Below are 57671 nucleotides of genomic sequence, written 5' to 3'. Positions count from 1 at the left end.
ATTTCTTCCCCGACTCGGCCCACCACCAGCTGCGCATCGACCTCGCGCTCAACCTCAAGGCGGTGGTGTCGCAGCGGCTGCTGCGCGGTGTCGACGGCAGGCGCCTGCCGGCTGCCGAGATCCTGCTTTCCACGCCCTACGTTGCCGACCTGATCGAGAAGGGCGAGGTCCTCGCGCTCAAGGAGGCGATGAAGCAGGGGCTCGATCACGGCATGCTCACCTTCGACGAGTCGCTCTACCGGCTCTATGCCGCCGGCCGCATCGGCTACCGCGAAGCGCTGGACCATGCCGATTCGCAGACCGATCTGGCGCTGCATATCCGCCTGCAGGGGCCGGAGCCGGACGATGGCGGCCACGAGCTCGACAGCGCGCACATCGACGGCCTGGAATGAGGTTCAAGCAGCCGACAGCCGCAATACCGGACAATGCGCCCTTTCCCGGCCGACTCCGTCCTTGATGATCGCCAGCCAGCCACCCGGCCGAGCACGCACTTCCCTTCGGCGTCGCCCGTGGTCCGGCCGCCTGCTCACGCTGGCCCTGGTTGCCCTGGTCGCCGGCTGCACCACGCCGAAGGTGGAGTCCCCCGGCTACGATCCGGTCCGGGTGCAGGCGCGCATCATCCATGTACTGCCCGCGAGTACGGACGACCGCACCGGCTGGGCCCGTGACATCACCGCGGCGCTCGCCGCGCAGCGGATCGAACCGGACCGCGGCAACCTCTGCGCCGTGATCGCGGTGGCTGGCCAGGAGTCCAATTTCCAGTCCGATCCGACCGTACCCGGACTCGGCCGGATCGCCCGGGCCGAGATCGACCGCCGTGCCGCCGAGCATCACATTCCGCAGCTCCTGGTCCGGGCGGCGCTGGCGCTGCATGGCCCGGACGGGCGCAGCTACGCCGATCGCATCGACGCGGTGCGCAGCGAGCGCGAGCTGAGCCGCGTTTACGAGGACTTCATCGGCATGGTGCCACTGGGCAAGCGGTTGTTCGGCGACGCCAATCCGATCCACACCGGCGGCCCGATGCAGGTCAGCGTGGCCTTCGCCGAGCAATACGCAAAAGACCATCCCTACCCGTATCCGGTCGAAGGCTCGATCCGCCACGAAGTATTCACCCGGCGCGGCGGCCTGTACTTCGGCATCGCCCACCTGCTCGGCTACCCGGCCGACTACCCCTCGCCGATCTATCGGTTCGCCGACTACAACGCCGGCTTCTACGCCAGCCGCAACGCGGCGTTCCAGAACGCGGTGACGCGCGCATCCGGGATCCCGCTCGATCTCGATGGCGACCTGGTGAACTACGGCAGCTGGAGCGAGGTGGGCAAGACCGAGCTGGCCCTGCGCACCCTGGCCGGTCGACTGGACCTGGGCCAGGACCAGATCCATCGCGCGCTGACCCGGAGCGAACAGGCCGACTTTGCGCAGACCGACACCTACACCCGGGTGTTCGCCCTCGCCGACCGCCTCAACGGCCGGCCGCTGCCGCGCGCGATGCTGCCGAAGATCCGGCTCGAGAGCCCGAAGATCACCCGCCGGCTGACCACGGCCTGGTTCGCCCAGCGGGTGGACAGCCGCTACCGGAGCTGCATGGAACGCATGCGCTGATGCCTCAGCGCCGCTGGGACCTCGACGGCAGCGCGGCCGGCAGGAACTCCACTCGTGCCACGTCGCCGTCCAGGCACAGCCGATAGCCGGCGGCCTGCCGCAGCGGTGTCACCATGCAACGGGCGAGTGCAGTGGCCTCCTCCGGCGGCGTGCGGATGCTGTCCGGCTTGCGGGCGTCCACCCACTGCGGGAGGTAGTCCATCAGGAAACCGCTGGTACCGAACAGGTCGGCCTCGGTGAGGTAGCCCGGCACCAGTGTCCGCAGCAGCGGAAACTCGACCGCCGCATGCTCGGCCAGTGGCGCGAACCCGGTCGAACCCGATACGTGCAGCGCCGTGATGGGGTGGCCGGAGGCCAGGACCGACAGGTCATCGGCAAGCCGCGCCGCAACGTGACGCTCCATGCGCTGCTGCGCGGCCATGGCATTGCCGTACGTACTGGCGACAACCAGCATCGCAGCCGCCAGCACACCGGCCAGCAGCGCGCTCGCGCGCAGGCCGTGGCGCCATTCGGACAGCAGCTCGTGCGCGGCGATCAGTCCCGCCACCAGCAGCGCGCCCACGCCGATCAACACGCGCGGCCGGATCTCGGGCTCGCGCAGCACCAGCATCGGCCCCAGCGCCGCCACCATGACCGCAAGCGGCATGGCCAGCGCAGCCAGGCCCAGCGCGGCTGTCGCCATGGATGCCCTGCCCCGCGCATGCCGCAGACCGATCGCGACCGGCGCCAGCGCGAGCACGGCCAGCACCGGCAGGAACACGCTCCACCAGTGCGCATTGAACGCGTCGGCGACGAAGCCATAGAACAGAACGAAGTTGTGGCCCAGCAGCGGCAGCTCGTGCAGCCCCTGGATCGGCGTAGCCTGGCGCCGCACCCACCCGCTGATGTGCATCCCCACCAGCAGCTCGTAGACCACCATCGCCATCAGCCACTGCAACGCACGGCTGCCGAGCTGGCGCAGCCATGCCACTGGCGAGCGGTCGCGCTCCTGCAGTTGCCACGCCTCCAGCAGCGCGAGCACCAGGAACACGTTGGTGGCGGGCTGGTACAGGCACAGGGCGGCAAACAGACAGAGCACGCCACGCTGCCAGGGCTTGCGACCGTCCAGCAGCAACAGCGGCCAGGCCGCCAGCAGCACGGCCAGCGCCATGCTCAGGGCGTCGAAGCGATAGGACAGGTTCTCGAGGAAGAATGGCTGCGCGCCCAGCGGCATCACCAGCAGCGCCGCAAGCCAGGGCGAGGCGCGGGTGTAGCGCACCGCCACGCGCGCGCCGATCCACGCCAGCAGCAGCGCCGCACCGATCTGCGGCAACGGCGCGATGTCGACCATGGTGTGGTCGTAGGCCTGCAGTGCGCGCATCAGCAGGGTGGTGAGCGGGCGACCGTTGGAATCCCAGCTCGCCCGTCCCAGCAGCGCGCGCTTCAGGTCGTCGTTGTAGGGGCGGTTCGCGTGCAGGATGGGATAGAGCACCAAGGCCAGCAGCCCGAGCAGCCGCCAGAAAACGGCACGCACCTCGCCCTCCGCTTCGCTCCGGGATGAACTTCCCGCCACCGACGATCCTCCGCACCCGCCCTCAGCGACGGCGGTGCACAAGGTAGCAGAGCTAGCTTGCGCACCGCTTTCGACGCCGCGGATCGGCGCAGGTCGAGACGACGCCGGCGGGCTCCGTGCCGGCTATCCCCGCCTACCAGCTCATGATGGCGGTTGCCCGCGAAGCACTATCGCCGCCGGAAGCGACCGACGTACCGAACTGCAACTGCAGATGAGTGCTGACCGTGCGGGCATATTCGACACCCAGCGCACCGTAGCCGGCATAGGAGGCCGCACTCACCGCCAGCCCGCTGGCGCGCCCTGCCGGGATCGCCACGGTGGGCAGGGCCATCGCCTGGGCAGCGGCACGTGCGGCATAACGGCGTGCCTGACCCAGCACGCCGATGCCGACCTGGTTGAGCTGATCGAGATTCACCGCATCGGTGCCCCTCGTCCCTGGCGCCAGGTTGGTGATCTGGCGTTGCAGCGTATCGCTGCCCACGCTGACTGTGTTGTCGGCATTGGCCACCGATCCCTGCCCCAGGGCGACCGAATTTTCGCCATTGGCCAGCGCATTGGCTCCCAGTGCCACGGCATTGTTGCCATTGGCCACCGCGTTGCTGCCCACCGCGGTGGTCGGGTCGGCATTCGCCTGGGCACCGGCACCGATCGCCACCGAACCGGCAAACCGCGCCACGGCGCCCTGGCCTTGCGCCATCGCACCGTCGCCGTCCGCCGAAGCGCCACCACCGACGGCAACCGCCCCCTGGCCGGCTGCGTGGGTGGCCGCCTGTCCTTGCACGGAGCATTCCAGCGCCCCCTGATTGACCCGGCACACCCCCATCTGCCCGTTCACCATGGCCTGGATCTGCACCGAGTTCTGCTGCCCCAGTTGCATCGCGGAGTCGGCCGTGGACTGCGCCTGGGTGGCGGCGGTCTGCGCCTGGACAGCCGTAGTCTGGGCCTGGCTGGCGGTAGTCTGGGCCTGGCTGGCCATGGTCTGTGCCTGCGTCGCGGCGCTTTGCACCGCCCCGGTGGCGCTGGCGACCGAGGCGTCGAGCTGCGCCACGTTGACGGCATCGGTCGCGTTGACGCCGGCGCTCACGTTGGCGATGGTCCGGGTCTGGCCGGCGGCGCCCACGCTCACCTGATCGGCGGCGCTGGTGACGCTGCCGGCACCCAGCGCCACCGAGCCGGCATAGCTCGATTGCGCGCCCGTTCCCAACGCCACGCTGTTGCCGCCCGTGGCGGTGGTCGACGTGCCACCGAAGCCGCCGCCCAGGCTCCCGGTCGAACTACCGATCGCGATATTGCCTCCGGTGGGAGTCGCACTGTAGGTAGTTGCCTGCGTGCCCAAGGCGATGTCGCCATTGCCCGCGGCGTTCGCTGCGCCGCCGCTTGCCTGGCTACCGAAACCGCTGGCGGTGGTATCGCGGCCGGCGGCGATGCTGAAGTCCCCGGTGGCTGTGCTGTAGGCGCCCGAGGCTGTGCTGCTGTTTCCGCTGGCCTGGCTCCAGTTGCCCAGCGCCGTGCTCAACGGCCCGCTGGCACTGCTGCTGCTGCCCAGCGCCGTGCCGCTGCTTCCCGCGGACTGGCTGGAATACCCCACTGCCACGCTCCAGTTGCCCGATGCGTTGGCGCTCAAGCCGTCGGCCGTGCTGCCGTAGCCACCGGCAGAACTGCCGCTGCCGCACGCCAGCTGATTTTGGCTCGTGCTCTGCGAACACACGCCGCTGGTCGCGCTGGTGCCACCCGTGGTCGCACTGGCGTGGGCGGGGGCGGCAACGAACGCCCCGAAAACCAGGGCCAACGGCGCAAGTAGCCATGCGGCCCCCGCCTTGTGCTTTTTCGCTGGCCGCGGTGCAACCGCCAGGAAAGTGGCGTCGTGTCGGCAAACAGGCGTGTCGGGCCTCGCAGGGGACGAGGCGGACAGGCGCGGTTTTGGGGTCATACGAGAGGTCCCTTGTCGATGATGAAGGTTCTTGAACGGAAGCGTCACTCGAGCTGTCACCCGCCGATCGATACGCCCCTTCCTCGCCTGCCTCGCGTGTGCGACGGCAAAAAGGCCTCGGTTGTCCCGACGGGTCGAGCTCCGGGACGCAGAAAGCAAAAGACAGGCCAGCGGCGTCAACGACGCGGCCGTCCTCTCATTTCAGTGACTTGGCGTAACAGCGCACGATCGACGCGGGTGCCGGCGACGCACGCCGGCGGTTTTCCGGCGCGCCCGGGAAAGCGTCGGTCAGCCGCCGCCGGGAGGTCGCCGCGCAAAAGCGCGGGCTGGGGCTCAGCCCGGCGGTTAGTCGAAGTGATAGTGCGTATGGCATGCAGATTCACGCTGGCCGAAGCGCCGGACGTGGGCGGCCAGCGACACAAAGGGCACGAGTGACACCGTCGGGCGGAAATCCAGGTGCTCGAGCAGGCAGAACAGCGTGACCTCCAGCAGGCTCAGCTCGCGCGGCGGCAAGCCGGCCAGCACCTGGTCGACATGCGCATCGAGCCAGGCCAGCACCTGCGCCATGCCCTCTGCCGCCTTGACGAAGTAGAGGTTGTCCGCAGGCAGGCCGGCCGCCTGCGTGCCGAATACGAGTTGCACCTGCGCCGCCATTGCGTGCCAGACCATTTCCTGCGCGTTGCGTGCGGCCGGCCCGGGCAACTGCTCGGTCCACACGATGCGGGCATCGCCGGGAAAGCGCCCTGCCAGGGTGCGGCAGATGTTCTCGGTGCCGAACACTGCCTCGCCACCGAGCCGAAGCACCGGCAGCTTCATCGCCGGGTTGCCGCCGTAATCGGCGCTGTCGCGCGAGCCGAGGTCGTAGACCGGCTGGAAGGCCAGCCCGACGCCAAGCTCGGCCGCGACGATGCGCGCGACGCGCGTGAAGTGGGAGCTGCTGCGACCGATCAACAGGGGTAGGTCTGGATTCACTCTCGACTCCGGAAAACGTGCGACGGGTCCATCACGGCTCGGGCGGCCGGCGACCGCCCCACGGCGCAGCCTGCTCGAGCTGGGCGGCCAGCTGCAACAGCGTCGCCTCGTCGCCGAAAGGCGCGACGAACTGCACGCCGAACGGCAGCGCCGGGCCGCCCTCCTCGACTGCCGCCCAGTGCAGCGGCACCGACATGCTCGGCGTGCCGGTGAGGTTGGACAACTGGGTGAACGGCACGCGCGACAGACTGGCTTCCACCAATTCGTCGACCATGCCGGTGAGCATCAGCAGGCGACCGGCGCGCAACGCAAGTACCAGCCGGGCCAGTCGCTGCTGGTCCGGCGGCGTGTCGAGCTCGCCGATGCGGTTGGGTGGCTGCGCGGTGGTAGGCGTGAGGTAGAGGTCATAGCGCCGGTGGAAGTCCGCCAATGCATGGCTAAAGCCGTTCCAGCGCGCATGCCGGCTGACGTACTCGCCCGCGCTCACGGTCCGTCCGAGCAGGCCGAGGATCCGTGTCTCCAGTTCGAAACCGTCGTCGCCGGCACCGGTCAGTGCCCGCGCCCGGGCCATCGCCGCCGCGGTCTGGCCGAAGTACATGGTGACGTAGCAACGCGCCAGGTCCGGGCCATCGACCGCGGGCGCGGCCTCCTCCACGTGGTGTCCGAGATCCGCCAGCAACCTCGTCGCGCACTGCACTGCCGCCACGCACTGGGCATGGACCGGCGTGCCGAGCGGCGAACGGGTACTGAAGCCGATGCGCAGACGCCGGGGTGGCCGGGCGATCGCGTCGGCCCAGGACTGCAAGGGTGGCGCGATGACGAAGGGCGCGCCGTGCTCCGCACCGGCGATGGCGTCGAGCATGCGGGCGGAGTCGCGCACGCTGCGGCTGATCACATGGTGGCTGGAAGCCCCCTCCCAGTGCTCGGCTTCGTCGGGCCCGTTGGGCACGCGCCCGCGCGAGGGACGCAGCCCGAACAGGCCGCAGTAGGCCGCCGGGATGCGGATCGAACCGCCGCCGTCCGAAGCGCCGGCCACCGGCACGATGCCCGCAGCGACCGCCGCGGCCGCGCCGCCCGACGAGCCGCCCGGCGTGCGCGCGGGATCCCAGGGATTGCGTGTCGGCTGCGGCCATACGCGCGGCGCGGTCTCGGCCTTCAGCGCGAACTCCGGCGAGCTGGTCTTGCCGAACACCACCAGGCCCGCGTCGAGGAAGCGCCGGACCACTTCGCTGTGGTGGTCTGGCACCCAGTGACGCAGCGCCCGGCTGCCGGAGGGGCTGGGTACGCCGGCATGGTCCTGCGCCATGTCCTTGAGCAGGAACGGCACGCCGGCGAACGGGCCGGACAGCGGACCGGCCGCCCGCCCGCGGGCGATGTCCTCCATCGGCAGGCAGATCGCCGCCAGTGCAGGGTTCACCTCGGCGGCACGCGCAAGCGCAGCTTCCAGCACCTCGGTGGCGGAGACCTCGCGGCGGGCGATCAGCGCGGCCAGCGCGGTGGCATCGTGCTGTGCGTACTCGTCGAACATGGAGCGCCCCCGGGTGGAAAGGCTGCATCCTAAGGCTGCACCGGGAGCCGTGCGCGACTCAGGGTGCGGCGACGTCGACCCGCAGCGAACTCCACGCACCCTTCGCACTGAGCGCGGTGATGGTGTGCCCCCCGGGCTGGCCGAGCTGCAACAGAATGCTGTGCGCGTCTTGCGTGGTGCCCCGCAGGCGGCCGTCCAGCAACCACTGCACGCTGCCGCTGACCCCCAGCGCATGCAGGGTCACGCGCAGCGGCTCGCTGCTGTTCGGCGCACGGCGCAGGCGCGTGCCGTCGGCGATGCCGGCAATGCGGATCGGTTCGGCATCGTCCAGCGAGTCTGCCGGACAGCCCGGCGCCAGCGGCGGCAGGGCGGAGGCTGCGCGATCGTCGGCGTCTAGCCAGGGCGAGGCCAGCGCGGGCCAGCGCGCGACGCGCTCGACATGCTCGCCCTGCCCCCTACAGGTCGCGCTGAGGCGCCGCCCGTTGCCGTCCATGCGCAAGGTCAGAAGGCCGGCCGACCAGGCACCCAGTCCACGCTCGGCGAAGGTCGGTGGAACCGCGCCATCGAGCACCCAGGCCGTGCGCCGCTGCCGGCACTGGGCAGGATCGGTGTCGGCCTGCGTGCCGCCGAGCGGCCAGCAGATCACCTGCGAGCGCACGCTGGTCGGCTGGACGAAGCGTGCCGCCGCGCCGCGCACGGGCAGCATGTCGACGACCTGGAACAGCAGCGGCAAGGCGGTCACCGCGCCGTACTGGCCGGGCGATGGGGTGCCGTCCGGCCGGCCTATCCACACGCCGATGGTGAACTGGTCGGTGACACCGATCGCCCACGCATCGCGATAGCCGTAACTGGTACCGGTCTTCCAGGCCACGGCGGCATGACGGTTCACGGCACCGGCCAGTGGTGCACCCTCCACGTCCGCCGGGTTGTGCGCGAGGATGTCGCGGATGATCCACGCCGCCCCCGGCGACAGCATGCGTCGCGGCTGCAACGGTTGCTGCGGGGTGTAGCGCGGTGGCGCTGCGATGCCCCGATCGGCAAACGCCGAGTAGGCGCCCACCAGGTTCTCCAGCGTGGTCGCCGCGCCACCGAGGATGATCGACAGGTTCGGCTTCGCGCCCGCCGGCAGGCCCAGGTCCACGCCACCGGCGGCCAGCCGCGCCACGAAACGGTTCGGCCCGACCCGGTCGAGCACGTCCACCGCCGGCACGTTGAGCGAGCGCTGCAGCGCCTCGGCGACGCCGACCGGGCCGGAAAACGCCTCGTCGAAATTGCCCGGCTGGTAGCCGTCGAAATCCTGGGGGGCGTCGACCAGCAGGCTCTCGGAGGTGATCAGCCCGTCGTCCAGCGCCAGCCCGTAGAGGAACGGTTTGAGCGTGGAGCCCGGCGAGCGCGGCGCCTGCACCATGTCGACGTAGCCGTGGCGGTCCGGATCGGCGAAGTCGCTGGTGCCCAGGTAGACCCGCGCCTTGTGGGTCGCGTTGTCCACCACCAGCAGAGCCGCCGTGGTGTGGCGCGGCAGGCGCGAGAGGTAGTCGCTGACGCGGTCTTCTGCCGCGCGTTGCAGGTCCGCATCGATGGTGGTGATGATCCGCCGCGCCCGCGGCTGTTCGCGATGCAGGCGTTCGGCCAGCAGTGCGGCCGACAGCGGCGCACGCAGCGAACGCGCCACCACTGGCTCGATCCGCGCCGCGCGCACCTGTGCGGCGGTCCAGATGCCCTCGTCGCGCAGGCGTGCCAGCACCTTGTCGCGGGCGGCACGGGCCGCATCGGGATGCCGGTCCGGCCGCAACCGGCTGGGCGCCTGCGGCAGCACCGCCAGCAACGCCGCCTCGGCCCGCGACAACTGTGCCGCCGGTTTGCCCAGGTAGGCCCACGAAGCGGCATCCACGCCCTGGATCGGCCCGCCGAACGGCGCATGGTTGAGGTACAGCTCGAGGATCTGCCGCTTGCTGAGATGCACCTCCAGCTGCAGCGCGCGCAGGATCTGGATGAACTTGCCACCGTAGGTGTGCGGGATCGGCTCGATGATCCGCGCCACCTGCATGGTCAGGGTCGAGCCGCCCGAAACGATGTGCCCGTGCAGCAGCCCACCCGCGAGGCCCCGCGCCAGGGCATAGGGGTTCACTCCCGGATGACGGTAGAACCAGCGGTCCTCGTAGCCCAGCAGCGCGGTGAGATACAGCGGCGACACGCTGTCCACTGTGACCGGGTAGCGCCACACGCCGTCGCTGTCGGCGAACGCGCGCAACGGCGTGCCGTCCCGCGCGAGCACCACCGTGCTGCCGCCGTCGGGCTTCGGCAGCGGCAACGGGAACAGGCGGTCGAGAATCGCGGCCACGAGCAGTAGCACGCCCGTCGCGATGCCGAGGCGAAGCAGCCAGCGTCGCAAGCGGGAGTGCCGGGGGGGCTTTTTGGCGGGATCTGTCTTCATCGGCACGACGTCCGCTTGGCCCGTAGGAGCGCACCCTGTGCGCGACGGTTTTTTTGTTTCAGGAACCGTCGCGCACAGGGTGCACTCCTACAACGCCAGCGTCAGGGCTCCACCACCTTGATCTGTGTCGGGTCGAACTTGCCGATGCCGCGGATCGCCGGTCGGTACATGTCCTCCACCTGCGGCGGCGGTACGGTGTAGGTACCCGGCGTCACGGCGCGCACCAGGTAGAACACGTGGGCCGCGTCGCCGCGGTCGAGCTTCAGCGCAGCGGCGTAGCGGTCGTCGCGGTACTCCTCGTGCTGCACCTGGGCGGCCGAGTCGTGCTGCTGCAGGTCGATACCGTCGATGACCACACCGGCCCACTGCTGGGCACCGCTGAGGTTGAGGTTCTCCACTTCAAGGCCGCCGGGCAGCAGGTCGGTGACCATCGCGTCAGGCATGTAAGTGCGCGCCTCGATGGTCAGCTCGACGATCAGCGTGTCGCCCTCCTTCAGCGTGTCGCCGTTCCACGGCTTGCCGTCGGTGGTGAAGTAGCTGCGGCGCACGTCGACCTGGCTGTCGTCGGGCGGCGGCGGCGCCTTGGTGATGCCGGCCGTGTCCAGCGTCGCGAACACGGTGGCGTCGCCGGTCGGCTGCAGGCGCACCCCCGAGGCCAGCTCGGCCGCGTCGAGGTCGCGCGTCCACACGCGCGCCTCCGGCGCCTGCTCGGTCTTGCCGCCGACGGTGATCGAGGCGGCCAGCGGCGCCGAACCGGCGGCACCGAAGGCCTTGGCCACACGGGCGATCGCCACCTGCTCCTGGGTGCTCAGGTAGGACCAGGACCAGAAGAACAGCGGGTCCTCCTGTTTGCGGCCGCGCACGTAGGTGTCGACGTTGCGCGCCCAGTCGATCAGCTTGGCGTCGTATTCCGGCTTGTTCAGGCCGTAGGTGTGGGTGAGCGCCACCATCAGGGCGAGATCGCGCAGGTCCGAGCCGTAGTCGCCGACGTACCACGGGCGCTCCTTGTTCCAGGCGAAGGCCTCGGCGATCGCCTTCTGCGCGCGCTCGTTGTCGCCCATCAACTTGAATGCGATGCCGAAGTGGACCAGCGGCAGCGGACCGACCAGCTTGCTTCGCTCGTTGTCGAAGATCGCCCGCAGCGTGCCCAGCGGCGCGCGGTTCACGCGGGCCAGCACGAAGCCGGAATAGGCCTCGTCGGCAATGCGCATGTGGTCGTGGTGCTCGTAGCCGTAGTAAGGGTGGCCGCCGGCCAGCAGGTCGTCGCTGAGCCGCTGCAGCGCTTTCTGCAGCACGTCCTGGGGTACGGCAAAACCGGCATCGCGGGCATCGAGCATGAAGTCCACCACATACGGCGTGGTGAAGGTCATGATCGGGCTGGTGCCGCCCCAGAAACTGAAGTGCCCGTTCGCGGCCTGGAACGAGGCGATACGCGACAGCGCCCCTTCCACCGCGGCCTGACGCGTGGCTGGCGCCATCGGTGGCAGCCCCAGCGCCTTCGCCGTGTCGCCATCCAGGATCAGCGCCGCATAGCCCTTGCTGGTGGTCTGCTCGATACAGCCATACGGGTACCTGAGGATGTCACGCAGCGCCGAGCCATAGGGTAGCGGCGGCAACGTGCTCAGGCTCAGCCGCGCATGCACCGTGGCCGGAATCAGCCCGGCGAGCTGTTCGCTGCCCAGCGTGACCGCCTTGCCGCCCTCCAGCGCCATCGGCCGGGTGCGCAGCACCTCCGGCCAGGCCGGACGCACGGCGAATTCGAAGTGGCGATCGACCTGGTAGTCGTTGAGCTGGGCGTGGATGTCGACGCCGGCCACCGCGGCGCCGGGCAAGGCCGTCACCGGCAGCGTGAGCGTGGTGCCGGCGCCGTCCTTCAACGGCACGCTCTGCTCACCGTGCTCCAGCCGCACCGGCCCGGTGGTGGTGACCTTGACCCGGGCGGTGCCGTCCTTGCCCGAGAGGTTCTTCAGGTCGAGGCTGACCACCGCCTTGTCCCCGGCCGCCATCACGCGCGGCGTGCTGGGCTCGACCACCAGCGGTGCCCGCACGGTGATCGCGCCATCGGCGTTGCCGAAACGGTCGGCGGTGAAGGCCAGCGCGCTCAGCCGCAGGCTGCCGTTGAAATCGGGGACGTCCACATGCAGCTGCGCCCGCCCCTGCGCGTCGAACGCCACGGGGCCGGCGAACAGGTCGACGATCTTCACCTTGGGGTTGATGCGCGCGGCCTTCGGCAGCGCCGGTCCGCTCATGTCGCCGCCGTAGCGCAGGCGCCCGGTGTCGCCGTCCATCGCCTCGATCAGGCGGCTGTAAAGGTCGTATGCCTCGGTCGCCAGCGCGCGCTTGGCGAACATCCATGACCAGGCGTCGGGTACCGGGTAGTCGGTGATGTTGATGACGCCCTGGTCGACTGCCGACAGGGTGACGTAGCCCTCCTTGCCGGCCAGACCGGTGGCCTGCACCGTCACGTCCAGCGGGTTGCCCGGACGCATCAGCGAGGGCGCCTTGAGCGTGAGCGGGATGCGCCGGTCGTTGCGGTCCATCGTCACGTATTCCACGCCCATCGCGCGCGCGGGTGTGGTGCGCTCGGTGGCCTCGCCGCCGCGGAACACCAGCGCGACCACGTACACGTCGTGGCGCTCCCAGTCCTTGGTGACGGGGATCGAGAAGGTCGATCCGGCCTTGGCATCGATGTCCTTCAGGTACAGCAGGTGATCGGACTCGACCATCAGCACGCCGGGGCCGTCATGCGGCGGCGTGACGGTGACCTTCATGGTGTCGCCGGCGCGATAGCGTGCCTTGTCCAGCGCCAGCTTCACCTTGTCCGGACGCGCCTCCTTGCCCAGGTTCTCGTCATCCCAGCTGTAGCCGGCGAAGAACGGGAACACCGTGGTCAGCTTCGTGTCCGGGTCGTACACCTCGACACGGTAGCTGCCCCACTGCACCGGAAACTCGACGCGGGTGGTGCCGCTGGCGCCGACGTCGACGTCCTTTTCGTCGACCAGCTGCAGGCTGGCATTGGCGTCGGCCTTCCAGCCGCCGTTGCGCTCGTACAGCCAGTAGAAGTCGCGCAGCTCGCGCTGCAGTCGCACCTTCAGATGGTGACCGGCGATGCGCTGCCCCTCGGCGTTGACGCGGACGATCTCGAAACCCGCTGGCGCCTCGCTCTCCGCGCCCTGCTTCGGATCGAACTCCGGCCGCACGCCGACCAGGCGGTCCGCCGGCCAGTAGGTGCGCTTGAGCAGGCGGGTGACGGCGCGGCCGCCGGTCTCGTAAACGCTGCCGGACAACGTCACCGCCAGCGGCGCGACCGGCTTCACGTCGTCGGGAAGTGGCACATCCTGGTCCAGTGCGCCCTGGGTATCGAGCTTGGTGTCGACGACGTCATCCGCCGACTTGGGCAGGTCCACCGTGGGATCGCCGAAGAAGGTGTCCTTCATGCTGGCGACCGGGTGCACTTCCGGCGACACCAGCAGCTTGGCGGTAAAGCGGTTGCCGGCGGCCGGCGCACCGTACAGGTAGCTCGAGGCCACTTTCAGCTGCAGCGGCTCGTCCGGCGCCAGCCGCGCCTGCGGGCTGTCCAGCGTCACCTTCAGGCGCTCGGGCAGGAACTCCTCCACATGGAACGGGAACGCCTGCACCGACTCCTTGCTGGCCGGGTCGAGGCGGAACTCCAGTTGCCACAGCCCGGTGGCGGCATCGGCCGGGATCGCCTCGCTGAGGTCGTAGTAGTTGAGTGCCTTGGGCTCCAGCCGGGTATCGGCCAGCGTGCGCCCATCAGGCTGGCGTACGCGCACGAACAGCGACTGCGCCTTCATCGGCTTGCCGTCCGCATCGCGCAACAACGCCGAGGCGTGCAACGTCTCGCCGGGGCGGTAGAGATCTCGCCCCGACCACGCGTACACCTCGAACGGCGCCTGCTTGCGCCCGGTGATGTCGAAGTTGGACACGTCCAGCGCGGGACGGTTGAACGGCAGCACCGAGACATCCTTGCCGTGCCGCGCCACCAGCACGTCGGCCGGGCGTACCCGGTAGGCCATCAGCGCGTTGCCGCCGTCGTCGGTGGTGGCCTTCAGCGTGGTGTGGCCAGAAGCGTCCTGCACCGTGACGTCGACGCCGGCCACCGGCGTACCGTCGCGCAACGAGGCGACGTGCAGCAGAACATTGTCCTTGTAGACACGCAGGTGCAGGCCCAGGTCGCTGACGAAGAACACCGCGGTGTCGTAACCGCCGCGGAAGGTGCCGCCGGCCTTCACCACGGCCATGTAGACGCCCGGCTGCGACAGCTCGGGCACGTCCTGCACCGGGATGTAGGTGACCGTGCGCTCGTTCGGCGCGCCCTTCAGCGTGTAATGGTTGGCATAGACCGAGTCGGCCATGTCAGTGATCGACCGCTTGGCCCGCTTGTCCTTGCTGCAGGTGTCGTACCAGTAGGGGTCGTGGTCCAGCTCGTAGCTGTCGCGGTGACCATTGCGCGGGTAGGCACAGAACAGGTCCGACAACTCGTCGTCATGGACCCGGAAGAATTCGATGTCAGCGTCATGCACGTTCACCGACACCAGCGGCAGCCCGCGCGTACCGCGCGCCGGCAGCACGCTGCCGTGGGATGCGAATCCGACCGCCCCCGGCAGATTGCCGGAATAGATGTCCTTGTGAACCGTCTCGCCCAGCGAGCGCCCATCCGCGGCCAGCAGGCCGGGCTTTACCTCGACGGAATAGCGGCGGTCCGGATTGACGAACGGAAAGCTGAGCGTGGTGCCGTCACTGCCCAGGCTCCAGCTGCCGCTGACGGTCTCTCCGGACGGGCCATTCACCGCAACCAGTTGGTCGAAGCTCTGCGCCGCCGCCAGCCGGGTGTCGAACACCAGGTCGAGCTGGCTGCGGCCATCTTTCACCGAGGCGCTCGCCGACGACAGCCGGAAATGGCTGGAATGGCTCTTCCCCGCACTCGCTGCCGGTGCCGGCGCGCTCTGCAGCACGGGCTGGTCGCCCTGCGGATGGCCGCTGCAGGCAACCAGCAGGACACCCAGCAGGGGCGCCAGCAGACGCACGGGCGACAGGATGGAGCGACGATGCGTGATCGACGGACGTGACATGAGAACCTCTCCCTGGATACAGCCGAAGTATGGCTTCCTTTGGTGGCGATGCGATGGCGCAGCGCGGGCGGCCACCCCGCGGATTCTGTCATGCCCAGGCGAGCGCCTGGCCCGAATCCGCCGCACTGTCGATTTGCGCCCGGGCCAGGCGTCGTCGACACAGACATCCCGCCCGGAGCTTCCCATGCCCCCGCCCCGCTTGTACGCCCATCCGTTCTCGTCCTACTGCCAGAAAGTGCTGGTCGCCCTGTACGAACTCGACGCGCCGTTCGAGTACCGCCACCTCGAATCCCCCGGCGCGATGGACGAGCTCGCCCGGCTCTGGCCGATGAAGCGGTTCCCGCTGCTGCAGGACGGCGAACGCACCGTGATCGAGTCCACCTGCATCATCGAGTACCTGCAGCAGCGTCACCCGGACCGCCCGCACCTGATACCGGACGATCCTGACATGGCACTGGAGGTACGGCAGCTGGACCGATTCTTCGACAACTACATGTCCACGCCGCAGCAGAAGATCGTGTTCGACCAGTTGCGCCCGACCGACCGCCGCGACGGGCACGGAGTGGAGGAAGCGCGCGCGATGCTCGATACCAGCTACCGCTGGCTGGAGCAGCGCATGGCCGGGCGTACCTGGGCAGCAGGGGACGCCTTCAGCCTCGCCGACTGCGGTGCCGCGCCGTTCCTGTTCTATGCAGACTGGACGCATCCGATCCCAGCCGCCTGCGCCAACGTCCGCGCCTATCGCGCCCGCCTGCTGGCCCGACCGTCGATGATCCGTGCAGTGGACGAAGCGCGCCCCTATCGCCAGTACTTCCCGCTCGGCGCGCCGGACCGCGACTAAGGCCGCGAAGACATCGCGGAGCCATGGGCGGAGGCAAGCCCCGACCCGTGCGTCACTCCGACGGCACCCAAACGAAAAGCGGCAGCCGAAGCTGCCGCTTTCCAGGCGTCCGCGCCAGCGGAGCGATCAGGGCTTGCCGCTGTGCCCCGCAGACGTGCAGTTCGCCCTGGGCGTCGGCGGCGGGTTGCGCGGCGCTGACAGGCCCGGCGGCGGCGCGAACCAGCCGTTGTTGGTCCAGCGATGCTTGAACCGGTTGCGGATCATTTCGCTATTCACCAGTGCCAGACGATCGCCATCCTCGTGCTGCCAGATCCACCGGCCGGCGGGGACCGGCTGGGCAGCCACGTAGAAGAAGCTCGCGTCGTACCTGCCATCGCTCCGCGGCCTGGCCTGCAGGCCAAGCTTGATGACGAACTGGCTGGCCACCGGCTTGCCGTGGTCGGACGCCGGCCGGGTGATCATCTCGTCGAGCGTTGCGCGCAACAGGCGTTCGTAGTGCGGGGTCAGCTCCACCGCAGGGGAGACATCGGTTACCTTGCCATGGGAATCCACCCGCACCAGCACGGGCAGGACGTGATTGGGGAAACTGTTCAATGATTGGCTTTCGGCGTGTACCGCCGCGTTGCCGATTGCCAGGCATCCCGCCAGGGCGATGGGGAGAGCGAGTTGCATGACGACCTCCTTGAGTCAGGGGCGCCGGTTGCACGTGGATCGGGCCGGGATGGGAGCCATCGGCCAGCGACGATTTGTTCAACTGGCCGGCTCAGGATAGCACCAGGATTTCCTGCAGGCAGGTTTTCCCGGCACCCGGCCCCGTACGGTTTGCCGGTCGGGCAGGCGGCTCTCCCCACTTCCGAACCAGCATCGACATGTCCGATACCGCAACCGTCTACCGCCACCAGCCGACCAGCCACCGCACCCACCTGGCCGAACCACCGGTGCGCCACATCGCCGTGGTCGGCGGCGGCACCGCCGGCTGGATGACCGCCCTGCTGCTGGTGAACTCCGGCTATGGCGAACGCATCAGGGTGACCGTGCTGGAGTCGCCACAGGTCGGCGCGATCGGTGTCGGCGAGGGCTCGACGCCCTGGATGCGCGGCTTCTTCGAGGAGATCGGCATCGAGGAGTCGGAATGGATGCCGGCTTGCGACGCCACCTACAAGGCCGGCATCACCTTCGACGGCTGGTCGACGCGGCCGGGCTTCGAGCGCTATTTCCACGCCTTCGCCTCGATGCTCGACAACCTGACGATGACCCAGTTCGTCGACAACGTGCATCGCCGGCTGGACCGTGAGGACGTCCACGCGCATCCGGACCGCTATTTCATCGCCGCCCGGCTCGCCCGCGAGTGCAAGGCACCGCGGCCACGCCACGAGTTCCCGTTCGACGTGTGGTACGGCTACCACTTCGATTCGGTGAAGCTGGGCCAGTTCCTGCAGCGCAAGGCGCTCGAGCGCGGCATCCACCACCTGCCCCGCCATGTGGGCGCGGTGCAGTGCGACGAGCGGGGCGACATCGCGGCCCTTCAACTGGAAAGCGGCGAACGCTTCGAGGCCGACTTCTTCGTGGACTGCACCGGCTTCAGCGGCCTGCTGATCGAGAAGACGTTGAAAACGCCGTACACCTCGTACGCCGATGCGCTGTTCAACGATGCCGCCGTGGCGATGCCTACGCCACTGGAAGGCCCGATCATCTCGCAGACGATCTCCACCGCCCTGCGCCACGGCTGGGCCTGGAAAATCCCACTCACGGCCCGCTACGGCAACGGCTACGTCTACAGCACCGCGCATTGCACGCCCGAGCAGGCCGAGACCGAGCTGCGCCAGCACCTGGGTCTGCTCGATGTCGACGTGCCGGCCCGCCACCTGCGCATGCGCACGGGCCGGGTCGATCGCCACTGGCATCGCAACTGCCTCGCCGTCGGACTGGCGCAGGGGTTCATCGAGCCGCTGGAGGCCACCGCGCTGATGCTGGTGCAGCGTACCGCCAGCCTGTTCGTGGTGGCGCTGGAACGGGGCGATCTGGGCGAATCGGCACAGGCCGCGTTCAACACCGCGGTCAACGCGCAGTTCGACGGTACCCGCGACTACATCGTGGCGCACTACAAGACCAACACCCGCACCGACACCGACTACTGGCGCGCCAACGCCGCCAACACCCACCTGTCCGAGCCGCTGGTGCGCCTGCTCAGGACCTGGCTGGCCCGCCGGCCGATCGTCGATGGCATCCGCAGCGGTGCCTTCGGCCAGGGCTATCCGGTGATGTCCTGGTACAGCCTACTCGCCGGCATGGGCCTGTTCCCCGATGATGTCGGCTCGCATGCGTCCGGCGACGCACCCCAAAGCCTCGCCGCGATCGACAACCTGATCGAGCGCAGTGCGCGCAATTTCCCTGACCACCGCGAGCTGCTCGGCGCGATTCCGCCGCGGCCACGCGAGGAATCGCTGCAGCTCTATTTCTGGTGATCGGGATCCGGCTTATGCAGTCGCCTCACGGAGTCGCTTCCGGCCCTGCCACGCGATCGATGTATTTCAGTTCGCCGAGCGACCTCGGCTCGCCCGGAATCAGCACCAGGCACTTCCGGTAGGCCGCGCGGGCCTCGGGGTAACGGTGCAGCTCGACCAGGTCGTAGCCCTCGCCGCGCAGCGCCTTGCAGGTCATGTCGGCCACATTCTTGTCGTCGGCCGTCAGCCTGGCGAAACGCTCGGCCACTTCGTAGTGCTTCAGCGATTCCTCCCACGTACGCTTGCGCTGGTAGGCGAAGCCGATCTCGATGTTGTACTGCGTGTCGAACGGTGCCAGCGCAAGCGCCTTGTCCAGTTCGACGATGGCGTCGTCGTAACGGGCCATCTCGTTGTAGGCATAGCCACGTCCCCAGTACGCCATCGCCCAGGCCGGGCCGATCACCCGGGACGAGATGATGTGCTTGTCCTTGGCCGCGACCGTGGAATACAGCAGAGCGTCGGGCATGCCACGGGCGCTGAAGATCGTGTCGGTGTGTCCCCGGTATTTCTTTTCGTAATACCCGGCCACCTCGTCGAACGGCCCGTCGATGGCCGCCTGGATGCGGCCCTGCTGGATCATCCGCACGCCCTCGACCACGCGCTGCACCTGCGCGTCCTCGGCAGCCTGCTCGGCCGGATCCGGCTGCACGATCCGCACGTCCCGCCCGGCCGGCTTGTCCGGATGCGTGGCACAGGCGGCCAGCCCCAAGGCAATCGATGCGATCGCCGCGTACTTCCATTTCATCCTCGTCGCCCCTTGCGCCCCATCCTGTCCATGCGGTGCCGCGGCACCGCCCCCCAGGCTCCGGTATGCCAGCGACGCGCGCGGTCCGCAAGTCGCGCATGAGCCAGGCACCATCCGGCGGTGATTGCCCCTTGCGGCGGCAGCGCCTAATGTCGGCGCGTCAGACACACCCCGGGGAGAGTCACCATGCAACCGTTGCGCACGCTCACGCTGTCCGCCGTCATCGCCGCCACGCTGCTGGTCGGCTGCTCGCAGGACAAGGCTCCACCACCCCATTCGGCCACCGCGCCGACGCCGGCGGCCACCACAGCCGCCAAGCCGCTCTCCCATCGTGACGCCGAACTGGCCACTGCGGTGGACGGCTTCATCCAGGGCATGTTCGACCATGACCCGGTATTCGCCGCCAACGCCGGCAAGCACGAGTACGACGGCAGGCTCCCCGACTACAGCGCGAACGGCCTGAAGGCGATGGCCACGTGGCTGCACGACGAGCGCAGCAAGTTCGCCACCTTCACCGACGATAGCCTCGACGCCGAGGGCCGCTTCCATCGCGACTACGTGCTGGCGGTGATCGACGGCCAGCTGTTCTGGCTGGAGCAGTCCGGCTTCCCCTATTCCAACCCGGCCTTCTATACCGACCATCTCTCGCCGAGCATGTACGTGACGCGGCCCTATGCGCCGCTGGCCGACCGCATGGCGGCCTTCGTGCGCTACGAGGAGGCGCTGCCGACCGCGCTGGCGCAGGTGAAGGCGAACCTGAAGCTGCCGCTGCCGGCTCCCTACATCGAGCTCGGCATCAATTCCTTCGGCGGCTACGCGGCATTCTTCAAGAAGGACGTACCGGGCATCTTCGCCAGCGTGAAGGAGCCGGCCCTGCAGGCGCGCTTCAAGACCGCCAATGCGGCGGCGATCAAGGCCGCACAGGATCTGGCCGACTGGCTGAAGGCACAGAAGCCGCACGCCACCCAGGACTTCGCGCTGGGCGCGGACAAGTTTGCCGCCATGCTCAAGGCCACCGAGCGGGTCGACCTGCCGCTGGATCAGCTCAAGGCCGTCGGCGAGTCGGACCTCAAGCGCAACCTCGCCGCGCTCAAGAGCGCCTGCGACCGGTTCGCCCCCGGCAAGTCGCTGGCTACCTGCGTGGCGAAGGAGGCCGCGGACAAGCCCACCGGCGGCGCGGTCGAAGGCGCGCGCAAGCAGCTGGCCGGGCTGCGCCAGTTCATCGTCGACAAGAACCTGGTCACGATCCCCGGCACCGAGCAGGCCAAGGTGGAGGAGGCCCCGCCGTTCAACCGCTGGAACTTCGCCTACATCGAGATTCCCGGCCCGTACGAGAAGAACCTGCCGTCGGTCTACTACATCGCCCCGCCCGACCCGCACTGGAGCAAGGCCGACCAGGCCGCCTACGTGCCGGGCAAGGCCGCGCTGCTGTTCGTCTCCTCGCACGAGGTGTGGCCGGGCCACTTCCTGCAGTTCCTGCACGCCAACCGGGCGCAATGGATGTTCGGCCGGCTGTTCGTCGGCTACGCCTATGCCGAGGGCTGGGCGCACTACGCCGAGGAGATGATGTACGACCAGGGCGTCGACGGCGCCACCCCGGAAGTGCACATCGGCCAGCTCACCAATGCGCTGCTGCGCGACGTGCGCTACCTCTCGGCGATCGGCCTGCACACCGGCGGCATGAGCATGGCCGAGTCGGAGAAGATGTTCCGCGAGCAAGCCTTCCAGGACCCGGGCAGCGCCCGCCAGCAGGCGGCGCGCGGCACCTACGACCCGGCCTATCTCAACTACACGCTGGGCAAGCTGATGATTATGCAGCTGCGCCAGGACTGGATGGCCAAGCACCCGGGACCGGATGCACTGAAAGCCTTCCACGACCAGTTCCTCAGCTACGGCGGCCCGCCGATCCCGCTGGTGCGCCAGCAGATGCTCGGCGGTCCGGTGGAAGCGAAGCTGTGGACCCAACCCGGGGCCACCACCGCGCAGTAAGCCTTGCCGATCCACGCCCCGCCGGCCGGCGGGGCGTGCGGCAGAGGGGACGGCGACGTGCACCCACGGCGTCGCAACCCTGCGCCGGAGCCCGCCCGTTCCGCGCCTCCGCCACCTGTTAGCAATCGCCCCCGCCGGCTGCCGCGCAATTCCCCCGATCCGGCGGTAGGCTCGAGCCGTCGAGCACCAACAGGGGGTACGCGACATGATCGAGGCATTCCACCACGGCACGCCGGCGCAGGTCTGGCAGGAACTTGTGCAGCAGGCCGCCCGGCACGCCGGGCACCCGCTGGACGAGACCCACGAGAGCCATCTGGTCTTCGTGCTGCTGCGTTTCCAGCGCGATGCGCAACTGCTCTCCCACACCCATGGCCTGGACTGGCTGGCCGCCCTCGAGCTGGTCGGCACGGCACGCACCGATTCGCTGCGCGACGTCGGCGACCGCTGCCTGCTGGTCGCCGGGCTGTTCCCGCAACTGGCGGAACGACGCCGCGTCAGTGTCGGCTACTACATCGACATCGGCCGCTCCGCCTACCAGGGCGTTGCCGACGCCAGTCGTCGCGCCTACGCTGCGCTGTACGAGCAGCTCGCCGCCAGCTACCGCGAACTGGTGCTCACGCTCTCGGCCATGCGCCAGCTCGACCGGCCTGCGGTACTGCACTAGCGGGACCGCCCCCGCAGCGCGGGCAACAGGGATGCCGGCACCAGGCAGATGACCGGCCGGGCCAGCGGATCGACCCGGAAAAAGCCATGCTCGCTGGGCGAGTGCGTGTAGAGCGGCCCACCGACACACGGAACCCGCGCGGCGGCATGCCCGGTGACGGCCTGCCAGGTCCGCACGGCGAGCAGCGCCGTGGTGGCCTTTCCGGGATGCTCGCCGTCAGCTGCCAGCCAGTCCGCGCGGGGATGGGCGGAGCGCAACGCGATCCAGTCGCTGCCGATCGGGATGTAGTGCGCCCGCATCCGCGTGGCGATACGACGCTCGCCGCGCACCAGCCACGGCTCGACCTGCGGGTTCAGCTGCCAGGTGCCGAGATAGAACACGCGGGCGCCTCCGGCACGAGCAGCCTGGGCAAGCGCGTCACTGGCCCGCGCGGCCGCAGCCAGCTCCCGGCAGTGCGCGGTCGGCGGCATGCATACCGCGATGCCGCCCCGCTCCTGGAACACCACGTCGGTGTACTTCCCTTTGGCCAGGAGGCGCGCCAGCTCCGGATCGCCGAGGTCGTCCTGCAACCGCGCTCCCGGCCGGGCGAAGGCATCGACCGACAGCCGCTGACCGACAGGCGCCAGCGACGCGAACGCGGCCGGCAGATTGTTCACGTAGGTCAGGCTGTTGCCGACGAACAGCACCCGCCTTGCGGCCGGCCCGGCCGCCGCGGACGAGACCGCCAGCAGCATCACGACCAGCATCGACCCCAGCCTCGCCCTGCTCCGCATATCGCCTGCCTCCCGTCACCCGAAACTCGAGGTGGCGACATCGGTGGCAGGACGCAAGTCCGGAATCAGCTCACCGTCGCCACGCGCTGCTGCTCCAGCCGCTGGGCACGCCACTGCGAGCCCAGCGCCACCAGTGCCAGCGCACCGCCGAACAGGCTGACGCCGGACCAGCCGAGGTGATGCCACGCGAACGCCGCCCCGATCGAGCCGAGCGAGCCGCCGAAGAACATCGTGGTCATGAACACGGTATTGAGCCGGCTCTTGTACTCCGGGTGCAGGCCGTAGATCAGGTGCTGGTGCGAGACCAGCGACACCTGCACGCCGAAATCCAGCAGCACCACGCCGACCACCATGCCGACGATCGACGGCCACACCCCGAACACCAGCCACGCCAGCAGCGACACCGACGTACCGAGAGCGATCACCACGTAGGGGCCGCGCCGGTCGGCCATGCGCCCGGCCAGTGGCGCCATCGCCACGCCGACCGCTCCGACCGCGCCGAACAGACCGGCCACGTCCGGACCGAGGTGGAAGCGCGGCTGCTGCAGACGCAACGCCAGGATGGTCCAGAACGCGGTGAACGCGGCGAACAGCATGCCCTGGGTGAAACCTGCGCGGCGCAGCACCGGCTCGGTCCGCCACAGCTTGCCCAGCGAGGCCAGCAGCGCACCGTAACGCAGCGCGTGCCCCTCCCGATGCACCGGCAGGCACAAGCGCATCAGCAACGCACTGGCCAGGGCGATCGGCACGGCCACTCCGAACATCGCCTGCCAGCCGAAATGTTCGGCGACGAAGCCGGCCAGCGTACGACTGAACAGGATGCCGGTGAGCAGACCGCTCATCACGAAACCGATAGCCGCACCGCGTCGCGAAGGCTCGGCCAGGATCGCCACGAACGGCACGATCTGCTGGGCGACGGTGGATGCCGCCCCCAGCGCCAGCGAGGCGGCCAGCAGGGTCCAGGCGCCGGGCGCGAGCGCAGCGCCAGCCGAGGCGATGGCCACGGCCACGAACTGCACCACGATCAACCGCCGACGCTCGAACAGGTCCCCCAGCGGCAGCAGCAACAACAGGCCCAGCGCGTAGCCGACCTGGGTCAGGGTCGCCACCAGTCCGGCCACGCCGCCGGCAGGGAACCGCGCGGCGATCATGCCGAGCATCGGCTGGTTGTAATAGATGTTCGCCACGGCGGCGCCACAGGCCAGCGCCATCGCGAACAGGGTGCCGCGACGAAGCGTCACGGGCGCCTCGGGAAAGGCGGACAGAGGCATGGGAGATGTTTCCGAACGGGAGGGAGCTCCGGGACATCCGGGACCCGATGCGACACAGGGTAGAGGGTGTCCCGCCACAGCCCCACCCCTCCGGCGGTCACATCACTCGTGCCTGCCAGGCATGAATGCCTGGCACGGACCGCACTCAGCCCGGACCGGTCGCTTCGGGCGAGTGGCCGACAACACCGCCTGCCGACGACTCCAGCCTCGCCAGGAACGCGGACGGCAACGCCACCGTGCCCCACCAGCCGCGCCGGGTGCCGGTCAGCACGCGCAGCATCTGGCCACGACCGCCGGGCATCCGCGACAGCGGGTGGAACAGCGCGTCGCGCAGGGTCGGGCCGAGGCGCTGTTCGGACTGGAACAGCGGCGTGAGCCAGCGACTCCAGAAATGGTAGATGCCCAGGTGTGCCTGGCGCCCGGCCTGGTAGCGGCCCAGCGCTTCGGACACGCTGTCGCCGAGCCGCAGGCTGTCGCGCAGGGCCAGCGCATCGAGCAGCGCCATGTTGACGCCTTGCCCGAGCTGCGGACTCATCGCATGGGCGGCATCGCCCAGCAGCACGGCACGGCCGCGATGCCATTGCCGATGCACGGTGTCCCGATAGCGCGCGGCTGCCAGTCCCTGCGGCACCGATGTCGCAACCAGCCGCTCGGCCGCTTCGGACCACACGGCCGCCAGCGCAGTCCGCCACGGCTCCTCCGCGTCACCCCCGGCGTCCAGCGCCGCCGACGGCAGACTCCAGAAGAAGCTCATCTTCGGTGCCGGATCGCCCGGCCGCGTGCCCACCGGCAGCATGCCGGCCATGCGTCGCGCCGCCACGTAGCGCTGGCGCAATTCATCCACCCAGGGCCACTGCGCCTGATCGACCAGGCACCACTGCGCGCCCCACGAATACGGCCGGTCCAGCACCGGCTGCGCGATCTGCCCGCGCAACGACGAAGCCGAACCATCGGCGACCACCACCAGATCGAAACCGTCGTGAACCCGGCCCTCGCCATCGACCAGTCGCCCGGCATCGACATCGATCTCGACGATCGCGCACCCGGCATGCAGGCAGCGCCCGGATTGCCACGCCGCGTCGAGCAACTGGAACAGCGCGCCGCGCTGCAGGCCGAGGCCGAACAGGCGCGCATCCAGTTCCGCGTAGCGCATGTCCATCACTGCTCGCCCGGCCACGGTCTCGCCGAACAGCCGGCCGATCTGCCGGCCATGCGCCAGCACGGTGTCGAGCAGGCCCAGTTCCCACAGCACGCGCAACCCCACCGGCTGCAGCAGGAAACCGGCGCCGACCGGCCCCGGCTGCGGTACCCGCTCGAACACTTCCACCCGGTGACCGTCGCGCGAAAGCAGCAGTGCCGTCGCCTGCCCGCCGCTGCCGTAGCCGATCACCGCCACCCGCAACTGCTTCGTCATCCCTGCCCCGTGCCTTCGCCCCTGCATCCCCTCAAGCGTAATGGCATTGGCCAGCGCGCCAATCGCGTGCGCTTGTGGTGACGCAGCGTTACCGCCACGCTGGCGGCCATCCTGATCGTCGGCATGGCTGCCGACGCAACCTCCGACGCCACACCGCTGCGATGAAGCAAGGGAAACCAGCGGCGTTGCCCGCACCATGGACGGCCTACCCCATGCTCCAGCTGACCCCGATCACCGAAACGCACCTTCCCGATGTGCAGCGATATGCCTCCGATCCGGCCATCGGTGCGAGCAGTTACGTGCCTTCGCCCTATCCCGACCACGGTGCCATCGCGTGGTACGCGACGGTCGCGCGCCGGATCGACGAGGGCCGTGCCGCCGTCTTCGCGATCACCGAAGACGGTGCCTTTCGCGGCGTCCTGAGCCTCAACGACATCGACGCAACGGTGGGGCGGGCGCACCTCGACTACTGGGTCGCCACGCCGTATCAGCATCGTGGCGTCGCCACAGCGGCCACGGCACTCGCCGTGCAGTTCGCGAGTGCCCACCTTCGTCTCAGGGCCTTGCTGAGTACCTGCCTGGCCAGCAACCTCGCCTCCCAGCAGGTGCTGGAACGCAACGGTTTCGTCGCCTACCAGCAGTCGCCGGCACCGGCGGGCAAGTTCGAAGGCCAGACGCTGGTACGACTGCACCGCCGGCTCTGATCGCCCTCCGGCCCCGGGTCCATGCAAACGCCCGAGACGTCTCGCCTCAGGGCTTCTCCGGCCGTCGCCGGAACACCCGCACCCGCTCGAAACGCGACTCGGTGCCCGCCCGCAGCCGCGCCAGGTTGCCGCGGTGGGTGTAGATCACCAGCGCGGCGACGGCGATGGCGAAGCCCAGCCGGATCGCCCCGGCCGAGGCCGCCAGCGCGAACAGCGGCAGGCTGATCGCGGCGAGCATGGTGGACAACCCGACATAGCCCGTGGACAGCAGGCACAGCAGCCACACGGCCAGGAGCACCGGCAGCGCGCCGGGCCAGGCCACCGCCAGCGCACCGACCAGGGTCGCGGCCCCCTTGCCGCCACGGAAGCCATGGAACAGCGGCCAGACGTGGCCGGCAACCGTGGCCAGCACCGCCACGTACACCGCCCAGGCGCGGGTCGAATCGGGCATCCAGTGCACGGCCAGCCAGGCAGCCAGTGCCCCTTTGCCGATGTCGATCAGCACCGTGCCCAGCGCGAAGCGCCAGCCCTGGGTGCGCAACGCATTGGTTCCGCCGGCGTTGCCGCTGCCCAGGGTGCGGATATCTACGCCGCGCAGCCGGCCGAGCAGCAGGCTGCCGGACAGCGAGCCGAGCAGGTAGGCCAGCATGATCAGCGCCAGCGTGAGAGCCCACGACACCGGTTGGACGATGGCCGTCATGGCTCAGCCCTCCAGCGGCTGCACGCTGACCACCAGCGTGCCCGGCCCCGCGTGAGCGCCGATCGCCGGGCCGGTCTCGACCAGCCACGATTCGGTGCACGGCAACCGCTCGCGGAGCGCCTGAAGCAATTCGGCCCCCTCGGCGGCCGCGTCGCAGTGGCCGACGATCAGTCGCCAGCGCGCGCCCTCCGGCAGGCGCCGGGCGATGTAGCCGGCGAAACGCTCGACCAGCCGCCTACGACCGAACAGGCCGCCGACCACGCCCAGCCTGCCGACCGGCTTGACCCGCGCGATCGGCACCAGTCCCAGCAACTCCACCACGGTCTTGCTCCACGCCGGCAGGCGCCCGCCGCGCACCGGCATCGTGAGATCGCGGGTCATCGCCCAGGTCAGGGTGCGCGGACGCAGGGCCTCCAGCCGGGCCACGATGGCTGCGGCATCGGCGCCCTCGCGGGCGGCCTCGGCGGCGGCGATGGCGAGCAGTGCCTGGCCGCCGGCGGCGTTGGCGCTGTCGACGATGAAGGTGCGTGCCGGATCGCCGCGCTGCGCAGCGGTCTCGGCTGACTGGATGGTGCCGGACACCGCGCGCGCCACGCCGATGTAGACCACGGCCGGATGGTGGGCGAGCAGGAAGTCGAACTGCCGCCGGAAATCGCCCGGTGCCGGCTGGCTGGTTCGCGGCAGCACGTCGCTCTGGCGCAGGCGGGCGTAGAACTGCGCCGGAGTCATGCCGACCTTGTCCAGGTAATCCTGTTCACCGAAGTTGAGCCGCAGCGGCACCACGTGCAGATGCAATGCCTCGGCCAGCCCCTCGGGCAGGTCCGCCGAACTGTCGGTGACAATGGCCACCGCACCGGCGCCAGCGGCGCTGCGCGCCTGCGCCTGCATGTCGTCCGCCTTGGTCGACTCCACCTGGCCGAAGCGCGCCGCCACCTCGAACAGCGCCTGTGGCGAGGCGACGTGAGCATGCAGGCGCATCCGCGTGGTCGAGCCGGCGACCACGATGCACGACGCGCCCAGCCCCGCGACCGCTTCGCGCATCGCTGCCGGATGCAGGTCGCTGCCGCTGATCAGGCACTCGCTGCACCAGCGATGCGCGGGGTCGGCGTCGGCCAGCGCGTCGTCGGCATGCAGGTGCTCCGGGTCCAGCGCCGGCACCGCCACTTCGAGCGCTACGGACTCCCCGCCCAGCACGGCGTCGATACCCTCCAGCAGATGCACGAAACCCTGCGCGCCGGCATCCACCACCCCGGCCTTGAGCAGCACCGGCAACTGCTGCGGGGTGTGCGCCAGCGCGCGCCGCGCCCGCTCCAGCGCGGCACCGAACCACGCACGAGGATCGCGCACGTCCTCGCTCGCCTCCAGCGATTCGGCAAAGGCAGCGATCACGCTGAGCATCGTCCCCTCGCGCGGTTCGGCCACCGCCTCGCGCGCGGCACGGGCACCGGCCTGCACCGCCTGCGCCAGCCGCGCGGGAGCGACCGCGATGCGATCACCCAGATCCGAAGCCACGCCGGTAAGGAACTGCGCCAGGATCGCACCGGAGTTGCCGCGCCCGCCGTCCACCGCATCCTCGCCGACCCGGCGCAGCAGCTCGCCCACACCCGCGGCGCGGCGGCTCAATGCCCCGCTCAGCACGCTGCCCATGGTGAAGGCCAGGTTGTTGCCGGTATCGCCGTCGGCCACGGGAAACACGTTGATGCGGTTCAGTCCGTCGCGCCCGGCAATCACGCGGTGCGCGCCACCGATCAGGGCGCGGCGAAGGGCGGGGCTTCGGATGGCGCGCGGCGAGGTGGCAGTCGTCATGCGGCTGTCGATATCCGTGGAGGAACATCCGCGGGAGCATACGGGGAGGTCCGGACGGTACGCATGCTGCATCGCACGCGCCAGCGGAGCGGCGAACGGGCTGGGTTACCATGCCGCCCCTTCCCGCATGCGTGCCGTTCAACGGCCGCGGAGCCCGACGTGACGCATTACACCGGCCCCCTGCTGACCCGAGCGACCGGCACCACCCTGCTCGACGCCGCGAAACGCGGCGAGCCGACCTGGCAGGGTTCGCTGGACCTGGGACGTTCGACCGGCGAGGCGCGACTCGACGCTGGCGGCTGGTGGTGGCTCGACCGGCATTACCTCTACCCCGGCAAGCTCAGGGACCGCACGATTTACTGGTGGGACGGCGAGGAGTTCGCGCCGGTGTCGCGCTTCTCCACATCGCTGATCAAGCTGGTGCCGACCGAATGGGGTGTGCCCACCTTCGAGATCGACGGCATCAAGATGCTGCCCTCGGCGAAGGAGTCGCCGCTGGACGACGCCCGCCGCAAGGTGGCGCTGGTCGAACCACGCGGCAAGACCGTGCTCGATACCTGCGGTGGCCTCGGTTATTTCGCCGCCTGTTGCCTGGAAGCGGGCGTCACGCACGTGCAGTCGTTCGAGAAGAATGCCGATGTGCTGTGGCTGCGTACGATCAATCCGTGGTCGCCCGACCCTGGCGCGCCGTCCAGCGGTGCCCGCCTGCAGCTCACGCATGCCGACGTGACGGAGGCCATCGCCGGCATCGCCGACGCCTCGGTCGATGCCGTGCTGCACGACCCGCCGCGCTTCGGCATCGCCGGCGAGCTCTACGCACAGACGTTCTACGACCAGCTTGCCCGCGTGTTGCGCCGGGGCGGCCGGTTGTTCCACTACACGGGGAGTCCGAACAGGCTCACCAGCGGACGCGACGTGCCACGCGAAGTGGCACGCCGGCTGGAGCGCTCCGGTTTCAGGGCGGAACTGGCGCTGGACGGGGTGTTCGCCACACGGCGCTGAGCCATCCCGCCATTCACGAACGTGCCGGACGCTCCGGGGGCAGTCCGAGGTCCTTGCGCAGTTCGTCGCGTACCGAACGCAGCTCACCCTGCGTGGAGTGGATGGTGGTGGTCATCTGCCGGACTTGGTAGAGGAAATCACGCGGTGCCACCGCCTGGCCGGTCTGCAGATCGGTGAGGAAATCCACCATCCGCGGCCCATTGATCAGCAGCACCGCATCATGCTGGATCCACGAGGCCAGCTCACGCGCCGACGAATACGCGGAGGAGTAACGCTGCAACGCAGGGGCATCGACCCAGCCTACGGACTGGTTGGCGACCGCCACGTCCCAGGCGTCGGTGGCGAGCGTCGGAAAATCCAGGTTGAGCGCGAACAGGTCGCGATGGGCGTGGATGTCGGCATTGATCTGCTCGCCGGATTTGCCGGCGACCATGTCCGCGCGCAACAGCCGGTCGAGCTCGAGCAGGTTCGCCAGAGTGGCATCGTTGCGGGCCATCGACCGGTCGATGTTGTCCAGGTCCTCTTGCAACTCGTGCTGCATCCGCTCGACCGCGACCCTGGCCGCCTCGGCGTGGTGCGTGTGCTCGATCCAGGCCTCGAGGCCAAGGGCCGTGAGGATCGACAGCACGATCATGAGGTAGTGCTTGGCGAAATCCTTGAGCGATTCCAGCTTGACCTTGGGCAATTCCAGATGCATCGCGACCCCCTGCTTTGACGGCGGAAGGGTACAGGAACCGCCCACCGACCAAGGCATGCATCGGCGGCCTGCGCTGTCCTAGCCGGCTAGGCCCGCACCCCGCAGGCAAGCAGGCCCAGGCCCCTTCCACCTGCTTGCGGAGCCGGGGCGACCGGTAATCACTGCGTACCGGCAGCCCCGCCCCCCCCCCCGTGGACGCAGCGGCAAAACCGGTTCCCGCCGCGCCCCGGACCACTCACGAAGCTGCCCAGGCCAGGTCCGGTGCAGACAATGCAACCGCCGGCGCATCCGCTCCGCCTCGCGACAGCGCCCGCGCGGCATGGCCGGCCATCCTGGCAGGCACCGGGTCATCGTCCAGCCGGAAATAGGCCACCCGTTGCTGCAGGGTGTGGGCCTGTTCGTGCATGGCGCGGCTGGCCGAAGCGGCTTCCTCCACCAGGGCTGCGTTCTGCTGGGTGACCTCGTCCATCTGCGTCACCGCGAGATTGACCTGTTCGATGCCGACCGACTGCTCGTTGCTGGCGGCGGCGATCTCCGAGACGATGTCGCTCACCTTCTTGACGCTCTCCACGATCGCCGCCAGCGAGCGCCCGGAGGCATCCACCAGCTCGGCCCCGAGGCGGACCCGCTCCACGCTGTCGCCGATCAGCGCCTTGATCTCCCTGGCAGCCGCGGCGCTGCGCTGGGAGAGATTGCGCACCTCCGAAGCGACCACCGCAAACCCGCGCCCCTGCTCGCCGGCACGTGCCGCTTCCACGGCGGCATTGAGCGCCAGCAGGTTTGTCTGGAACGCGATCTCGTCGATCATGCCCACGATATCGGCGATCCTGCCGCTGGAACTGGAGATGCCGTCCATCGCCTCCACCGCCTGCGCGATGACCACACCGCCATGCTCGGCCTGCTCGCGCGCACTTCGCACCAGATGGTCGGCGTGCGCCGCGTTGCCGGCATTCTGCTTGACCGTGGAAGTCATCTCTTCCATCGAGGCAGCGGTCTCCTCCAGGCTCGACGCCTGTTCCTGGGTCCGCTGGCTGAGGTCGTCGTTGCCCTGGGCGATCTGCCGGGCCGCTGCGCTGACCGATTCCGCGCCGGCGCGCACATCCGTCACGACGCCGGAAAGCTTCGCATCCATCTCCGCCAGCGAACGCAGCAGGCGGCCGACCTCGTCGCCGGGAATGCGGTCGATGCGGTTGTTGAGCCTGCCGGCGGCAATATTGTCGGCGACCCGCATGGCGTCGCCCAGCGAGCGCGAGATCGAACGCACCAGGCGGAAGCCGATCGCGGCACTGAGAAGCAATCCGAAAGCGATCGACCCGAGGGTCATGTTCACCGCGCGCGACTCGCGCGCTTCGTCGGCGGCGTAGGCATCGTTGGCGATCGCGTCCTGCAGCGTGAAAAGATCGCCGATGTCGCCACGCAACGCCAGATAACTCTTCTCGCCCGGGCCGTCCAGCGTTTGCGTCGCCTGGTCGAATTTCTGCGCGCCCAACTCGTCGAGCGTCAGGCCGACGCTCTGGCGGAAGCCCCCCATGTCCTGGTCCAGCCGTTTGCCGACCGCCTGCTCCCGCGACGAAAGCACCGCAGCGTGGAACGTGGCGAAAAGCTTGGTCAGCTGGCCGTCGTCTCCCTGCTCGGTTTTCTGCGCGGCGGCGACAAGCGCCGGATCCCTGGCTGCCGCCGCGCGATGCAGGGCCGTCCGCTCGGCACCGAGCAGATCGAGCCCGCGGGCCAGCGCCATCGCCGGGACCAGTTTGTTCGCGTGCATGTCCTGCAACGCGCCCTTGCTGCTGTCCAGGTCGACGATGGACATGAAGCCAAGCGCACCGAGCAGCACGGCAAGCACGCCAAGCGTCCCGGCCAGCCGGACCTTGATGGAAAACTGCGGAATTGCCATACCTCTACTCCTTCAAAGAGATGACGCGGGCCGGTTTGGAGGAGCGTAGAAAACCGGCATTTCCAGTGGATTTGAAATCGTCGTTCCGGCGCCGCTGGAATCCGTCGGCAGCGGCTTGCGGTCAACCAAGAGCGGCACCGGCAATCCCGGTGCATCACGTGCGAATTAGCGACAGGGCGCTGCCGATCTTTAACGTAATGATTTGCGATGTTTCCGCATGTAAATCAGCCAGATGGATTTTCGTAAAACCGGGCTGGAAACAGGCGTAAAAATCGTCCGCAGCGATTTGAGCCCATTCGGGCCGCGTGATTTCCGGAGACGGGACGGACCGGTGACGGAAATAACCCCGCGGACGATCGCCGTGACCGCCCGCACCTCACAGCGACGCTGCCGACGACATCAGGCGATGCCCACGGGCGACACATCCCCCAGGGAGATCATTCAACCAGGTGGTTGACATTCTCCGCGACTGGACTATATTCAACCGCATGGTTGAGCAAACTTCTCCCCAACTCGACGCGATCTTCCACGCCCTCGGCGATGCCACCCGGCGCCACATGCTGCGCGAACTGGCGCGGGGCGAACGCACGGTCGGCCAGTTGGCCGAGCCCTTCGCCATGTCGCTCGCCGCCGCTTCCAAGCACGTCCGCACGCTGGAAAACGCCGGCCTGATCCGGCGCGAGATCCGCGGCCGCACCCACCTCTGCCGGCTCGAACCCGGCCCGCTGGCCAGCGCCAACGCCTGGCTCGCTTTCTACGAACGCTTCTGGACCCAGCACCTGGATGCGCTCGAACACGCCCTCCGCACGGAGGGCGCCCATCCGTCCAAGCCATCCCGGAAAGGAGACGACCCATGAGTGCACGCACCCTGCAGAACGCCTACGGCACCCTCACCGAACCGACCACGCTCACTGTGCAGCGTCGTCTGCCCGGCCCGATCGAACGCGTCTGGGCGTACCTCACCGAGAGCGACCTGCGCCGTCAATGGCTGGCCGCAGGCGACATGCCGATGCAGGTCGGCGCGACGGTCGAGCTGATCTGGCGCAACGATGAGCTCACCGATCCGCCGGGCCAGCGCCCCGAGGGCTTTCCCAGCGAGCACCGCATGAGCTGCCGGATCACTGAGCTGGATCCGCCGCACCAACTCGCCATCACCTGGGGCAGCACCGGCGGCGTCAGCTTCGTGCTGGCCGAGGACGGGGATGGGGTGCTGCTCACCGTGATCCATCGCCGCGTCAACGAGCGCAGCACGCTATTGAACGTCAGCACCGGCTGGCACATGCATCTGGACGTACTGGTCGCCCGCCTCACCGAGCAGCAACCCGCGCCGTTCTGGGATCGCTGGACCGACCTCAAGCACGAGTACGAGCAGCGCACGCCCGTCTGATACCGGATTCCGTGCCCGGCTGGCCGCGCCGGGCACACCGACAACATCCACGACAGGCAAACCCGCGTATAACAGCGGGTCTGCCCCGACCCAAGGAGTGTCGCCATGAAGTCCCTGTCCAAGCTGGCCGCCGTAGCCCTCGTGGGCGTCGCCGCCCTCGCTTCCCCCGCCCATGCAGCACTGAAGGAAGGCACCCAGGCCCCCGACTTCACCCTGCCCGCCTACCTCGCCGGCCAGCCTTTCACGTTCAAGCTGACCGACGCGCTGAAGAAAGGGCCGGTGGTGGTGTACTTCTTCCCGGCCGCACACACGGCCGGCTGCAATCTCGAGGCCCACCTGTTCTCGCAGGCGATCGACAAATTCAAGGCCATGCATGCCACGGTGATTGGCGTGACTGCCGGCAATACCGACCAGCTGGCGGCGTTCTCGAAGGAAACCGAACACTGCAGCGGCAAGTTCCCGGTGGCCGCCGACGAGGGCGCCAAGGTCGCCAAGCAGTACGACGCCACGCTGCTGATGCGTCCGGGCTGGTCCGACCGCACCTCGTACGTGATCGATCCCAGCGGCAAGATCACCTACGTGTACTCGGCGCTCAACCCGAACAAGCACGTGGAAAACACGCTGGATGCGGTGAAGGCGCTGGAACACAAGTAAACGCTTTCATGCGTGGAGCGCCTGACCATGGTGCCAGGCGTCTCCCCTTTTCCATGTCATTCGCCGTAACATCCGGCGGATGACCTCTTCCGTGAACTCCATCACAGCCGAAACCCCGCGCGGCAGCATCGCCTGCGTGGGCGTTGGCATGACCCTGGGCTCGCATCTCACGCCTCTGGCGCGCAGCCATATCCAGCAGGCCGACGTGGTGTTCGCCGCCGTCTCCGACAACGTCGTCGAGATGTGGCTGGAACGCATGCACCCGGACGTGCGCAGCCTGCAGCCCTACTACGGCGAGGGCAAGCCGCGCATGGTCACCTACCGGGAATGGGTCGAGGTCATGATGACCGAGGTCCGCGCCGGCAAGCGGGTCTGCGCGGTTTTTTATGGCCATCCCGGAATCTTCGCCTGGTCTCCCCACAAGGTCATCGAAGTTGCGCGGGCCGAGGGTTTCGCTGCACGCATGGAACCCGGCATATCGGCCGAAGACTGCCTGTATGCCGACCTGGGCATCGACCCCGGAAAGTTCGGATGCCAGCATCTCGAAGCCAGCCAGTTGCTTTACTACGACCACGAGATCGATCCGACCGGCTACGTGGTGCTCTGGCAGGTTGGCATGGTGGGCAACCGGTCGATCGCCCGGGATGGGCACGGTGGAGGCCACCGTGAGCTGCTTCTCGAACGGCTGACCCAGGACTATCCGCTGGATCTCGAGGTCACCATCTATCGATGTGCCACGTTGCCGATCGAACAGCCACGCATACGTCGGCTCACGCTGCAGGAACTGCCACACGCGGAGATCTCTGCCGAGGAGACGGTAGTCTTTCCGCCGGCAAAGCCGCTAAAGCGCAATAGGCGCTTCATCGAACGGCTGGCTGCACTGGACAACGAGCAGGTGGCATGACGCTGTATGTCCCGTTCACGAAAATCATCATTCCTGGCACGGGCAAGCACCTGTCACGATAGTCGCTGAATTGCAGCGCCGCGGCTTGACGAGGCAACCGAATGGAGCCAACCAAAACGGCTGGCAACGTTGTTAAGATCGGACCACAGGGGGAAAATCATGCTGGACACGCTTGATACGCTAGAGGCCATCGGCCAGGACGCTGGCCTGCGCTATGCGGCACCGGAAGATCTGACCGAAGCATCTGCACTGGCTGAGGCATCGGACGCCCTCAAGACGGCCATCCGAGAGGGAAATGGTTTGGCGCTCGCCAACGAATTCGGTTCGCGGGTGATGCAATTGGTCCAGGTCAACCTCAGCCCCGGCCGTGAGGACGAGGAGCCGGAGGAGGAAGGCGACGAGCCGGAGCCCTCCCGCCCGACCGGACCGGACAGCCTCTAGCCATCAACACTCAGGGCCGACGTGCACGGGCAGGGAAGGCACTGGAGAAAGGGCAGGACTGTTCTTGCAGTCCTGCTCGTTTGTTTGCCCGTGATCGGACATGCCGACACTGCCATTTCCGACCCGACGTCCTACATCCAGCAGACGGAAGAGCTGCGGACCAAGAACCATCCACTGTTCCTCACCCGTCTGGAAGAAATCCACAAGGTTTCTTCCACGCTGACGGAGCAGCAAAGGTGGCAGCTCCATTATCTGGATGCGTGGGAAGCCTTGTTCGAGGGCGACGTCGCAAAGTCCAGGCAGTATTTCGAGGAAGTCATCAGCAAGTCGGGGGACCCCAATCTCTCCGCAAAGGCCTCCGCTTTGCTGCTTACCAGCTATGGCATGACCCGGGAGTACGAGAAGGCATTCGTTCTCGCCAACGAGTTGACCTCGCAATTGCCCGGGATCACCGACGTACCGGCGCGACTCCAGGTACTCACCAATCTCTCGCAGACTTTCAATCTGGCCGGCCAGACCGATCTTGCGCTCAAGTATGCGCAGATGATGGCCGAAGCCACCCCGCCTGGCGCAAGCCTGTGCTATCCGATGACCGACCGCGTTTTTGCGCTGTCCAACGCCGGCAAGATCGGTTCTGACAGCCCGGACTTCCGGCAGGCGGTCGATGCCTGCACGTCGGCCGGACAGCCGATCATCACCAACTCGCTGTGGCTCGATCAGGGCGAGCATCTGCTCAAGGAAGACAAGGCGGCGGAAGATCTGGTTTTGCTTAACCGGATCCAGGCGAGCCTGGAACGTAACCACTTCCAATCCCACATGCTCTCGGCCTTGGTGCAGCGGGCGCGCGCCTACGAACGCCTGGGACAAGACGAGAAGGCGCGAAAGGCTGCTCTTGCCGCCATCAGCCTGCAGGAAGGGGACAGCCCCAATGAATGGTTGCGTTACGCCTATCTTGTCCTCTATCACGTGACGAAAAAGCAGGGCGATACGAGCGCCGCACTCGGCTACTACGAACGCTACGTCACCCAGACTCAGGGATACCTCAACGACGTCAGCGCTCGCACACTCGCCTTTCAGCTGGCAAAGCAGCAGGTGCTGGCCAAGAAGCTGGAAACCGAGGAACTGAGCAAGCAGAACGCCATCCTCAAGCTCCAGCAGCAGCTGGATGCCAAGGCGGTGGAAACCGGCCGGCTGTACATCGTGCTGCTGCTGATCGGCCTGACCGGCATCGTGCTCTGGCTGTTGCGGCTGAAGCACTCCCAGTTGCGCTTCAAGCGCATGGCCACCCGCGATGGCCTGACCGGCATCCTCAACCACCAGCACTTCATCAACGAATCCGAGCGACAACTCCGCCACCTGGAGCGCAAGTCGGGGCAAGCCAGCCTGCTGTGGATGGACCTGGACCACTTCAAGCAGATCAACGATACCCACGGGCACGCTGCCGGCGACGCCGTGCTGCGCCATATCGTGAAGGTATGCAACGGCCATCTTCGCCCCGGCGACCTGTTCGGGCGCCTCGGCGGCGAGGAATTCGGCATCCTGCTGCTGGAATGCGAGCGCGACCATGCCATCGCCATCGCCGACCGCATCCGGCTCGCGATCGAGGGCGACCCCCTGGAGCACGAGGGCATGATGCTGAAGGTCTCCGCCAGCGTGGGTGTGGCCTCCACCTGCAACGCGGGACATGCCCTGCAGCGTCTGTGCCGACGGGCAGACGCGGCGCTCTACCGGGCCAAGCGCGACGGCCGCAACCGGGTGATCGCGGATGCAGGGGAAGGCACTTCTGTTTTCGCATGACCTGCCGCTCGCGACTCCAGCATTCCCCAGGCGTGAAATCCACGCCAACCGCCTTCCGCCCGGACCTCAATCTTTCCATTCTGCTGCCGTCATTGCGGGGAACACCGGGCATCCCGGCTTTCGTTGCCGGTTCGAGGAAAGGATGTTGTTGAGCTTCCCCCACGCAGGGCCGGCGGCCCGGTCCCACTGCGATCGCCGAATTGTCCTGGATCGGGTCAGCCTTCGAGAGCGTTCGGTGCCGCGTGTTGGCGAACCCGCGCCCGGTTGGAGCTGATTGCTACCGACATGTCTCCTCCCCGCCTTCCCCGTCAACTTCGACTGACTGCCATCGTGCTCGCCACGGCCCTGTCGCTGTGGGCGGCATGGGCCACCGCCGCGATCACCGACGTCGGACTGTTCCTGGACCAGACCGAGAGCATCCGGCTGAGTGACCATTCGCGCTTCGTGCAGAGGCTCGCGCAGATCCACCGGGAAGCGCCGGTGATGACCTCGTCGCAACAGTGGCGGTTGCGCTATCTGGACGGCTGGGAGTCCGCCTTCGAGGGCGACTACCCCACGGCGGAGGCCCGGCTGAAGGACGTGGCCAGCCACTCTGGCGACATCAACCTAGCCGCCAAGGCCAGGGCGCTGCTGCTGAGCGTCCAGGTTCTGAACCAGAAGTATGACGATGCCTACCGGGGGGCTGCGGCGATGATCGCCGAACTACCCCTCATCACGCACGCCGACGCACGACAGACGGTACTGAACAACCTGTCCCAGGTACTCGACTTTGCCGGCCAGCCCGACCTGGCACTGAAGTACGCACGGATGATGCGGGATACGCTGCCCGCCGGTGATTCGCCGTGCGGCAGCATGGCGCTGGAGATCGCTGCACTGGAGAATCTGGGGCGGCTGAACTCCTCAAGCCCTGAATTGGCACTGGCCACCCGGGTATGCCTCACTGCGGGGAATCTGGTCGTTGCAGACACCGCTCGACTGATCCGGGTCGACCGCTACCTTGCCGAGCACCGTCCGCGAGACGCGCTCGAACTGGTCGATCGCATTGCCGCGGATATCCGCAGCACCGGTTATTACCCGCACCTGCTGGCGATGCGTCTGCAGCGAGCCCAGGCCAACCTGGCCCTGGGCCATGATGCCGTAGCCGAGCAGGCGGCCAGGCGCGTGATCGCGATGAGCACCGCCGACGACAAGAGCATGCATCTGGCCGACGCCTACCACGTGCTCTACGAGATCGAGAAGAAGCGCGGCCATGGCATGGCGGCGCTGGACGACTACGAGCACTACGTCAAGCTGAACACGAGCTACCTCAACGACGTGTCCGCGCGTGCTCTCGCCTACCAGCGCGTGCAGCAGAACCTGCTCGCCCAGAAAATGCAGAACGAAGCGCTGGAGCGACAGAACCAGGTCCTGCGCCTGCAGCAGTCGCTCACTGAGCAGGCGGCACGCACCACCCGGCTCTACGCCGTACTGCTGCTCGGGCTGCTGACCCTCCTGGTGCTCTGGCTGCTGCGGGTCAAGCGCCTGCAATTGCGCTTCCGCGAGATGGCCCGCCGGGACGGACTCACCGGCATCCTCAACCACCAGCACTTCATGCAGGAAGCCGGGACCCTGGTGGCCGAACAGGCGAAGCGATCTGGCAACGTGGCGCTGGCGCTGATCGACCTGGACCATTTCAAGCAGATCAACGACGTCCACGGCCACGTGACCGGTGATCTGGCCCTGCGCCACATCGTGTCGGTGGTACAGGCCTGGCTTCGCCCCGGCGACCTGTTCGGTCGCCTGGGTGGCGAGGAATTCGGACTGCTGCTGAGCGGCTGCGCGCACGACGAATGCGTCGCCCTGGCCGAGCACATCCGCGAAGCCGTGGCCGCGACACCGCTCCGTCTGGACGATGAGCCGATCGTCGTCACCGCAAGCATCGGCATGGCGTTTGCCGAGCAAGTGGGCTTCGACCTGTCCCGGCTGTTCCACCACGCCGATGCCACGCTCTACGCGGCGAAGCGGGCCGGTCGCAACCGTGTCATGACCGAGCTCACCGACGAGGATCTGCTCGGCCGCTCGGTGCGCGATCCCCGTCCCGCCTGAACCCGCCTAAAGGTGCCTGCGCACCGTACCCGGCACCCACTGCGCCATCATCGTTTCGTCAGCAGCCACGGCATGGTTGCGGCCGCGCTGCTTGGCCACGTACAGCGCCGCATCCGCCCGCGCGAACAGCTCGTCGAGCTGGTAACCCTGATCGGGATCGGCCTGGGCCACGCCGAGGCTGAGCGTCAGGCCGGGAACCGGCGGCTCGGCGTGCGGAGCGCGTGCGGCCACCGCCAGGCGCAGGGTCTCGGCCAGCGCGAGCGTGCGCGCGGCATCCTGGCCCGGGCTGGCGATCATGAATTCGTCGCCGCCGAAGCGGCCGAACAGATCGTCGCTGACCAGGTGCTCACGCACCACGCCGACCACCAGCGCCAGCGCCGCGTCACCCACCAGGTGGCCGTGGCGGTCGTTGATCTGCTTGAAGTGATCCAGGTCGAACACGATCAGGCTCAGCGGCTGACCGTACTTGGACAAGTGGTCGATCCGGTCGCGCAACTCGGCGCCGAACGCCTGCCGGTTGAGCGTGCCGGTGAGCGGGTCGTGCATCGACAGGTGCTGCAGCTTCTCCGACTTGCGCTGCAGGTGGCTGTGGGCCGACTTCAGCACGCGCTGCTGGCGCGCAAGCCGCTCGGTCTCCGCCTTCAGCCGTTGGCTGTGGCGCCAGGCCGTCCACCAGGCAGCGGCCAGTGCGGCCAGCAACACCAGCCACGGCCAGGTCGGCGCCTCGTGGAGCTCCGGCGGCGAACCGGGAGCGGCCCTCGCTCCCGCCGGCAAGGCGTCCACCACGCGGGTCGGCGTCGGTGCCGAAGCGGCCGGGGCCGGTATGGATGCGGCAGGCGCGGGCGCCACCCGGGATGCCGTCGCTGGCGCCTCCGGCTGCAAGCCGGCGGCGCGCCCGGAGCCGCTGGCCACGCGTGCAGGAGCGGGCGCCGTCACGATGGGTACCGTGGCCGGCAACGTCGCCGGCTGTCGCAGTGCCTCCGGTGGTGGTGGCGGGAATCGGCGCGGCGGTGGCATGCCGGGCGGCGGCGGGGGCGGCGGCGGACGCATCCCGCGCGGCGGCGGAAAACGAGCCGGGTCCCCCTGCTGCCCGTGCGCGGGCATCATGCCGGCACAAGCCAACACGGCGGCCACCAGCAAGCCAGCCAGTCGATGCATTCCCTTGGACTCCCCCTTTTGATCCGCCTCACTTTAGCGGGAGCCATCGGGAGCTGCCATGCCACTCAGCGCACGCGGGGCGACTCTGCCAGCGCCGTGTCGATCGCCCTGAGCGCCAGCGGTGCCATGATCGCGTACCCGGCCGGCGTCGGATGCACGCCGTCGGCGGCGAGCCGGTGATCCAGCCCGCCCCGCGTATTGGCCAGCGCGTCGTAATAGTCGAGATAGACCGCGCCCTGCGCCTTCGCATAGTCCTTCAACCATGCATTCAGCGCGCGGATCCGACCCGCCGGCTGCAATCCCGGGTGCCAGGGGTAGTCGGTGGTCGGCAGCACCGAAGCGAGAATCACCCGTATGCCATGGGCCCGGGCCAGCTCGGCCATCGAGCGGAAGTTGTCCTCGATCATCGGCAAGCTGGCCAGTCCGGTATTGCCGGCGATGTCGTTGGTACCGGCCAGGATCACCACGGCCGCCGGGTGCAGGTCGATCACGTCCTGCCGGAAGCGCACAACCATCTGCGCGGTGGTCTGCCCGGAAATCCCCCGATTGACGAACGGCTTGCCGGGAAAGAACGTCGTGCCGGGCGCACGCCCCCACGCGTCGGTGATCGAATCACCGTAGAACACCACGCGCTGCTCGCCGGGCTTCGGCGCCGCCAGCCGCCGGTTGTCCGCGCGGTAGCGCTGCAGTTGCGGCCAGTCGGCCAGCAGCTGCTGCATCGAGGCGATCTGCGCCAGGTCCAGCGATGACGGCGGCGCGGTGTAAAGCGGGTTGATCGCCGCTGGTTCGCCCTCCCTTCCGGTGGAAGCCCGGGCCGTCCACGACAGCGCCAGCACCAGCAGACCCACGACCACACGCGACACTCGGGACATCCGGACCACTCCACGACAGGCAGACCCGCGCAACGGTAGCGCAAGGCAGCGTGATGCCCCAGCGGATCAGTCGTAGGTCTGCACCACCAGCAGCGGCCGCTGGCCCGTGGATGACGCCGACGCCGCCTGATCGCCGAATTGCCGGAGCGCGGGCAGCGACTCATGGTCGTTCAGACGGATCACCTCGCGGCGGTAGGTCGAGGGATTGCCTGCATCGCCCCCGCCACCGTCGGCGACCGGCGCGCCACACGAAAACACCTGGGCCGGCCCGCCCACCTCGGCGGGCAGACGCGTCACCGGGCCTGCGGCGCAGGTGGGCGTGACCACCGCTCCGGAAAACTGGATCAGTCCTTCGCCGGCCCAGGCCAGGCTCATGCCGATGGCAACGAGCTCGAGCGCGACGGCAAACGCACCACGCCATTCATTCCGCATGACCGCACCTCCCAGGTGTGTCGCGGGAGTCCCGGCGGACTCCCGCACCCGACGTCGTCCCTGCCGGATGGCCACTCTGCCCGCATCGGTGACGGCGGCAGCTGATTGATGTCAACTGCCGCCCACCAATAATGTGATTCAAATCACATTATTGAAGCGTGACGACTATTTCTGGGCGGTGATGATCTGGTCCAGGTAGTCCGGCGTGCCTTTGACCCGCTCCAGGTGCGGGTACTGCAAGCCGCCGTGGTAGTCGACCGCCACGTGCCGGTAGCCGCCCTGATACTTCAGCAGCAGGTCGATTGGTGCCTGGCTGGCTTTCGCGGCCGTGATCGCCTGCTTCAGCACGTCCCTGGAATAGTCCTGCCCGTTCACTGCGACGAGGGTCGCGCCGGTGCTGACGCCCGCCTTGAACGCCGGACCGCTCCAGCGCACGTCGTTGATCACGCCACCATCGGCCATGGTCAGGCCGATCGACCAGGTGAAGTTGTAGAGATGGCGAGACGGCTCCGGCCGGCTGTTGTACTGCTTTTCGTACGGGCTTTCCTGGTCGGTGTAGACCAGCTTCCAGCCGGTGCCTTCCAGGCCGTCCAGCAGCGGCGGGGAAAGGGTATCCACACGCTGGCGCAGGAAGCTCGCCCAGTCGTACTTCGCCACGCCATCGAGGGCGGCGACCACGTCGTCGAAGGTGTACGTCTTGGTCACGTAGCTGCCGTTGTCCACGCCGAAGAACGCCCTGGCGAAATCGTCCAGCGACTTGTGGTCATGGGTGAGCGCACGCAGCTTGGCATCCACGGCGAGCCAGACCATCTGGCCTGCGCTGTAGTACTCCTCGCTCATCTGCCAGCTGCGGTACGGCAGCGCGGCACGGCGTGCCGCGGTCGGGTCGTTGGTGGTGTCCTCCAGCGTGCGCCACCGGAAACCCTCGCGGTTGCGGTCGTAGTTGGCCGCCACCATCGCCAGCGCATCGCGGAACTGCTCCGGCGTCCACATCCCGGCGCGCGCAGTCAGCACGAAGCCCCAGTACTGGGTCTGGCCCTCGTAGACCCACAGCAGCGAGTCGCCCATCGGCACGTTGAAGTTGGGCGTCCACAGGTCGGCGCCGCGGCGGAACTTGCCGTTCCACGAGTGGGTGTATTCGTGCGCGAGCAGATCGCGGCCCGGTGCGGCGTCATCCCACGCGGTGAAGTAGTCGGCGCCCAGGCCGTTCTCGCTGGACTGGTGATGCTCCAGACCATTGCCACCCAGCTCGTCGGAGAGCGAGAACAGGAAGTCGTAGTGGTCGTAGTGGTGCGAGCCGAACAGCTTCGTCGCCTGCACTGCCAGGTTGCGGTGGACCTGCACCTGGTGCGGCGTCATCACGAGGTACTTCGGCGCATCGGCGACGATGTCCAGATGCACCGGCGCCCCGCCGGGCGGAGTCAGGTCCACCCGTTTGAAGTACTTGCCGGCGTAGATCGGCGAGTCCACCAGGTGGTTGAAGGTGACCGGTTTGAAGGTGATGGTGCGGCCCGACTGCGAAACGGTCTCCAACGCACTGCCGAACTGCCAGCCCTGCGGCAGGCTCACGCTCGGTGCGAAGGTGATCCGGCGCGAGTAATAGCCGGCCGGATACAGCGCCACCTTGTTCCATTCCAGGTCGAGCATGCGGTCGGTCATCTCGAAGCCGCCGCGGCGGTCGGACAGGTACTGGAAGGTCACGTCGAGGCTGGACACGCCCTCGGGCACGTCGAGATGGAAGGCGTAGACGTCGTACTTGTCGCGCGTCCACTTCAGCGGCTTGCCGCCGGCCTCGATGCGCAGCCCGGCCAGCATGGCGATCGGGCCGGTCGGCGAGTGGTCGCCGGGGATCCACTGCGGATACAGCAGCGTAAAGGGACCCGGTTTCACCGGCACGGTCTCGTGCACGCGGTAGATACCCTGCCGGGTGTCGCTGGCATCGACGTGGACGACCACGGTGCCGGGATACGGCACGTCCTGCGGCGGAGGCACGTTGCCGCTGCGCGATTCCTGGGCGCTGGCGACCGCGCTGCCCAGGACCAGTGCGATGGCCAATGCGACACGCGAAAACTTGCAGCTCACGGCGAGCGGCGAACCGTTGGCGGGAAGGGAGAACATCGGCGGCTCCAGCAGCGTTGGTAAACCCCGGAACTTAGCACCCGCCGGCAGGCGATGGGCCGTGCCGGAAGCCATCTGGCGATGGCTTCGTCCGAAACCGGTCGCCAGCCCCCTCAAACTCCCTCCAGTGACACGCCGCTGCGGACACTCAAAGGAGCGACATCGCAGCTAGCCAAGCACCTCGGCGAAGGCGCCGTCGGCCTCCAGTGTCTTTGGCAACAGCCTGAACACGACATCCAGCTGCACGCCGTCCATCAGCGGACCGTCCGCGGCGAGGCGGGCTTCGTCGCCGATGCCGCCGTGAACGTCCAACGCATCGGCGATATGCACGGCCTGCGCCACCAGCAGCGGCATGACGGACCCGGCCGGCGCCTGCATCGGCCGGGCCTGGTAGGCAATCGCGTGCTGGATAAGGCGTGGCAGGTTCCAGCGTCGTGCGAGCTCCGCCCCGACCTCCGGGTAACCGAACCCCGGCTGCAACGTCCCATCCTCGGCATGGGCTGCGAACGACGCAACCTGTTGCAGCAGCTTCGCATACTCCGGCGCAGCCGTCTGGATCAGCAGCTCGCCGAGGTTGTGCATCATGCCGCAGATGAACGCGGCCTCTGCATCGATGCCGCGCTGCCGGGCCAGCAGCCGGCCGATGCTGGCAACTTCGAAACTGTGTCGCCAGAAGCGCTTCAGGTCGAAGCGGCCTTCGGGACGGAAGACGCCGGTGACCGCCGAGGCGAGCACCAGCGTGCGCAGCATGTTGAAGCCCAGGCGCAACGCCGCATCGGCCACATGCGTGCAGTCGCGGGCCCCGTGGAAGCGCGCCGAGTTCGCCAGCTGCAGCACCTTGGCGGCAATCACCGGATCGCGCTCGATGGTGCGGGCAAGCTCGTCGATATTCGTGTCGGGATCGTCGAACTGACGCAACAGCTCCTGCGCTACCCCGGGCACGGTGGGCATGTCGTGCAGCTTCTCGAACAGCTCGTCCAGATTCATGCGCACCTCGCGCGCCGGATGGAATACATGCCCGCTCGAACCGCCAGCGGCATCGCCGACCGGCGGCCGGCATCCCGGCTTATCGGCATGTCCCCGGGGGAAATGAAGGGCATGCCGCGCGATCCAGCGGGTCATGCCCCCAGCCATGGCGTCCGCGCTGCCGGCTGGCCCGACACGTCAACCCGCACGGGCTCAATACGGGCCGTCGCCGGCGGCTGCGACATACCGCCCCATCCGGCCGGACAGGGACATTGACGGCGATCAAGATCGCGGATCCGCGGCGCCCCAGGATGGCAGGCGTGCCATGTGGCATGCCCAACGAGGTCTCCCCATGCGAATGAAACCGACTCTGATGCTGGGCGCCTGCCTGGCGATCGCCGTCCCGGCGCTGGCCATGGCCGACCAGGCCCGCGGCAGTCGTGGCGGCGGCCAGCAAGCCGGTCAGGGAACCATGCAACAGGACCGCCTGCATGACCGTATCCGTGACCCGGCCCACGACATGGATCGCGACCGCACCCGCGACCGCGACAACCGAATCTATGGCTATTCGCTGATGACCCCGGCCGAGCGCTCGTCCTACCGATCGCAGATCATGCAGATGAAGACGCTGCAGGAGCGCGAGGCCTACCGCCAGCAGCATCAGGAACAGATGCAGCAACGCGCCCGCGACCGCGGCGTCACCCTGCCGGGCATGCAGAGGCAGGGCAACGGCCAGGGTTCGCCGTCGCAGATGCGGCAACAGAACCAGAACCAGAACCAGACGCAGAACCAGACCCAGCAGCAGATTCGGAATCAAGAGCAGGGTCAGGATCAGAACCGGCAACAGGAACAGACCCGCCAGCAGGAGCAGCAGCAGGAGCAGACCCGCAACTCCGAGGGCAACGGCTCCTGAGGCCTACCCATTCTCCCCTTGTCGCGCCCGCCCCCGGATCGCGACGTGACGCGCCCGCGCAACGCGGGCGCTTTTTTTGAAGCGCCACAGCTTCAGCTGCGGCGCCGTGCCCGGCCCGACGCGTTCACCTCGCTGTGCTGTGGCCCGCGACTCCCGAACGCGCACGACCATCGGCCCCGATCTCCCGGCGACAGTTAACATCGGGCACTTCCCCGCCTGCGACGCCCGGACATGCCCGCTGCTTCGAGCCGAACCGCCACCGTCTCGCGCCGATCGATGATCGTCGCTGCGTTGTCCACCGTGGTGGAGTGGTACGACTTCACGCTGTACCTGTATTTCGCCACTGTACTGGCCCGGGTGTTCTTTGGCGGCGGCGCTACGTCGCTGCTTGCCACGCTGGCCGGCTTCGCCATTTCCTACGCGATGCGCCCGCTCGGCGCGATGGTCTTCGGGCACGTCGGCGACCGCATCGGCCGCCGGCGCACCTTGCTGCTGTCGATGATGCTGATGACTGCCGCGATGCTCGCCACGGCACTGCTGCCGGACTACGCCGCAATCGGCCCGGCCGCCGGCGCGCTGCTGCTTGTGCTGCGCTGCTTCATGGCATTCTCGGTGGGGGGCGAATACACCGGCGTCGTGGCTTACCTGCTGGAGGGCGCGCCGATGGAGCGCCGCGGCCTGCTCACTTCGCTGGCATCGGCGGCAAGCGAAGTGGGGGCACTGCTCGCCGTCGCTTTGTCGGCGTTGACCGTCGGCGCACTGACTCCGGCCGAACTCGCGGCGTGGGGCTGGCGGATCCCGTTCTTCGTCGGCGCGGCACTGGCCGGCACGGTCTGGTTCGCACGCTCGATGATGCAGGAGTCGCCGGATTTCGAGCGTCAGGTCGCCGAATGCACCGTCCCCGCCTCGCCTCTGCGCCATACGCTGCGCCACCACCGGGCGGCCCTGCGGCGGACCTTCGCGGTGTCGGCGCTGGGCTCGATCACCTATTACGTCGGCATTACCTACGTGCCGGCATTCCTCACCTCCTCCGGCGTGCTGGCCGAGGGACGATCGCTGTGGCTGTCCACGCTGGCGGCCGTCGCGGTGATCGCGGTGACGCCGTTCACCGGCGCACTGTCCGACCGGATCGGACGCAGGCCCGTCCTGCTATGGCTGGCGGCGGGCAGCACGCTGCTGCCGCTGGCGATGTTCGCGGTGATGGGACACGGCGGCGAGATCCCGATCGCGCTGGGGGCGCTCGTGCTCGCCTGCCTGGCCGGTGGCGTCAGCGCGGTGGGCGCGTCCGCCACGGCCGAGCAGTTTCCCGGCGAAGGCCGGCTGAGCGGTCTGGCGCTTGGCGTGACCATGGCCACGGCGATCTTCGGCGGACTGACCCCGTTCCTGGCCGAACTGCTGGTGAAGCTTACCGGCTGGACGGCGCTGCCCGGGGCGATGATCGCCCTGGTCGCACTGGCCGTGCTGCCGGTCCTCGTGCGCATGCCGGAAACCCGGCCGACCGCCGGCGCGCGGGCGTCCGGCTGAGCCGGGCCGGACGCGGACCACGCCTACCCCGCCGCCCTCGCCACCAGTGCCGAGATGCGTGCCTCGGTGGCGGCATCCAGCGTCTCCAGCGCGAACGCGCTTGGCCACATCGAACCCTCATCGAGTCTCGCCTTGTCGCTGAAACCGAGCGTCGCGTAGCGCGTCTTGAACTTCGACATGCCCTGGAAAAAGCACACCACCTGACCGGCGTCATTGGCGTAGGCCGGCATGCCGTACCAGGTCCTTGGCACCAGCGACGGTGCGCTCGCCCGCACGATGGCGTGGATCCGCGTGGCCATCACCCGATCCGGCTCGGGCATCGCGGCGACCTTGGCCAAGAGGTCCGCTTCGCCGTCCGCGGCCTTCCTGCCCGGGCGCGAGGCCGCTTTCAGCTCCTGCGCGTACTCGCGCATCGCCGCCTGCTCTTCGGCGGTAAAGCCGCGAGCGGACCGCGCTGCCGACTTGGCGGTCGACTTGGCCGTCGATCCGGCCACCGATTTGGCCGCCGGCTTCGCTGCGGGCTTCTTGCCACCTTTCTTTTCCGCCATGTCCATCTCCTTTGCAGTGTGTCGATCCTGACTCGACTGGGATCAGCGCCGCTCCTGCACCCTGAGCAGGTTGCCAGCCGGGTCGCGCACCGCGCAATCGCGCACCCCGTAGGGCTGCATGGTCGGCTCCTCCACGATCTCCGCACCGCTGGCCTGGATCCGCTCGAACGCGGCATCCAGATCCGGCGTGGCCAGCAGCAGCATGGCGTAGGTGCCCTTGGCCATCATTTCGGCAATCGTGCGTTTCTCGTCCTCGGTGACGCCGGGACTGGCCGACGGCGGAGCCAGCACGATGGAGGTTTCCGGCTGCCCCGGCGGTCCGACGGTGATCCAGCGCAGGCCCTGGTAGCCGACGTCGTTGCGCACCTCGAAGCCCAGCGTATCGCGGTAGAACGCCAGTGAGGCGTCCGGGTCGGTGTGCGGAAGAAAGCTGGCGTGGATCGCGATGTCCATGGCGTTGGCCTCGGGTGTGGAAGGAGCGGTCATGCTAGATCGGGCTCGTCCGCCGGCGCTTCTCGAATCCTGACCGGTCGCGTCACTTGCCGGGCCACGCACGAGGGCATCCCGCGCGTCGCCTCCGCCGCCTCGCGTCGATAGACACCGGGAGACACGCCGACCAGCTCGGTGAAGCGGGTGGTGAACGTGCCCAGCGAGGCGCATCCGACCGCGTAGCAGACCTCGGTCACCTGCAGATCGCCCCGCCGCAGCAGCGCCATCGCCCGCTCGATGCGGCGGGTCATCAGGTATGCGTGGGGCGACTCGCCGAACGCCAGCCGGAATTGGCGGCTCAGGTGGCCGGCGGACATGTGCACGCTGCGCGCCAGCGCCTCGACGTTGAGCGGCCGCGCGTATTCGCGGTCGATGCGATCGCGCACGCGCCGCAGGCGGGCGAGGTCGCGCAGATGGCGGGACGGGGCGGATGGGTGGGCCACGCCAGGATTCTCCCACGCACGTCGCACGGGCTCACAGCCTCGCGCGGGCCCGGCCGGCGTCGGTCCCCACGCGTGAGACGGGAGCCGTGGTGCCCCTCCGACCGGCAAACCGCCGCCTCGCCTGCGAACGGATTCGCGCCCGCCCGCCTCCGCCGTTCACCCCGCAGGGAGGAGGCACGCAAGCACCGGCGCGCCCGGTGGCATCCTGGCGCGGGCGAGTTGCATCGCACCGCGCTTTGCGTGGCCCACGGCACGCCGGCACCCTACGCATGGTTGCGACGGCGCGCCGGCCGGGAAGACGTTGCCTGTCCACTGGGCGCGACGCTGCCACGCCCCTCACCGGCCGCGTGTCACACCACGGCGATCACCGCGTCGGTATCGACCACCGCGGCAAACTCCTCGCGCAGGTCGCTGAGCGCACTGGCATGCACCTCCCCTGCGGGGCGCATCGTGCCGTCCATGCCCATGCGCTCGAACGTCGCGGTGGCGTCGGCGACGATGCTGGTGGTGAAACCGAAGTTGCCGGCCATGCGCGTGGTGGTGGACACGCAATGGTTGGTGGTCAGCCCGACGATCACCAGGCCCTCGATGCCGGCATCGCGCAGGTCGTGCTCCAGCGTGGTGCCGATGAACGCGCTGTTGACCGACTTGCGGTAGACCGCCTCGCCCTCGCGCGGCATGGCCTCGGGCTTGGGCCGATGACCCGGCGTACCCGGGCGGAAGGCGCCGTCCGGCGCGGCCGAGTCGTGCTGCACGTGGATCACCGGCCGGCCCTTTGCACGAAACGCCGCCAGCAGGCGTGCGATGTTCGCCTCGGCGCCAGGATTGTTGCGCGCGCCCCAGCGCGGGTCGTTGAAACCCTGCTGGACATCGATCACGATCAGCGCGGTCTTGCGGGGAAGGATCATCGTCACGGTCGCTCTGCCTGTCGCATGCGCCTGGATCCGGCGCGGTGGCGGCATGGTCCGGGCCGATGCCACCCGCTCCAAAACGCCGATGGACCCATCGGCCTCGCCGATCACCTCACTCTCCGCGTATGGACATCGAACTCCGCCACTGCCGGGCATTGATCGCCCTTGCCGAACAGCAGGGCATCGCCCGCGCGGCCAAGGCCCTGGGCGTGGCGCAGTCGACGCTTTCCGAAACGCTGTTCTCGCTCGAACGCGCGGTCGGCTTCGCGATCACCGAGCGCGCGCCGGGCAGCGGCGCGACGCTTACCCGGCAGGCTTCCGCGCTGCTGCCCCATGCGCGGCGGCTGGTGCAGGTGGCCGACGAGACGATGGCCTTCGCGCGTGGCATGCAGCCGCAACGCTCGCTGGCCATCGGTGCCTCCGAGTCGATCGGCACCTATGTGCTTCCCGGTGTGCTTGAGCACCTGCGCAAGACCTGGCCCACGCTCGCCGTGCAGGTCCGCACCGGCTTGTGCGCGGAGCTGCGCCAGCTGGTATCGGCAGGCCGGCTGCAGGCCGCCATCACCATCGGGCCGAGCATCGACCAGGCGGTACCGTCCGACCAGACACTGCAGCAACTGGCGCAATCGCGACTTGCGCTGTTCCGCGCGCCGGCGAGCGCCGAGCCGCCCCTGGTGCCAGGTCTGCCCGCTCCCGCGATCTGCGTACCCGACCCGGAAGGCGCACTCAACGCGCTGCTCTCCACCTGGTTGCGCCACCTGGGCATTGCCGCGTCGCTGCACTCGGCCGGATCGGTGGAGGCAGTGAAGCGGCGGGTAGCGCATGGCGGCGAGCTGGGAGCGCTGCCGCGCTACGCCGTCGCGACCGAGCTGGCGCGCGGCGAACTGGTGGAACTGGCCACGCCGCAGCCGCTGCCAGCGATGGTGCTCGAAGTCACCGCACTCGACGGTGCCGCCACCGGAGGCCCCCTGGGCAGCCTGCTGGACGGGCTACGCCTCGTCCGGCTCTAGGCCGTCACCGGTCAAGGATGGCCAGTGCCATCCTGACCGTCACCCTTCCGGCCTCTGTCTTTGTCCGACCGGCCCTTTCCGCCGGAGTCGTCCTTGCCACGTGCCTTGGGCGCCGGCTGCGCACCCTGCTGCGGTGGCCGGGCGCGCTGCTGCAGTTGCTGCTGGACATCCTGCTGCTGGCGGTTCCGCTGTTCCTGTTGCCGCTGGACATCCTGCTGCTGGCGGTTCCGCTGTTCCTGTTGCCGCTGGACGTCCTGCTGCTGGCGATTCCGCTGTTCCTGTTGCCGCTGGACGTCCTGCTGCTGGCGATTCCGCTGTTCCTGCTGTTGATCGTTCTGCCGGGGCCAGCTGCGCGACGGCTCGCTACGGCGACGCTGCTCGAGAACCTGCCTGCTCACCGTCTCGCGCGGCTGGTAACGATAGTTGCGGGATTCGATCGAACGCTGCTGCTCCATTTGGCGGGGGTAGTGGCTGCCGGTGTAGCTGCGCTGATAGGTCGGCAGCGGCGCCGGTGCGGGCACGGAGCGGCGATTCCAGCGATCCCACCCGCTGCGCTGCCGTTCCCAACCGGGTCCCCAGTGTTCGCCCCAACGCGGAGGCGCGCTCGGGGGCCAGCCGCCGAAGTAAGGCGGCGGTCGACGGTAGTAGCGCACCGGAATGCGCAGGATGAACAAGGGCACGTAAGCCGGCGAAACCAGATACCAGGGCCCGTTGTACCAGGTGCTCCAATACCAGCCGTCGTCCACGTACACCCAGTACAGGCCGTCGTAGAAGAAGTAGTTCTGGTCGATGCTCGGGTCGTAGTACACCGGGTAGCCAGGAATGCGATCGAACGTCGGATACGTCGATACGACGAAGCCCAGGCTCACGCCGCGGTCGCTGATGCCTATGCTCAGCCGGGTCTGGGCCCATGCCTGGGTGCAGGCCACGGGGGAGAGGAAGATCGCCAGGGCGAGAATCACGTAACGCATGGTCTGGACTCCCATGGATGGTCGGTGTCGCGCTGCCTCGACTGCCCTCGCGCGCGATCGACTCCGGCCGCCGCAACGCAGATGGGGACCGTCACCGTAGCCCCGCGTCGACGTCGACGACTTGTCCAGGATCAAACGATGCTCAGGTCGGGGGAGCGGCGAGGGCGCATCCGGGGAGCCTCCGCCCCTGCAGAACCACGCCCACCCACGCCCGGCATCACGACATCGCCGTCGGCGCCCGTCGCCGGCGCCCATACCGGACGAACCGGCATCGTTACGCCCGGCGACACCCCGCCAGCGGCCTGCCGCCAGGCCTGGCCGCCACTCAAGTACGCCTCGTGCGGGCCGATAACCGAACGCACGGTCCGGAACCCGAACGGAGCCCGCCCAGGGGCAGGTCGCCAAAGCGATCGATCGCCCCTGCCACGATGACTCCGCCCGGTACGCACCCACGCAGAACCGACGAGATTTGGATTGCCCCGAACATGACCTCGCCGCTGAAGAAGATCGTCGCCACCCAGGTGGTTGCGGGGATGTACGTCCGGAAGATCGAGGGCAACTGGCTGGATCATCCGTTCTGGCGGGGATCGTTCCTGGTCGAGCCCGGCGAAACCCTGGTCACGCTGCGTGCGCTGGGGCAGCAGGGTGTGTGGATCGACACCAGCAAGGGGCTGGATCTGGCATCCGGACCGGTGACCTCTTACGCGGCGCCGGTCATCGAGACGACGCCGGAGCCGTCGCCCGAACGCTCGGCCTTCGGCGACGACTACGCCGCGGCCGAAGCCATCCGCGAACGCGCCAGGGGCGTGGCGAAGTCGCTGTTCGGCGAGGCGCGCATGGGCAAGGCGCTGAGCATGGACGCCGCTGCCGAGGTGGTGGACGAGATCAGCGAGGTGATTGCCCGCAGCCCCGCGGCGATGCTGAGCGTGGTCCGCCTGAAGAACAAGGACGACTACACCTACCTGCACTCGGTCGCCGTCGCCGCACTGATGATCGCCCTCGGCATGCGCCTGGGCTACGAGGGCGAGACGCTGAAAGAGCTCGGCGTGGCCGGGTTGCTGCACGACATCGGCAAAGTCGGCATCTCCGACGCGGTGCTCAACAAGCCCGGTCGCCTCAGCCCGCTGGAGCTGGCCACCGTGCGGCAGCACCCGCAGGTCGGCTGGGACATCCTGAGCCGTGAATCGGCCGCCGGCCAGATGGCACTTGAGGTGTGTCTGCACCATCACGAACGGACCGACGGCACCGGCTATCCGGGGCGCCTGTCCGGCGACGCGCTGAGCGAGGTCGCACGCATGGGTGCGATCTGCGACGTCTACGATGCGATCACCTCCGAGCGCTGTTACAAGCCCGGCTGGGAGCCGGCCGAAGCCATTCGCCGCATGGCCGAGTGGCAGGATGGCCATTTCGACCGCAGGATCTTCCACGTCTTCGTGAAGCTCATCGGCATCTATCCCACCGGCACACTCGTGCAGTTGGCATCCCAGCGACTGGCCGTGGTACTGGTGCAGGGCAACGGCAGCGCGCTGAACCCGATCGTGCGACTGATCTGCACCCTTCCCGACCGCACGCGGCTGGAACCGGAAACGCTGGACCTGGAGGGCTCGGACGATCGCATCGTCGCCATCGAAGATCCCGCCCATTGGGATCTGGATGTTCCCGCCCTGCTGCGTGCATGAGGCCGGAACAGCTCCCGCCGGCCCGCCCGCAGGCATCCCGAAGCCCATGAAGAACGACCCGTCCAGCAACCCGTTGCGCCAGCTCTACCGGCGCACCTACGTCCTGCGCGTGCTGGGCATGGGGCTGGGCGCCCTGCCCATCGCCGTGGTGTTGCAGCAGCGGCACGGAAACTGGCAGGCATGGGCATGGGCGATGCTGGTCTGCTTCGCCTGGCCGCACTTCGCCTTCCTGATGGCCCGCCACGGCAGGGACCCGGCCGCCACCGAACGACGCAATCTGCTGCTCGACTCGTTCTTCGCCGGCACCTGCGCCCCGCTGATGCATTTCAACCTGCTGCCGTCGGTCGTGCTGATCGCCGTGGTGGCGGCGGACAAGGTCACCACCGGCATCCGCGGGCTGTGGCCTCGCTCGCTGGGCTGGACCGCCGCGGGCATCGTGCTGGGCGGGCTGCTCACCGGCTTCGCCGCCGCCCCCGCTTCCGACATGGCGGTGGTGATGGCCAGCTTGCCGATCCTGGTGATCCACACGCTGGTGGTCAGCGCGATCAGCTACAGCCTGGTGCGCCGGGTGCAGCTGCAGAACCTGCGCCTGAAGGAACTGGCCCATACCGACCCGTTGACCGGCCTGCATACCCGACGCCACTGGGAACAGAGCGTCGCCGCGATGCTGGCGGCGTTGCGCCCGGACGCCACCGCCACGCTGCTGCTGATCGACCTGGACGACTTCAAGGTGGTCAACGACACCCACGGCCATCCGATCGGCGACGACGTGTTGCGCGCGATTGGCACCATCGTGCGTGAGCAGGTCGCCGACCGCGGCCCGGCCGGGCGACTGGGGGGCGACGAAATCGCCCTCGTACTGCCTGTCGATCCGTCCGGGGCGGGCGCGATCGCCGAGCGCATCCGCGCCGACGTGGAGAGCCTGCGCTTTCCGCTCGCACCCTCGCTGCGCTGCTCGGTGAGCATCGGAATCGCCCCCCGGCCGCACGGCGGAAACCATCCGCGCGAATGGATCGAGGCGGCGGACCGTGCGCTCTACCAGGCGAAGGACGCGGGCAGGAACCGCGTCGGCGGCCACGCGTCGGACATACCGCCGGTCTGACGCACAGGCAACCTTCCTCGTCCGGCACATCCGCCGACCCGATGCGATGGCCCGATGACCGGCGCGATCGATGCCGGCAGCAGACAACCGCACTCAGCGCACGCGCGAAAAATAGTTGGTGCGCATGAACGGCTTGCCGTCGCGCCCGGCGTAGGACACGGTCTCGGTCATCGTGCGGCCGTCCGGGGCAACGGTGTACACGCGCGTGGATGCCGTCACGCCACCCTTGACCAGGTCCATCACCAGCACGTTCGGCAGCGGCAGCTTCAGCGCCACCGTATCCGCCTCGAAGTCGTTGCTGATGGGCGCTCCCTGGCCGTCCAGCGACGTCGTGGACACCGCATGGCGGCTCGATCCGCCGGCATCGACGATGTCCACCCGGGTTTCCCACCGTCCGCCGCCGGCCTCGGCGAAGGTGATCGTCACGCGCTTCGGCCGCGCCGCCGGCGGCATCTGCAGCCGCGACACGTCGACGGACCAGCGGCCCAGCAGTGGTGAGCCGACGCCGGTCGCCCGGACCGGCGACGCCGACAGCATGGCGATGACTAAGGCGCCCGCAGCAAGGGTTCTCATGGCGCATCTCCCCGACACGACCCGGATGAGGCCCGACTCTAAGTGCGGCGTGCGCCGGTCGGCAATCCGGCAGCAGCAGCGCGAGGTGCGCGGCCCTACCGGGGCATACGGTCGCACCCCGCGCCGCGGCGGACTCGACTGACATGGATCAGACCGTTCGCACCGGGCGGCCCGATAGCGTGTGCCCCGAACGTTGATCGACTCGAACCAAACGCTCGCCGGGCAGCACGCTCTACCGAGATCCAAGTGCGCGACAGGAGACCCGGATGTCGCTGCAGGAGGCGGAACCATGAACATTCGTCGCATGCTTACTCCGGCATTCGCGCTGGCCCTCGCCTGGGCCGGCTTCGCGCACGCCACCACATCCAACCTGCAGAGCCCGGCCGAATACACGCCGACCGTGACCTTCACCCTGAAGACCGATGTCGGCGCGTTCGGCATGGGCTTCCGCGGCGTGGGCGGTGCCATCGACGGCCAGCTCAACCCCACCCTGAAAGTACCCGCCGGCGCGATCGTGCAGATCAACCTGATCGACGGCGACGGTTCGATGCACAACCTCCGCCTGCCCGATTTCAACGTGCTGTCCAACGACGTGGTGGGCAAGGACGCCAGCACCGCGGTGGTGTTCCGCGCCGACCACGACGGCAGCTTCGACTACTTCTGCAACATCCCCGGCCATCGCGCCGCCGGCATGGACGGCAAGCTGGTGGTGGGCAAGGCCGAAGCCGCCCCCAAGGCCACCGCCGCCGACATCAGCCGCGCGCCGGACGACCTGCCGCCACCGGTCGGCGACCGCGCGCCGAAGCACCTCGAGTTCAACCTCACCACCGAGGAAGTCACCGGCCAGCTCGCCAACGGCACCACGTTCACCTACTGGACCTTCAACGGCAAGGTGCCCGGACCGATGCTGCGCGCCCGCGTCGGCGACACCGTCACGGTCAGCCTGCACAACGACGCCCACAGCCTGATGAACCACTCGGTCGACATGCATGCTGTGACCGGCCCGGGCGGTGGTGCAGCGGTGATGCAGGTGCCGCCGGGCCAGACCCGCAGCTTCACCTTCAAGGCACTCAAGCCGGGCCTGTACGTCTACCACTGCGCCACGCCGATGGTCGCCCAGCATATCGCCAACGGCATGTACGGCATGGTGCTGGTGGAACCGGCCGACGGCCTGCCGAAGGTGGCGCACGAGTTCTACGTCATGCAGGGCGAGATCTACACCACCGAACCGTTCAACACCCACGGCCACCTGCAGTTCGACGTCAACAAGCTGCTCGCCGAACAGCCGACCTACATGGTCTTCAACGGTGCCGTCGGCGCGCTCACCACCGACCATCCGCTGAAGGCGAAGGTGGGCGACACCGTGCGCATCTACTTCGGCGTCGGCGGCCCGAACAAGACCTCCTCGTTCCACCTGATCGGCGAAATGTTCGACGACGCCTGGGCCTGGGGCGCGCTGGCCAACCGGCCGGAGCACGACGTGCAGACCATCTCCGTTCCGCCGGGTGGCGCGGTGGTGACCGACGTGCACTTCGAGGAACCGGGCAAATACATCCTCGTCGACCACGCGCTGTCGCGCCTGGAGAAGGGCCTCGCCGGCTGGGTGGAAGTCACCGGCCCGAAGGACCCGAGCATCTTCCGCGCCGGCAACTGATCCGGCCCTCCGGGCGGCCACGCCGCCCTCCCCGCCCGGCGGCACCCGCCGCCGGGCCATCCCATCCAGAACTCCGAGGAAACGACCATGAAACCATGGGCCGTCAACACCCCGCGCGCCGCGTTCGCCCTGCTGCTCGGAGGCGCCGCCTGTGCCAGCGCGCATGCCGACATCACCAGCAGCCCCCAGCTGGACGTGCGCTATCGGCTCGAGCAGGTCGACCAGGGCGGCTTCGCCCGCGACGCCAACGCCTCGACCGTGCGCACCCGGCTGGGCTACCGCTTCGCCGACGACAACGGCTGGAGCGCGCGGGTCTCGCTGCAGGACAACCGCGTGGTCGGCAACGACCTGTACAACAGCACCCGCAACGGACAGACGAACTACCCGGTGGTGTCCGACCCCGCCGACACCGGGCTGGACCAGGCCTATGTCGAGTACCGTGGTTGGCAGATGCTGGACCTGCGCGTGGGCCGCCAGGTGATCAAGCTCGACAACGACCGCTTCGTCGGCAACGTCGGCTTCCGTCAGCTCGAACAGAGCTTCGACGCCGTGCGCGCGACCTGGACGCCGGCGCCGGCCTGGCGCGTGGACTACGCCTACCTCACCCGCGTCAACCGCATCTTCGGCGCGCATCATCCCGACCCGCTGCACGCCCGGCAGAACCTGGACACCCATCTGCTCAACGTGTCGTGGAAGCAGGCGGCCGGCACCCTGGTCGGCTACGCCTACCTGATAGGCAACCAGTCGCTGCCGGCCAGCTCGCATCGTGACCTCGGCCTGCGCTGGCTGGGTCATGCCGCGCGCGGCCAGGACTGGAGCCTGGACTACACCCTGGAAGCCGCCGGGCAGCACGCCTGGAAGCGCGGCACGCTGCAAGGCAGCCGTTCCTACCTGCACGCCGAACTGGCCCTTGGCCTGCATGCCT

Annotated in this window: 48 protein-coding genes (2 of these 48 running past the window's edge); 22 read left to right on the top strand and 26 right to left on the bottom strand. The window is 68.6% G+C overall.

Annotated features, from left to right (window positions below; translation table 11 throughout):
• Both NC595_RS11975 and NC595_RS11970 read left to right on the top strand, forming a co-directional pair.
• Positions 1-392 carry the end of a PilT/PilU family type 4a pilus ATPase gene (locus NC595_RS11975; protein WP_425493119.1) on the top strand. Its footprint begins 724 nt before the window's first position, so only the last 392 of its 1116 coding nucleotides appear in the window; the start codon falls outside the window, past its left edge; it ends in the stop codon at positions 390-392.
• A 64-nt stretch (positions 393-456) separates the two neighbouring features.
• Entirely contained in the window at positions 457-1602 is a 1146-nt protein-coding gene (locus NC595_RS11970) for a DUF1615 domain-containing protein (protein WP_253566828.1), read from the top strand.
• 4 nt (positions 1603-1606) lie between these two features.
• Here NC595_RS11970 and NC595_RS11965 read toward each other — a convergent pair whose 3' ends face one another.
• The 6 genes from NC595_RS11965 to NC595_RS11940 form a co-directional block, all read right to left on the bottom strand.
• Entirely contained in the window at positions 1607-3115 is a 1509-nt protein-coding gene (locus NC595_RS11965) for a glucosyltransferase domain-containing protein (RefSeq protein ID WP_253566717.1), read from the bottom strand.
• A 172-nt stretch (positions 3116-3287) separates the two neighbouring features.
• The gene (locus NC595_RS11960; RefSeq protein WP_253566716.1) at positions 3288-4778 is read right to left on the bottom strand and encodes a YadA family autotransporter adhesin; all 1491 of its coding nucleotides are present in this window, start codon (positions 4776-4778) and stop codon (positions 3288-3290) included.
• A 651-nt stretch (positions 4779-5429) separates the two neighbouring features.
• The gene (locus NC595_RS11955; protein ID WP_253566714.1) at positions 5430-6056 is read right to left on the bottom strand and encodes a glutathione S-transferase family protein; all 627 of its coding nucleotides are present in this window, start codon (positions 6054-6056) and stop codon (positions 5430-5432) included.
• 31 nt (positions 6057-6087) lie between these two features.
• Entirely contained in the window at positions 6088-7584 is a 1497-nt protein-coding gene (locus tag NC595_RS11950; RefSeq protein WP_253566712.1) for an amidase, read from the bottom strand.
• Positions 7585-7642: 58 nt separating this feature from the next.
• A complete protein-coding gene (gene pbpC / locus NC595_RS11945; protein ID WP_253566710.1) occupies positions 7643-10018 on the bottom strand; it encodes a penicillin-binding protein 1C in 2376 nt (791 codons plus the stop codon).
• A 101-nt stretch (positions 10019-10119) separates the two neighbouring features.
• Entirely contained in the window at positions 10120-15111 is a 4992-nt protein-coding gene (locus tag NC595_RS11940) for an alpha-2-macroglobulin family protein (protein WP_253566708.1), read from the bottom strand.
• A 184-nt stretch (positions 15112-15295) separates the two neighbouring features.
• Between NC595_RS11940 and NC595_RS11935 the strand changes: the two genes are divergently transcribed.
• Entirely contained in the window at positions 15296-15952 is a 657-nt protein-coding gene (locus NC595_RS11935) for a glutathione S-transferase family protein (protein WP_253566706.1), read from the top strand.
• A 126-nt stretch (positions 15953-16078) separates the two neighbouring features.
• On the opposite strand, the gene NC595_RS11930 is transcribed toward NC595_RS11935, so the two are convergent.
• Positions 16079-16624, bottom strand: coding sequence for a hypothetical protein (locus tag NC595_RS11930; protein WP_253566705.1), 546 nt, complete (start codon positions 16622-16624; stop codon positions 16079-16081).
• Positions 16625-16821: 197 nt separating this feature from the next.
• Here NC595_RS11930 and NC595_RS11925 point away from each other — a divergent pair, with 197 nt between their 5' ends.
• A complete protein-coding gene (locus NC595_RS11925; RefSeq protein ID WP_253566703.1) occupies positions 16822-18417 on the top strand; it encodes a tryptophan halogenase family protein in 1596 nt (531 codons plus the stop codon).
• 25 nt (positions 18418-18442) lie between these two features.
• On the opposite strand, the gene NC595_RS11920 is transcribed toward NC595_RS11925, so the two are convergent.
• The gene (locus NC595_RS11920) at positions 18443-19201 is read right to left on the bottom strand and encodes a tetratricopeptide repeat protein (RefSeq protein ID WP_253566701.1); all 759 of its coding nucleotides are present in this window, start codon (positions 19199-19201) and stop codon (positions 18443-18445) included.
• Positions 19202-19387: 186 nt separating this feature from the next.
• Here NC595_RS11920 and NC595_RS11915 point away from each other — a divergent pair, with 186 nt between their 5' ends.
• Together NC595_RS11915 and NC595_RS11910 are read left to right on the top strand one after the other, a co-directional pair.
• Complete coding sequence (locus NC595_RS11915) at positions 19388-21190, top strand: DUF885 domain-containing protein (RefSeq protein ID WP_253566699.1); 1803 nt, start codon at positions 19388-19390, stop codon at positions 21188-21190.
• Positions 21191-21395: 205 nt separating this feature from the next.
• Positions 21396-21854 (top strand): hypothetical protein, encoded by a 459-nt coding sequence (locus NC595_RS11910; RefSeq protein WP_253566697.1) that lies wholly within the window; start codon positions 21396-21398, stop codon positions 21852-21854.
• Here the strand turns inward: NC595_RS11910 and NC595_RS11905 are convergent.
• The 3 genes from NC595_RS11905 to NC595_RS11895 form a co-directional block, all read right to left on the bottom strand.
• A complete protein-coding gene (locus tag NC595_RS11905; protein WP_253566696.1) occupies positions 21851-22600 on the bottom strand; it encodes a hypothetical protein in 750 nt (249 codons plus the stop codon). The genes NC595_RS11910 and NC595_RS11905 overlap by 4 nt on opposite strands.
• A 92-nt stretch (positions 22601-22692) precedes the next feature.
• Complete coding sequence (locus NC595_RS11900) at positions 22693-23898, bottom strand: MFS transporter (RefSeq protein ID WP_253566695.1); 1206 nt, start codon at positions 23896-23898, stop codon at positions 22693-22695.
• Between the two features lie 145 nt (positions 23899-24043).
• The gene (locus NC595_RS11895; RefSeq protein ID WP_253566694.1) at positions 24044-25312 is read right to left on the bottom strand and encodes an FAD-dependent oxidoreductase; all 1269 of its coding nucleotides are present in this window, start codon (positions 25310-25312) and stop codon (positions 24044-24046) included.
• Between the two features lie 212 nt (positions 25313-25524).
• Here NC595_RS11895 and NC595_RS11890 point away from each other — a divergent pair, with 212 nt between their 5' ends.
• Positions 25525-26016, top strand: coding sequence for a GNAT family N-acetyltransferase (locus NC595_RS11890; protein WP_253566693.1), 492 nt, complete (start codon positions 25525-25527; stop codon positions 26014-26016).
• 46 nt (positions 26017-26062) lie between these two features.
• Here NC595_RS11890 and plsY read toward each other — a convergent pair whose 3' ends face one another.
• Together plsY and NC595_RS11880 are read right to left on the bottom strand one after the other, a co-directional pair.
• Positions 26063-26716: a glycerol-3-phosphate 1-O-acyltransferase PlsY gene (gene plsY / locus NC595_RS11885; RefSeq protein WP_253566692.1), complete on the bottom strand. Its 654-nt coding sequence runs from the start codon at positions 26714-26716 to the stop codon at positions 26063-26065.
• Positions 26717-26719: 3 nt separating this feature from the next.
• Positions 26720-28522 carry a DegV family protein gene (locus NC595_RS11880; RefSeq protein ID WP_253566691.1) on the bottom strand — a complete coding sequence of 601 codons (1803 nt, stop codon included), beginning with the start codon at positions 28520-28522 and terminating at the stop codon, positions 26720-26722.
• A gap of 159 nt (positions 28523-28681) precedes the next feature.
• On the opposite strand from NC595_RS11880, the gene NC595_RS11875 reads away from it, so the two are divergent.
• A complete protein-coding gene (locus NC595_RS11875) occupies positions 28682-29524 on the top strand; it encodes a class I SAM-dependent methyltransferase (protein ID WP_253566688.1) in 843 nt (280 codons plus the stop codon).
• 13 nt (positions 29525-29537) lie between these two features.
• Here the strand turns inward: NC595_RS11875 and NC595_RS11870 are convergent, their stop codons facing one another.
• Complete coding sequence (locus tag NC595_RS11870) at positions 29538-30221, bottom strand: hypothetical protein (protein ID WP_253566687.1); 684 nt, start codon at positions 30219-30221, stop codon at positions 29538-29540.
• Positions 30222-30456: 235 nt separating this feature from the next.
• Positions 30457-32115, bottom strand: a complete 1659-nt coding sequence (locus NC595_RS11865) for a methyl-accepting chemotaxis protein (RefSeq protein WP_253566685.1) — start codon at positions 32113-32115, stop codon at positions 30457-30459.
• A gap of 488 nt (positions 32116-32603) precedes the next feature.
• On the opposite strand from NC595_RS11865, the gene NC595_RS11860 reads away from it, so the two are divergent.
• From NC595_RS11860 to NC595_RS11830, 7 genes are all read left to right on the top strand, one after another.
• Complete coding sequence (locus NC595_RS11860; protein ID WP_256489088.1) at positions 32604-32972, top strand: ArsR/SmtB family transcription factor; 369 nt, start codon at positions 32604-32606, stop codon at positions 32970-32972.
• A complete protein-coding gene (locus NC595_RS11855) occupies positions 32969-33502 on the top strand; it encodes an SRPBCC family protein (protein ID WP_253566681.1) in 534 nt (177 codons plus the stop codon). The genes NC595_RS11860 and NC595_RS11855 overlap by 4 nt, the downstream gene beginning before the upstream one ends.
• A gap of 105 nt (positions 33503-33607) precedes the next feature.
• Positions 33608-34156, top strand: a complete 549-nt coding sequence (locus NC595_RS11850) for a peroxiredoxin (RefSeq protein ID WP_253566679.1) — start codon at positions 33608-33610, stop codon at positions 34154-34156.
• 91 nt (positions 34157-34247) lie between these two features.
• The gene (locus NC595_RS11845) at positions 34248-35060 is read left to right on the top strand and encodes an SAM-dependent methyltransferase (RefSeq protein WP_343214902.1); all 813 of its coding nucleotides are present in this window, start codon (positions 34248-34250) and stop codon (positions 35058-35060) included.
• A 159-nt stretch (positions 35061-35219) separates the two neighbouring features.
• Positions 35220-35501, top strand: a complete 282-nt coding sequence (locus NC595_RS11840; RefSeq protein ID WP_253566677.1) for a hypothetical protein — start codon at positions 35220-35222, stop codon at positions 35499-35501.
• A 90-nt stretch (positions 35502-35591) separates the two neighbouring features.
• The gene (locus NC595_RS11835) at positions 35592-37298 is read left to right on the top strand and encodes a tetratricopeptide repeat-containing diguanylate cyclase (RefSeq protein WP_253566675.1); all 1707 of its coding nucleotides are present in this window, start codon (positions 35592-35594) and stop codon (positions 37296-37298) included.
• Between the two features lie 330 nt (positions 37299-37628).
• Positions 37629-39383 (top strand): GGDEF domain-containing protein, encoded by a 1755-nt coding sequence (locus NC595_RS11830; RefSeq protein ID WP_253566673.1) that lies wholly within the window; start codon positions 37629-37631, stop codon positions 39381-39383.
• 6 nt (positions 39384-39389) lie between these two features.
• On the opposite strand, the gene NC595_RS11825 is transcribed toward NC595_RS11830, so the two are convergent.
• From NC595_RS11825 to NC595_RS11805, 5 genes are all read right to left on the bottom strand, one after another.
• Positions 39390-40319, bottom strand: a complete 930-nt coding sequence (locus NC595_RS11825) for a GGDEF domain-containing protein (protein ID WP_253566671.1) — start codon at positions 40317-40319, stop codon at positions 39390-39392.
• Between the two features lie 287 nt (positions 40320-40606).
• The gene (locus NC595_RS11820; protein WP_253566670.1) at positions 40607-41413 is read right to left on the bottom strand and encodes an SGNH/GDSL hydrolase family protein; all 807 of its coding nucleotides are present in this window, start codon (positions 41411-41413) and stop codon (positions 40607-40609) included.
• Between the two features lie 66 nt (positions 41414-41479).
• Positions 41480-41845, bottom strand: a complete 366-nt coding sequence (locus NC595_RS11815; RefSeq protein ID WP_253566668.1) for a hypothetical protein — start codon at positions 41843-41845, stop codon at positions 41480-41482.
• A 165-nt stretch (positions 41846-42010) separates the two neighbouring features.
• On the bottom strand, positions 42011-43963 hold the full coding sequence (locus NC595_RS11810) for a M61 family metallopeptidase (protein WP_253566665.1): 1953 nt from the start codon (positions 43961-43963) through the stop codon (positions 42011-42013).
• Between the two features lie 168 nt (positions 43964-44131).
• Complete coding sequence (locus NC595_RS11805; protein ID WP_253566663.1) at positions 44132-44950, bottom strand: HDOD domain-containing protein; 819 nt, start codon at positions 44948-44950, stop codon at positions 44132-44134.
• Between the two features lie 331 nt (positions 44951-45281).
• Between NC595_RS11805 and NC595_RS11800 the strand changes: the two genes are divergently transcribed.
• Positions 45282-45842 (top strand): hypothetical protein, encoded by a 561-nt coding sequence (locus tag NC595_RS11800; RefSeq protein WP_253566661.1) that lies wholly within the window; start codon positions 45282-45284, stop codon positions 45840-45842.
• Between the two features lie 231 nt (positions 45843-46073).
• Positions 46074-47366 (top strand): MFS transporter, encoded by a 1293-nt coding sequence (locus NC595_RS11795; RefSeq protein WP_253566659.1) that lies wholly within the window; start codon positions 46074-46076, stop codon positions 47364-47366.
• A 23-nt stretch (positions 47367-47389) separates the two neighbouring features.
• Here NC595_RS11795 and NC595_RS11790 read toward each other — a convergent pair whose 3' ends face one another.
• The 4 genes from NC595_RS11790 to NC595_RS11775 form a co-directional block, all read right to left on the bottom strand.
• Positions 47390-47914: an iron chaperone gene (locus tag NC595_RS11790; RefSeq protein ID WP_253566657.1), complete on the bottom strand. Its 525-nt coding sequence runs from the start codon at positions 47912-47914 to the stop codon at positions 47390-47392.
• A 42-nt stretch (positions 47915-47956) separates the two neighbouring features.
• Positions 47957-48400: a VOC family protein gene (locus NC595_RS11785; RefSeq protein ID WP_253566655.1), complete on the bottom strand. Its 444-nt coding sequence runs from the start codon at positions 48398-48400 to the stop codon at positions 47957-47959.
• Positions 48397-48846, bottom strand: a complete 450-nt coding sequence (locus NC595_RS11780; protein WP_253566653.1) for a helix-turn-helix transcriptional regulator — start codon at positions 48844-48846, stop codon at positions 48397-48399. The genes NC595_RS11785 and NC595_RS11780 overlap by 4 nt, the downstream gene beginning before the upstream one ends.
• A gap of 350 nt (positions 48847-49196) precedes the next feature.
• The gene (locus NC595_RS11775; protein ID WP_253566651.1) at positions 49197-49754 is read right to left on the bottom strand and encodes a cysteine hydrolase family protein; all 558 of its coding nucleotides are present in this window, start codon (positions 49752-49754) and stop codon (positions 49197-49199) included.
• Positions 49755-49882: 128 nt separating this feature from the next.
• On the opposite strand from NC595_RS11775, the gene NC595_RS11770 reads away from it, so the two are divergent.
• Entirely contained in the window at positions 49883-50767 is an 885-nt protein-coding gene (locus NC595_RS11770; RefSeq protein ID WP_253566649.1) for a LysR family transcriptional regulator, read from the top strand.
• Between the two features lie 11 nt (positions 50768-50778).
• Here the strand turns inward: NC595_RS11770 and NC595_RS11765 are convergent, their stop codons facing one another.
• Positions 50779-51738 carry a hypothetical protein gene (locus tag NC595_RS11765; protein WP_253566647.1) on the bottom strand — a complete coding sequence of 320 codons (960 nt, stop codon included), beginning with the start codon at positions 51736-51738 and terminating at the stop codon, positions 50779-50781.
• A 485-nt stretch (positions 51739-52223) separates the two neighbouring features.
• On the opposite strand from NC595_RS11765, the gene NC595_RS11760 reads away from it, so the two are divergent.
• The gene (locus tag NC595_RS11760) at positions 52224-53417 is read left to right on the top strand and encodes a cyclic di-GMP phosphodiesterase (RefSeq protein WP_253566645.1); all 1194 of its coding nucleotides are present in this window, start codon (positions 52224-52226) and stop codon (positions 53415-53417) included.
• 46 nt (positions 53418-53463) lie between these two features.
• Entirely contained in the window at positions 53464-54519 is a 1056-nt protein-coding gene (locus NC595_RS11755) for a sensor domain-containing diguanylate cyclase (RefSeq protein ID WP_253566643.1), read from the top strand.
• 93 nt (positions 54520-54612) lie between these two features.
• On the opposite strand, the gene NC595_RS11750 is transcribed toward NC595_RS11755, so the two are convergent.
• Positions 54613-55092, bottom strand: a complete 480-nt coding sequence (locus NC595_RS11750) for a hypothetical protein (protein WP_253566641.1) — start codon at positions 55090-55092, stop codon at positions 54613-54615.
• A 289-nt stretch (positions 55093-55381) separates the two neighbouring features.
• On the opposite strand from NC595_RS11750, the gene nirK reads away from it, so the two are divergent.
• Positions 55382-56746 carry a copper-containing nitrite reductase gene (gene nirK / locus NC595_RS11745; RefSeq protein ID WP_253566639.1) on the top strand — a complete coding sequence of 455 codons (1365 nt, stop codon included), beginning with the start codon at positions 55382-55384 and terminating at the stop codon, positions 56744-56746.
• Between the two features lie 87 nt (positions 56747-56833).
• Positions 56834-57671: the 5' portion of an alginate export family protein gene (locus tag NC595_RS11740; RefSeq protein ID WP_253566637.1), read on the top strand. The gene runs 362 nt beyond the window's last position; the window shows 838 of its 1200 coding nt (coding positions 1-838); it begins with the start codon at positions 56834-56836; the stop codon falls past the right edge of the window.

The sequence above is a fragment of the Dyella lutea genome, assembly GCF_024158035.1.
Classification (GTDB): Bacteria; Pseudomonadota; Gammaproteobacteria; order Xanthomonadales; family Rhodanobacteraceae; genus Dyella_A; species Dyella_A lutea.
This window is presented reverse-complemented; position numbering and strand designations above follow the sequence as displayed.

Bases quoted from the DNA above. Each gene is read 5' to 3' on its own strand.
- NC595_RS11970 (WP_253566828.1), top strand. From the start codon at position 457: ATGATCGCCAGCCAGCCACCCGGCCGAGCACGCACTTCCCTTCGGCGT.
- NC595_RS11950 (WP_253566712.1), bottom strand. From the start codon at position 7,584: ATGTTCGACGAGTACGCACAGCACGATGCCACCGCGCTGGCCGCGCTG.
- pbpC (WP_253566710.1), bottom strand. From the start codon at position 10,018: ATGAAGACAGATCCCGCCAAAAAGCCCCCCCGGCACTCCCGCTTGCGA.
- NC595_RS11940 (WP_253566708.1), bottom strand. From the start codon at position 15,111: ATGTCACGTCCGTCGATCACGCATCGTCGCTCCATCCTGTCGCCCGTG.
- NC595_RS11935 (WP_253566706.1), top strand. From the start codon at position 15,296: ATGCCCCCGCCCCGCTTGTACGCCCATCCGTTCTCGTCCTACTGCCAG.
- NC595_RS11930 (WP_253566705.1), bottom strand. From the start codon at position 16,624: ATGCAACTCGCTCTCCCCATCGCCCTGGCGGGATGCCTGGCAATCGGC.
- NC595_RS11925 (WP_253566703.1), top strand. From the start codon at position 16,822: ATGTCCGATACCGCAACCGTCTACCGCCACCAGCCGACCAGCCACCGC.
- NC595_RS11920 (WP_253566701.1), bottom strand. From the start codon at position 19,201: ATGAAATGGAAGTACGCGGCGATCGCATCGATTGCCTTGGGGCTGGCC.
- NC595_RS11915 (WP_253566699.1), top strand. From the start codon at position 19,388: ATGCAACCGTTGCGCACGCTCACGCTGTCCGCCGTCATCGCCGCCACG.
- NC595_RS11910 (WP_253566697.1), top strand. From the start codon at position 21,396: ATGATCGAGGCATTCCACCACGGCACGCCGGCGCAGGTCTGGCAGGAA.
- NC595_RS11905 (WP_253566696.1), bottom strand. From the start codon at position 22,600: ATGCTGGTCGTGATGCTGCTGGCGGTCTCGTCCGCGGCGGCCGGGCCG.
- NC595_RS11900 (WP_253566695.1), bottom strand. From the start codon at position 23,898: ATGCCTCTGTCCGCCTTTCCCGAGGCGCCCGTGACGCTTCGTCGCGGC.
- NC595_RS11895 (WP_253566694.1), bottom strand. From the start codon at position 25,312: ATGACGAAGCAGTTGCGGGTGGCGGTGATCGGCTACGGCAGCGGCGGG.
- NC595_RS11890 (WP_253566693.1), top strand. From the start codon at position 25,525: ATGCTCCAGCTGACCCCGATCACCGAAACGCACCTTCCCGATGTGCAG.
- plsY (WP_253566692.1), bottom strand. From the start codon at position 26,716: ATGACGGCCATCGTCCAACCGGTGTCGTGGGCTCTCACGCTGGCGCTG.
- NC595_RS11880 (WP_253566691.1), bottom strand. From the start codon at position 28,522: ATGACGACTGCCACCTCGCCGCGCGCCATCCGAAGCCCCGCCCTTCGC.
- NC595_RS11870 (WP_253566687.1), bottom strand. From the start codon at position 30,221: ATGCATCTGGAATTGCCCAAGGTCAAGCTGGAATCGCTCAAGGATTTC.
- NC595_RS11865 (WP_253566685.1), bottom strand. From the start codon at position 32,115: ATGGCAATTCCGCAGTTTTCCATCAAGGTCCGGCTGGCCGGGACGCTT.
- NC595_RS11860 (WP_256489088.1), top strand. From the start codon at position 32,604: ATGGTTGAGCAAACTTCTCCCCAACTCGACGCGATCTTCCACGCCCTC.
- NC595_RS11855 (WP_253566681.1), top strand. From the start codon at position 32,969: ATGAGTGCACGCACCCTGCAGAACGCCTACGGCACCCTCACCGAACCG.
- NC595_RS11850 (WP_253566679.1), top strand. From the start codon at position 33,608: ATGAAGTCCCTGTCCAAGCTGGCCGCCGTAGCCCTCGTGGGCGTCGCC.
- NC595_RS11840 (WP_253566677.1), top strand. From the start codon at position 35,220: ATGCTGGACACGCTTGATACGCTAGAGGCCATCGGCCAGGACGCTGGC.
- NC595_RS11820 (WP_253566670.1), bottom strand. From the start codon at position 41,413: ATGTCCCGAGTGTCGCGTGTGGTCGTGGGTCTGCTGGTGCTGGCGCTG.
- NC595_RS11815 (WP_253566668.1), bottom strand. From the start codon at position 41,845: ATGCGGAATGAATGGCGTGGTGCGTTTGCCGTCGCGCTCGAGCTCGTT.
- NC595_RS11810 (WP_253566665.1), bottom strand. From the start codon at position 43,963: ATGTTCTCCCTTCCCGCCAACGGTTCGCCGCTCGCCGTGAGCTGCAAG.
- NC595_RS11805 (WP_253566663.1), bottom strand. From the start codon at position 44,950: ATGAATCTGGACGAGCTGTTCGAGAAGCTGCACGACATGCCCACCGTG.
- NC595_RS11800 (WP_253566661.1), top strand. From the start codon at position 45,282: ATGCGAATGAAACCGACTCTGATGCTGGGCGCCTGCCTGGCGATCGCC.
- NC595_RS11795 (WP_253566659.1), top strand. From the start codon at position 46,074: ATGCCCGCTGCTTCGAGCCGAACCGCCACCGTCTCGCGCCGATCGATG.
- NC595_RS11790 (WP_253566657.1), bottom strand. From the start codon at position 47,914: ATGGCGGAAAAGAAAGGTGGCAAGAAGCCCGCAGCGAAGCCGGCGGCC.
- NC595_RS11785 (WP_253566655.1), bottom strand. From the start codon at position 48,400: ATGACCGCTCCTTCCACACCCGAGGCCAACGCCATGGACATCGCGATC.
- NC595_RS11775 (WP_253566651.1), bottom strand. From the start codon at position 49,754: ATGATCCTTCCCCGCAAGACCGCGCTGATCGTGATCGATGTCCAGCAG.
- NC595_RS11770 (WP_253566649.1), top strand. From the start codon at position 49,883: ATGGACATCGAACTCCGCCACTGCCGGGCATTGATCGCCCTTGCCGAA.
- NC595_RS11765 (WP_253566647.1), bottom strand. From the start codon at position 51,738: ATGCGTTACGTGATTCTCGCCCTGGCGATCTTCCTCTCCCCCGTGGCC.
- NC595_RS11760 (WP_253566645.1), top strand. From the start codon at position 52,224: ATGACCTCGCCGCTGAAGAAGATCGTCGCCACCCAGGTGGTTGCGGGG.
- NC595_RS11755 (WP_253566643.1), top strand. From the start codon at position 53,464: ATGAAGAACGACCCGTCCAGCAACCCGTTGCGCCAGCTCTACCGGCGC.
- NC595_RS11750 (WP_253566641.1), bottom strand. From the start codon at position 55,092: ATGAGAACCCTTGCTGCGGGCGCCTTAGTCATCGCCATGCTGTCGGCG.
- nirK (WP_253566639.1), top strand. From the start codon at position 55,382: ATGAACATTCGTCGCATGCTTACTCCGGCATTCGCGCTGGCCCTCGCC.